Consider the following 57,671-nt stretch of genomic DNA (forward strand, 5'->3'; position numbering starts at 1 on the left):
TCGGCGCGCTACTGCTGCAGACGCTGGCGATGGTGCTGTTCGCCTACGCCGGTGACATCCAGCAATTGATCTTCGCCCGCTGTCTTCAGGGCCTGGCGACGGGGATTGCCAGCGGCGCGTTGTCCGCCGCCGTGGTCGAAGCCGCACCCGCCCATCAGAAAAAGGCGGGTGCCTTGTTCAGCAGCATCGCGCCTCTGGCCGGGTTGGCAACGGGCTCGTTGATCACCGGGCTGTCGATGTACTGGATTGGCCATCCAGAAGTGACCGTGTTCGTCGCACTGGCGGTGGTGTTTCCGCTGGCCGCAGTGGGCGTTGCCCGCGTGCCGGAAACCTCAAGTCGGCGGGCGGGCGCCCTGGCGTCGTTGATGCCTCGCGTGTCGGTGACGCCTCGCGCCCGGAGTGCCTACGTTCGAAGCGTGCCATTGTTGCTTTCGATCTGGGCGCTGTGCGGGCTGTACATGTCGTTGGCACCGTCGATCCTGCACGGCGTGTTTGAGGTCGACAGCGCCGGGCTCAATGGCCTGACCGTCGCGGCGCTCTGTGGCCCGGCAGCCGTGGCGGCTGCGGTCATGGGCCGCCTGTTTTCCCCGTCGTTGTGCGCGGCGCTGGGAGCACTGGGCATCGTCATGGGGCTGGCGATCCTCATTGGCGCGCTGTCATGGGGCGGTGTGTTGCCGTTCTTCGTAGGCACCGTGGTGGCGGGCATCGGTTCGGGCGCCGGGTTCTCGGCGGTCCTGCAAACCCTGGCGCCGTTGGCCGATGCCCATGAGCGCGCAGAATTGTTCGCGGCCATTTTCGTGGCTTGCTACCTGTCGCTCAGCCTGCCACCGATCATCGCCGGCTTCGGCGTGGGGCACTTCGGCCTTTTCGACACCAGCCTCGTGTATCTGACGGCGCTGCTGATCGTCGCCCTGATCACCGGCGTCGTTCATTGGCGGCATCATCGCCTTCCAGACTGAAGCCTATACCGGCTCGGTTGATTGCCCCTCGGCCTGGGCTTTCTCCCGAGCCTGGGCAGGGCCTGACCAGGCAAAAAAAACGCAGTCACGGCCTGGCCCTGACTGCGCGTTCTCTCGCCCCCTCCTACCCGATCGATCCATCACAGATGAATCGCCTTGCCCAGTGCCCGCAGGCACGCCTCCTGCAACGCCTCGCCCTGGGTCGGGTGCGCATGCACCGTCCCCGCCACATCCTCCAGCCGCGCACCGGTTTCGATCAACAGCGCGAACGCTGCCGACAATTCCGATGTGCCCGCGCCCACGCCTTGTAGACCCAGCAGCAGGTGGTTGTCCGCCCGCGCCACAACGCGGATGAAGCCGTCCTCGCGTTCGGTAGTCATGGCACGGCCATTGGCCTGAAACGGAAAACTGGCGTTGAGGATGTCGATCCCCTGCGCCACCGCTTCACCCGGCAACAGGCCCACCGTGACGATTTCCGGGTCGGTGAAACACACCGCCGGAATGCAGCGGCGGTCCCATTGTGTTTTGTGCCCGGCGGCGATTTCCGCCACCATTTCGCCTTGCGCCATGGCTCGGTGCGCCAGCATCGGCTCGCCGGTCACGTCACCGATGGCGTACACCCCGTTCATGGATGTGCGGCAGGTGTCGTCGATCTTGATGAACGGCCCATTCATGCCCAGCGACAGTTTTTCCAGGCCCCAGCCAGTGGTGCGCGGCGTGCGGCCCACGGTGACCAGAATCTTGTCAGCCTCCAGCGCCCGCTGGCCCGTGGGTGTGTCCACCAAAAGCCCGCCGCTCTCCGCCAATCCCACCGCTCTGGATTCGGTCAAGACCTCAACGCCCAGTGCCGCCAGGCGCGCGGCCACCGGCGCGGTCAGGTCCTTGTCGTACTGCGGCAGAATGCGCGCAGTGGCCTCGACCACCGTCACCTTTGCCCCCAACTTGGCGTAGGCCGTGCCCAGTTCCAGCCCGATGTAGCCGCCGCCCACCACCACCAGCCGCTTGGGAATCTCTGCCAGCGACAGCGCTTCGGTGGACGAAATGACCGGCCCGCCGAACGGCAGCGTCGGCACTTCCACGGGTGTCGAACCGCTGGCGATGACGATCATCTGCGCGGTGATCGAGTGCGTGCCGTCGGCGGATTCGACGCGCACGGTCTTGCCGTCGACGACCGTGGCGTGCCCCGTGATCACGCGCACCTTGGCTTTCTTTAACAGACCCGCCACCCCGCCGTTGAGGCGCGAAACGATCTGGTCTTTCCAGGCCAACGTCTTGGCGAAATCGATGGTGGGGGCCGAGGCCGAAATGCCCAGCGGCGCGTGGTCGGCGAAGGTCTGCAACCGATGAAACTCATCAGCCGCGTGGATCAGCGCCTTCGACGGAATGCAGCCGATGTTCAGGCAGGTGCCGCCCGGTTTGGCGGCTTCCACGATCACCGTGTCCACGCCCAGTTGCCCGGCGCGGATGGCGCATACGTAGCCGCCGGGGCCTGCGCCGATGACGAGCAATTTGCAGGAAATCTCACTCATGTCATTGCTCCACGAACATCAACGCAGGGGTTTCCAGCAGCGCCTTCAGACGCTGGATAAACACCGCCGCGTCCCAGCCGTCGATCACCCGGTGATCGAAGCTGCACGAGATGTTCATCATCTTGCGGGGCACGAACGCCGCGCCGTCCCAATGGGGCCGCACGGCCATTCGGTTGATGCCGATGATGGCCACCTCCGGACGGTTGATGATCGGCGTGGTGGACAACGCGCCCAGCGGACCCAGCGAGCTGATGGTGATGGTGGAGCCAGACAATTCTTCACGCGCTGCCGTGCCGGTCCGCGCCGCTTCTGCGACCCGCGCCACTTCATCCGCGGACTGCCAGAGGTTCAAGGTTTCGGCGTGCTGCACCACCGGGACCATGAGGCCGCTGGGGGTCTGTGTCGCAATGCCGATGTGCACCCCGGCGAACTGACGAATCACGTTGGCCTCGTCGTCGTAATGGGCGTTGAGGCCAGGCTGATCGCGCACGGCCAGGATCATCGCTTTCATCACGAACGGCAGCAGGGTCAGCTTGGTGCGCCCGCCTTGGCCGTTGAGTTTGCTGCGCAGGTCTTCCAGCGCCGTGACGTCGATTTCTTCGACGATGGTGATGTGGGCGATGGTGCGTTTGGCCAGTTGCATGCGCTCGGCGATCTTGCGCCGCAGGCCCATGACGCGGACCTCACTGACCGAGTTGTCCCGCGCCGGTTTGCCTGTTCCCTGAGCCACGCCACCGCCCGCGATCCACGCCTCCAGATCGTCATGGGTGATGCGTCCGGCACCGCCCGACCCGCGCACCTGGCGCAGATCGATTCCCGCGTCGCGGGCACGGCCGCGCACTGACGGGGACGCCAGCGGTTTCTCGCCTTCAGCCCGCAACGGCACCGGCGTGACGGAGGCGGGTGACGTTTCAAGTGTTGGGCTCACCGCCTGAGGTTTCACGGGCGATGCCGCCTGCGCGACAGCGTTCGTGGCCGGTTCGGTAACGGACGGTTCAGCGGCGCCAGGACTCGCTTGACTCGACTGCGCCACCGGCGTTCCAGCGCGAGCATTGCCCTCACCCTCAACCTCAAGGCGAATCAATTCCGCGCCGACCGCGATCAGCGCGCCCAACTCGCCACCAAGCCAGGTCACTTTGCCGCTCACCGGCGAAGGAATGTCCACCGTTGCCTTGTCAGTCATCACCGTGGCGAGGGTGTCGTCCTCCTTCACCCTGTCGCCCAGCGCGACTACCCACTCGACCAATTCCGCTTCGGCGATGCCCTCACCGATGTCGGGCATTCGAATCACGTGCGTACCCATGCTCAAGCCTCCATCGTTGCTGTCAGCGCCTCGGCCACACGGGCCGGGCCGGGGAAATAATTCCACTCATGCACATGAGGGTATGGCGTGTCCCAACCCGCCACGCGGCGGATCGGCGCTTCCAGGTGATAGAAGCACTCGCCCTGCACCAGTGCAGCCAGCTCCGCACCGAAACCGGAGGTCAGCGTGGCTTCGTGGACGATCACGCAGCGCCCGGTCTTGCGCACCGAGCGAGCGATGGTTTCCAGGTCCAGCGGGATCAGCGTGCGCAGGTCGATCACTTCGGCGTCCACCCCGGATTCCTCGGCGGCAGTCAGCGCGACATGCACCATCGTGCCGTAGGCCAGCACCGTGACGTCCTTGCCCTCGCGGCGCACAGCCGCCTGACCCAGCGGTACGATATAGCGACCGTCGGGCACTTCGCCCAGCTCATGGGATTTCCACGGCACCACCGGGCGGTCGTGATGGCCGTCGAACGGGCCGTTATACAGCCGCTTCGGCTCCAGAAAGATCACCGGGTCCGGGTCTTCCAGCGAGGCGAGCAACAGGCCCTTGGCGTCGTAGGGATTGGACGGCACCACGGTCTTGATCCCGGCCACGTGGGTGAACAGCGACTCGGGGCTCTGGCTGTGGGTCTGGGCGCCGTAGATGCCGCCGCCCGTGGGCATGCGCACCACCAGCGGACAGGTGAACTCCCCCGCCGAGCGGTAACGCAAACGCGCCGCTTCGGAGACGATCTGGTCATACGCCGGGTACATATAATCGGCGAACTGAATCTCCACGCACGGCTTCATGCCGTAGGCCGCCATGCCAATCGCCGCGCCCACGATCCCCAGCTCCGAGATCGGTGCGTCGAAACAGCGGGAGGCGCCGTATTTTTTCTGCAAGCCGGCAGTGCAGCGGAACACCCCGCCGAAATAGCCCACGTCCTGGCCGAACACCACGACATGGGGGTCTTTTTCCATCGCGACATCCATGGCATCGTGAATCGCTTCAATCATCGTCAGTCGAGCCATGACTCAATACCCCGCTTCATGACGTTGACGCAGCAGATGATCAGGCATCTCGGCGTACACGTCGTCGAACATTTCACTAGGGCTAGGTCGCTGCCCGCTGCGCAACGTGCCGATCGCCTCGGCTTCTTTCTGGGTCGCAATGACGTGGGCCATGATGCGTTCCTCGGCTTCGGCATGCCGTTCTTCGGACCAGACGCCGCGCACGATGAGGTGGTTTTTCAGGCGCGTCACCGGATCGCCCAGCGGCCAGGCGCTGCTTTCATCGCTGGGGCGATACGCTGAAGGATCGTCTGAGGTGGAGTGGCCGCCCGCCCGATAAGTGACGTATTCAATGAGGGTCGGGCCGAGGTTGCGACGGGCGCGTTCGGTGGCCCATTTCGCGACGGCGTACACCGCGAGGTAATCGTTGCCATCGACTCGCAACGCCGGAATGCCGAAGCCATGGCCGCGTTCGGCAAAGGTCACCGCGCCACCCCGGGCGATCCCCTGAAACGTAGAAATGGCCCACTGGTTATTGACGATGTTCAGCACCACTGGCGCCTTGTAGGTCGAGGCGAATACCAGCGCGGCGTGGAAGTCGCTTTCCGACGTGGAGCCGTCGCCGATCCAGGCCGCCGCGATCTTGCGGTCGTTCATGATCGCCGAGCCCATGGCCCAGCCCACCGCCTGAATGTATTGCGTGGCGAGGTTGCCGGAGATCGAGAAAAAACCATGCTCTTTCGACGAGTAGAACACCGGCAACTGCCGACCGCGCAGGGTATCAGCGTCGTTGGAATAGACTTGGCACATCATTGACTTCATCGGGTAGCCACCGGCGATCAACAGACCGGCCTGGCGGTACGTCGGGAAGTTCATGTCGCCTTTTTCGAGGGCAATGCGGAAGGCGCAGGAGATCGCCTCTTCACCGAGGTGCTGCATGTAGAACGAGGTTTTCTGTTGGCGCTGGGCCGAGAACATCCGGACGTCGTAGGCGCGCAGGGTCAGCATGTGTTCAAGCCCGGCGATCAGCGCCGCATCGTCCAGGCCGAGGTTGTCGGCCCAGGGTCCGACCGCCAGATGATCCTGATCCAGCACACGAATGATGCCAAACGCCAGGTCGCGCATGTGCTCAGCGTTTTCATCGACAGCGGGACGGCGCATGGCGCCAGCTTCGGGGATCGACACGCGGGAGAAGTCCGGCCGGTCGCCAGGGCGCAGCTCAGGCGCGGGCACCGCCAGACTCAGTGGGGGATACTCAACCATTGGGGCTTCCTCGAATTATTTTTATTGTCGTGGCAGCACTCGCTCACCCTTGGGATGAGCAGGGGTATTGTCCGAACAACAAAAGCCTATCGATGAATCGTCAAAATGAGCTTCCAAATGTTTCGTCGTTTTGTTAATCAGGCAGGAGATTCCTTCAATACCTTCCTGCGTTGTGAATGGATATTTCGAGATGGCCGAAAACAACAAAAAGATCGACCGCATCGACCGTGAAATTCTTCGAGCCCTGCAAAGGGACGGTCGCCTCAGCAACACCCAACTGGCCCAGGAAATAGGCCTGACCCCCGGCCCCTGCTGGCAGCGAACCCGCCGTCTGGAAACCCTCGGCTACATCACGGGCTACACCGCGGTGCTCGATCAGTCGCTGCTCGGGGCGGCGGAAACCGTGATCATTGAAATCACCCTTGAGCGCCATGACGACTCGGTCCTCGAAGCGTTCGGCAAAGCCATGGCGGACATGCCCGAAGTGCTGGAGGTCTACCTCACCACCGGGAACTATGACTACCTGATCAAAGTGGCCGTGGACGGCACGGCGGGCTACGAAGCGTTCTTGCGCAAGAAGCTTTACAAGGTGCCCGGCATCACCCATTCACGCTCCAGCTTCACATTGCGTTGTCTGAAACGCTCGCTGTCGGTTGTGCCCGATCACTGAGCGACACCCGTGCAAAAATGCAGACTCACAATGCAGAAAGGTGAGTTGAAACTAATAAAAATGCACTGCTAGCATCTCGGCAAGTCGCTCAGTCCCCCGCTCACAAGGTGAGGGACTGCCAGTAGCGTCACGCACGGAGAACAACAACAATGCGAGCCTTGCACCCACGTTTCACCGCCTGCCCTTCTGCCGCCCTCGCCAAGGGTTTCCTCGTCAGCGAATACCCTGCCTCGTGTAGCGATGCACACGGGTGTGAGCGCTCCGGGCACCGACGCTCATGACGCGCGCCCTCGTCTGATCCCCCGCCTTTTCTTTCTCCGTGAACGGCCCGCTTACCCGTGAGCGTGTGGCCGACATATCGAGGTGCCTTGATGGAATTCGACACACTGCCCCTGGACGCTCAGGCCCCCGTCACCGCCCAGGTGCGCAACCGGATTGGTCACCTGACGCTCAATCAGCCCGCGACGCTGAACGCCCTCACCCTGCCGATGATTCGCACCCTGCATCAACACCTGCAGGCTTGGGCGGACGACCCCGAGGTGCTCGCCGTCGTGCTTCGCGCCGAGGGCGAAAAAGCCTTCTGCGCCGGGGGTGACATTCGCTCGCTGTACAACAGTTTCCAGGCGGGCGACAGCTTGCACCGCGTGTTCTTCGAAGAGGAATACGCCCTCGATCACTGCCTCCACGTTTACCCAAAACCCACCGTGGCCTTGATGGACGGGCTGGTGTTGGGCGGCGGCATGGGGTTGGTGCAGGGCACCACGTTCCGGGTCATCACGGGCAGGGCGAAAATGGCGATGCCGGAGGTGGGGATCGGCTATTTTCCGGACGTGGGCGGCAGTTATTTTTTGTCGCGCCTGCCCGGCCAATTGGGCGTCTACCTCGGCGTCACCGGGGTTCAGGCCAGAGCGGCCGACGCGCTCTACGCAGGGCTCGCCGACGCGTGCCTGCCCCGCGAATCCCTGGAGGCATTTGACCAGCACCTCGACGCGCTTCAATGGGAAAACAACCCGGGGGAAACCCTGCGCATGCTGGTGACCTCCATGACCGCCAAGCTGCTGCCTGGCGCGGAACTCAAGGCCATGCGCCGCGTGATCGATGAGTATTTCGCGCTGCCGGACATCGCGTCGATTCGCGATGCCTTGTCGCGGGAAGACCGTCCGGCGTATCGGGACTGGGCCGAAGAAACGATCAAGGTACTCGACAGCCGCTCGCCGCTGGCCATGGCCGTCACGCTGGAGCTGATCCGCCGCGGCCGGAGCCTATCGTTGGCGCAGTGCTTCGCACTGGAACTGCACCTGGACCGTCAGTGGTTCGCCAAGGGCGACATCATGGAAGGCGTGCGCGCGCTGATCATCGACAAAGACAAAACCCCGCGTTGGAACCCTCCGAACATTGAGGCATTACCGCACGCACAGGTGCTGGCGTTCTTCGACGGCCACCCTGTGCACACACTCGATACCCTGGCCACGGTCTGACCGTCGTCCCCTGACAAGAGAGCCCCACGATGAACGACCACGACTTGACTGAAGAGCAGCGGATGATCCGCGACATGGCCCGCGAGTTCGCCCGCAACGAAATCGCGCCCCACGCACAGGCCTGGGAAAAGGCCGGCTGGATTGATGACGCCCTGGTCCGCAAGATGGGTGAGTTGGGCCTGCTCGGCATGATCGTGCCCGAAGAGCTGGGTGGCACGTACATCGACTACGTCGCCTATGCCCTTGCGGTGGAGGAAATCTCGGCGGGCGACGGCGCGGTGGGCGCGCTGATGAGCATTCACAATTCCGTGGGCTGCGGCCCGGTCTTGCGCTACGGCAGTGATGAGCAAAAACAACACTGGTTGCCGGTGTTGGCCAGCGGTGAGGCCATCGGCTGCTTCTGCCTGACCGAGCCCCAAGCCGGTTCCGAAGCCCACAACCTGCGGACCCGTGCCGAACTGCGGGATGGCCAGTGGGTGCTCAACGGCGCCAAGCAATTCGTCAGCAACGGCAAGCGTGCACAACTGGCGATTGTGTTCGCCGTCACCGATCCGGAGCTGGGCAAGAAGGGGCTGTCGGCCTTTCTGGTGCCCACCGACAACCCCGGTTTTGTCGTGGATCGCAGCGAACACAAGATGGGCATCAAGGCTTCGGACACCTGCGCCGTGACGCTCAACAACTGCGTGATTCCCGAAGCCAATTTGCTCGGCCCACGGGGCAAAGGGCTGGCCATCGCCCTCTCCAACCTCGAAGGCGGCCGCATCGGCATCGCCGCGCAGTCGTTGGGCATCGCCCGCGCCGCCTTCGAAGCGGCCGTCGCCTACGCCCGTGATCGTGTGCAGTTCGGCCAGCCGATCATCCAGCACCAAAGCATCGCCAACCTGCTCGCCGACATGCACACCCAACTCAACGCCGCCCGCCTGCTCATCCTGCACGCGGCACGGTTGAGAAGTGCTGGCGAGCCGTGTTTGACCGAAGCCTCCCAAGCCAAGCTGTTCGCGTCGGAGATGGCCGAGCGCGTGTGCTCCAAAGCCATTCAGATTCATGGAGGCTATGGCTACCTGGAAGACTATCCGGTGGAGAAGTACTACCGCGACGCGAGGATCACCCAGCTGTACGAAGGGACGAGTGAAGTGCAGCGGATGGTGATTGCCAATGCGTTGGAGCACTACGCGCTTTGACCGCAGGGCCTGCCGCCAAAAGGTCGAGGCAATCGAGATGTGGAGGCTGTACCTGCCCTTCGCGAATGAATTCGCTCCTACAGGAGTGAGTGTGGGCACGACGAAGATGTGCGCCCGACCTTACCGCACTGCACACAGACGGCAAGCTGTGCCGCTACAGAGGGAGCACGGCATTCACGATCTCGCGTCGTGCGAGAAACTTGTGGGAGCGAATTCATTCGCGAAAGAGCGTTCAGGCAACGGAGATGTGCAGGCGGCCCGCCCCTTCGCGAATGATTTGGCGCCCACTGGGCAAGCATGTCGGTGAGAGGGTCAGAACGCCCTCTCGATGGCCCGCCCGAGCAGATTCAGCCCCAGATCGATCTCGCTGTCGCTCACGGTCAAGGGCGGCGCAATACGGAACACCCCGCCCATGCCAGGCAATTGCACGATGTTCATGCTCAACCCCAGCTTCATGCATTCCCGGGTGATGGCAGCGCCGAGGTCGGAGGCCGGCAATTTGCTCGTGCGGTCGCTGACGATTTCCATGCCGAGCAACAGGCCCCGGCCGCGCACATCGCCTATGCAGTCGAAGCGTTCCTGCAAACGGCGCAGGCCTTTTTCCAGATAGGCGCCAGCCACTCTCGCCCTTTCGACCAGGCCGTCACGCTGTACCACTTCCAGCACTTTCAGGCCCACGGCAGCGGGGAGCGGATCGGAAACGTGGGTGGTGTAGAACAGGAAGCCGCGCTCGTGGCAGAGGTCTTCGATGGCGGGACTGGTGATGACCGCCGACAGCGGCAAGCCCGCCCCCAGGGTTTTCGACAGGGTGAGAATGTCCGGCACCACGCCGTCGCGCTCGAAGGCGTACATCAGGCCGGTGCGACCCACGCCGGTCTGTGCTTCGTCGAGGATCAGCAACATGCCGCGCTCTTCGCACTTGCGCTTGAGGGCGGCCAGGTAACCCAGCGGCAGGTCGATCAGGCCACCAGAGCTGAGGATCGGCTCGGCGATGAACGCGGCGAGGCTGCCGCTGGACTGGCGGTCGATCAGGTCGAAGCCGTAGTCGAGCTCGCCTTGCCAGTCGATCTCGCCATTCTTTTCGAAACGCGGTCGGTACGGGTACGGCGCCGGAATCGCCAGCGACCCCACGGCAGCCGGGCCGTAGCCCTGGCGACCGGCGCTGTAAGTCGCAGAAGCCGCGCCACCGGTCATGCCATGCCAGGATTGCGCGAAACCGACGATTTCATATTTACCGGTGGCCAGCTTGGCCATTTTGATCGCGGCTTCGTTCGCCTCGCCGCCGGTGCTGAGGAACATGCTGCGGGACAGGCTCGGGGGCAAAGTTTCGGACAGCGCGTGGGCCAGATCGACCACCGGACGGGTCAGCATGCCGCTGAACAGGTGGTCAAGGTTGCGGATGTGGTGTTGCACCACGTCGCAGATGTCCGGGTGGCCGTGGCCCAGCAGCGAGCTCATCTGCCCGGATGTGAAATCCAGAATCGGCTGTTGGTCGGCGTCGTAGACGAAGCTGCCTTGCGCCCGCTCGATGATCCGCGACTCGAATGTGCCGCCGTAGCGGATCAAATGCCGCTGCGCTTTTTGCCAGAACGCCGCTTCCTGATTCTTCGACATGCCGTTTCTCCACTGAAATCGGCAGGACGAAGCGCCTGCCGTTGCGATGGAGTGAGTCTAGAAAGTTCGGGGTATCAATAAAAACGAATAGTGCTTATGGCAGCCTTCAGCGGCGCTTATATCAGGCGTAGATGGGCATCAGGCCCGTGCAGCGGCGACCAGTCGGTTGACTTCGGCGCGCACCATGTTGGCGTACTCGGGAGGTGACATGGCGTCGAGTTCGGAACGCACCCACTCCGACCACTTGCCCTTGCGTTTGGCACGCTCGCCCATCAACCGGGCGGCTTCGCCTTTGGCCTTGCCCAGATTGCTCTGCCACAAGTCGAAAAGACGGGATTTTTCATCCTCGATTTCAGCGCGTTCGGCAAGGGTCTTGTTGGCCAGGTTAAAACTCATGACGGTTACCTCTGTGTTCAAAAACGGGAGCCGGACATTGGCTCAAAAAGCGTCAGCATCTTACACCCGCCACGGCCGATGCCCGATCACATTCGTCGCACTTTTTGCGCCGCGCCGGAAATACGCTGCAACTTTTCCCGACCCTCGCGACTCCATTGCTCACTGCCATCATCAACTGAAAGGAAATTTGCCATGGCTCGTAAAACTGCTGCCCAAAACGCCGCCGAACAGATCCAGGATCAAGCATTCAGCGAATTGGCGGCCCTTATTGAAGAGTCCGACAAACTGCTCAAGGACAGCGCGTCGCTGGTCGGCGAAGAGGCAGAAACCGTACGCGCTCAGCTGAGCCTGAAACTCAAACAGGCCGTGGATTCCCTCGGCAGCGTTCGTGACAAGACCAAGCCTGCCGTGCAAGCGACCGAGACCTACATCGGTGGCCACCCGTGGCAGACCGTTGCCGTGTCTGCCGGTTTCGGCCTGGTCGTCGGTTTGCTGCTCGGTCGTCGCTAAGCCGCTGTGCAGTTTCGTAGGACGTAGATCGGGAGGGCGTAGACATTCGCCCTCTTCGCAGACGCCAGATGGCTGGCGTCTGCGGTCAGCTCACCCCATGGGATTCACGGGCGCGTGTTGCAGGTCTCACTCCAACACTTCGACTTCCATGCCCACCTCAACAACACCCGGGCCGTCGTTGACCATGTTCTGCCCGAACCACACCTCACCTTCTTTCTCGCGATACGTCTTGAGCGTGCTCAGCGGCTCGCGGTCTTCGCTGCGCTCCCCAGTGGCAGGATCGATGGTGGTCAGGATGCAGCGCGAGCAGCCTTTAAGCAGACGGAATTCCAGGTCGCCGATGCGAATGCGCTTCCAGCCGTCTTCAGCAAAAGCCTCAGCGCCTTCAACGACAAGATTGGGACGAAAACGCAGCATTTCCTGCGGACGACCGATCTTGCTCGACAAGTCATCCAGGGACGCCTGACCGATCAGCAGCAGCGGGAAACCGTCGGCGAACCCGACCTTGTCATCGACCGTGCCATAGCCGGACGGCAGCCAGCGGGCGCGCTCCTTGGGAATGTGCACCATGCGTGTCGGCTTGCCGATGAAGTCGCTGACCCACCGCGCCGCTTCGTCCCCCGCATCGGGCACGCGCAAGGTGTCGCGCCAGACTGTGACGCCGCGCAAGCTGTCCTCGACGTTGTCCGGCAAGGCGACGTCCAGCGCCTGGACACCCGGCGCTGACAGGGTGACTCCGCCCGCCTCGTTCCACAGCACCGAAAGCTGCGACATGTGCGGCAGCGCACGTTGAGTCAAGAATCGCCCACTGGCTTCGTCCACCAGCATCCAGCGTCGGTCCCCCGTCAGCCCCAATTCGTCGAAACCGGCCTGCTGCAACGGCTCGGCCTTGCAGGATTTGAGGGGGTAACGGTACAGCGCGCTGAGGTGCAGCATAAACGCGTCCTTATGACTGGGCGGGAAAGGCCTCACTCTATACGAGCCATCGCCTGCGCGAACCCTACAGATGCAAAAAAGCCCCTCCATACAGCAAGGGGCTGGAAAAAGGTCGAGACGCCGTCAGTTGTCGAGCATCAGCCGCTCGCGCACGACGTCCACCAGCTTGTCCGGCTGGAATTTGGAGAGGAAGTTGTCGCAGCCGACCTTCTTGACCATCGACTCGTTGAAACTGCCCGACAGCGACGTGTGCAACACGACATACAGACCGCGCAGGCGCGGGTCGTTGCGGATTTCGGTAGTCAGCCGGTAGCCGTCCATTTCCGGCATTTCGGCGTCGGTGAACACCATCAGCAATTTGTCGGTCATGACCTCGCCGGTGTCCGCCCAGCCTTTGAGCATGTTCAGGGCCTTGAGACCGTCGCTGGCGACGTGCATCTTCACACCGAGCTGGCCGAGGGTATCGCGCAACTGGGAGAGCGCGACGTTGGAGTCGTCCACCAGCAAGACTTCACGACCGCGTGCCCGGGCAAGCACCGGGTCTTCGAGCTTGTCGCGGGAGACCTTGGCGTTGTACGGCACGATCTCCGCGAGCACTTTCTCGACGTCGATGATTTCGACCAACTGGTCGTCGACCTTGCTGATGGCGGTCAGGTAATGCTGTCGACCCGCGCTGCTCGGGGGAGGCAGGATGGCTTCCCAGTTCATGTTGACGATGCGATCCACGCCGCCCACCAGAAAGGCCTGAACGGAGCGGTTGTATTCGGTGACGATGATGGTGCTCGATGGCCCGGGCACCAGCGGACGCATGCCGATGGCCTGGGACAGGTCGATTACGGGCAGCGTCTGCCCACGCAGGTTCACCACGCCGCAGACGAAAGGATGGCGCTGCGGCATCAGGGTCAGCTTGGGCAGTTGCAGCACTTCCTGCACCTTGAACACGTTGATCGCGAACAGTTGCCGACCGGCGAGGCGGAACATGAGAATTTCCAGGCGGTTCTCACCCACCAGCTGTGTACGTTGGTCTACCGTGTCGAGAATGCCAGCCATTCAATTGCTCCTGGAGCAGGGTTCAAATAAGTCCGCCTACCTTTTATCGGCAGCACCGAAGCAGACCTTAATCTTCATGTAAATGCCTGCCGACTTCATTGATATCACATTAACATCATGTTTTACTCTCGGGTATCCAGTGCGCTCAAATACTGACAAATAGTGGCTTTATGCTGCCAACCAAGTTAGCGCCTCGCCCTGCATCTAGGGGTATTCCCTAACCGAGGTCAGGGCAAACCTGATATTCGCGGTATCTAATTGCCATTATTGTGACGCCATTCTCATTGAATGGAGTCGGTTACGTGGTTGCGCTTGTGGAATCTCTCGATCCCCCTGTCAATTCGGGGCTTGTGGACGTGACTGTCCTGAGCGTCGAATCGGCCCGTGCGCGCGACGCGGTCTCATCGGCGACAAAAAAATCAGAACATTCAGAAACGCCCTACAGACTTCTCATTGCCTTCAACATTAACTTTGCGCCACTCGCCCTGCGCGACCCTGGATCGCTATCCATGAAAAGTGGAGACTTCACATGCTGAATGGCAATGAATGGCAGCAACTGCACAGTGATTTCCTCAGTGATACCCCGCAGCTTCTGGGCCGCGCAGACGAATGTCTCAGTCATCTGGAGCTGATCAGCGACGACAGGGATGCCATTGAATGCCTTCTTGTCACCCTCCAACAGGTCGCCGGCAAAGCCGATAAGGCAGGCGTGTGCGGCGTCGGCAGCTTCGCCCGCCAACTTCGCTATCTGCTGTATTTCGCTGCGGCGTCGGGACGTTTGCTGCCCAAGGCGCTGGCGTCCTTGCGCCAATGCCTGGCGCTGTTGTCCTGGCAGGTTGAGCTGGTCGACCCTTTCACCGGCGTCCTGTTGCTCGATGAGGACGAGCAACAGGCGTTGCTGGAACAATTCGGCTGCTGCTGCGGCATTGAACAGCCCGAAAGCAGCCCTGCCGAGTCCCTGGAGTGGCCTGCCCCGTTACCCCTCAATCCCCCGGACGTCGCCAGCGTCGACCGCGCTGATCGCCCAGGCACACTCTGACCGCATCCGTCCGGCTTTCTGTGCGGCGGCGGCAACATGCCTGAAAACGACGAATTCACGCCCGAATGAGCCGATACTCGCCAAACACGAGAGCCATGCGCGTTTCCTGTTGCATCGCAACTTGTCGATGGGCAGGCTGAAAGTTGATGGGCGTTCTGCCGATAGACGATACAGCGCTGGCTAGCACCATCGTTCCAGAACTAAATCCTGACTAATCAGACAGTTGTCGGCGGCACGTTATTTACAGTTAACGCTTAATAAAACCGGCGATTAAGGTAAGATCGTCGCCCGCTAATGATGACGTTAATCGCATTACCCTTATTGAACGTCGAACACTGGTTTCCGTATGCACGTAGAAGGTAGGTCGGCGCACGTCGTCGCGCCTGCTCCCTGACAAGTGACCTGAAAGTGAATGTTCAGGTATCCGCAATCATTACTTGATGGCTTCATCCGCTATGCATGGCAGCAACAAGACTTTCAAGTTATGGCCTATGAGCCCGAACAAAGCGTGTGGATGGGTAGCGATATCAGGTCTGGTGATCATCGCGCTGAATACCCTCGTCTGGTGGGTTGACGGCAACGTGCCGTGGGCGCTGGTCAACGCCGCGACATTCCTGGGCTTCGGTTACGCCATGAGCCGCCCCAACCAGACCATCCAGTTTCAACCCCAGGAACTGGCCGACCATATGCTGCAAGTCCAGGAAACCGAACGCCATCGCTTGAGCCGCGAGTTGCACGACGACATCGGCCAGATGCTGACGGCGGCCAAGCTGCAAAGCGACTGGCTGCAGCGCCGGGCGACTGAAGACCTGCAGGCGCACTGCGTGATGCTCAAGAACATCCTCGATGAAACCCTGGCGAAAGTGCGGGACGTTTCGGCGATTCTCAACCCGCGGCAACTGGCGAGCCTGGGCCTGGAGGCCAGCTTGCGCGCGCATTTGTTGCGAACGCTGGCGGACACCCCTGTCCTCTGGAGCCTGGAATGCCAGCAGCGGCTGGCCGGTATTCCCGAGGAAATGGCGGTGGCGGCCTTTCGCATCACTCAGGAAGCCGTCACCAACATGCTGCGCCATGCTCAGGCGAAGAACCTGCTGATCCGCATCAAGCGCTGCCCCGACGGGCTATGTCTGAAAATCTCCGACGATGGCCAGGGGTTTTCACCTTCTCCCAACCCTGGCGAACAGGGCCAACGCGGCATGGCCGGCATGGCCGAGCGCGTGGCCTTGCTGGGGGGGCACCTCACCGTTAAAAGCGAACCCGGACACGGCACTGACATCGAGGCCCTGTTCCCTTGGGCACCCCGTGCCCGTGAACGCGCTGACATAAGTAAACATTGATGACCTGCACTCTTCTTCTGGTCGATGACCACGCCTTGATTCGCGCTGGCGTTCGGGCCTTGGTGTCCGACATTCCCGGCTATCAGGTCATTGGCGAAGCCGCCAGTGGCGAGCACTTGCTGGAACTGACCCTTGAACTCAAACCGGACATCATCCTGCTCGACATTTCCATGAAGGACAGCAACGGCCTCGACGCGCTGGAGCGTCTGCACCGTACCCTGCCCGAGAGCAAGGTGCTGATCCTGTCGATGCACACCGATCCGCACATGATCATGCGGGCACTGGAAGGTGGCGCCCATGGCTACCTGCTCAAGGATGCCACCGCGACGGAAATCGAACAGGCGCTGGATGCCCTGCGCAATGGCGAACGCTACCTGAGCCCGGCCATCGCCCATACGGTCATCAACCAGGCTTTGGTCAGTGCCCAGTCCAGCAAAGCCGAACCCGCGGACAACCACAACCTCACCGCTCGACAGCTGGAAATCCTGCGCCTCATCGTGCGCGGAAAGTCCACACGGGAAATCGCGTCGGGGCTGAATCTCAGCGTGAAGACCGTTGAAACCCACCGCTCGCAGATCATGAAACGGCTACAGATCTACGACGTGGCGGGCCTGGTGCTGTTTTGCGTGCGAGAGCACATCATCAGCCTGGATGATTGAAAGAACGAATCTCGCAGCCACTTGTGGGAGCGAATTCATCGCCAAGGCTCGATCGGTCAGAAGACCTCTAGGTGGAGCCTGATCCGCCTTCGCGAATAAATTCGCTCCCACCGTTGAGCTCGCGTGTACCCGAAGCTGCGTGGCGCCGCCGAATGCCTGAGCTGCTCCCCATCAGCCCCAGCTTTTCGCGGCGCCGCGCGATCCCTGTGGGAGCGAATTTATTCGCGAAGGTGGCTCAGGCGATGCCGATTGCACTGACCACTCACTCGATCCGCTTCACCCCGCCCAGCAGCGGCGAATGCGCTGGCAGGTGAATATGCAGGGCGCCGGGGCGTGCTTCGAAACGCAGGTTTTCCCCGCGCAGCGGTTCGCCGTCCAGGTTGATGTCCAGCCCCTGCGCCGACTTCAGTTCCACCCACGGCAGCCGTGCCCGAACGAACAGGTTGTCGATGCCGAGCCCGCCTTCCAGCAGGCTTTTGAGGGTGCCGACCACTTCCTGCGGCGCAGGGAGAATGCTGATGTCCAGCAGGCCATCATCCGCCAGCGCATGGGGGCACAAAGGATGACCGCCGCCCGCTTGCCGGCCGTTGCCGATTCCAAGCGCGAGCAGATCACCGCGCCAGTGGAAGTCAGGGCCGTTCAATTCGCCATAGGCCGCTTTCAATTCGCTGAAGCGCGACAAGCCGGTAAACAGATAGGCCGCGCCGCCCAGCACTTTTTTCAGGTCTTCGGAGGTGTTGGCCGTCACTTGGCTGCCGAAGCCGCCCGTCGCCATGTTGAGAAACAGCTGACCGTCCACCGAACCCATGTCCACCTTGCGCGCGGGCACGTCCAGCAGGTCCAGTGCCCGCTCGATTTCCAGCGGCACGCCCGCCGAGCGGGCAAAATCGTTGGCGGTGCCCAGTGGCAGAATCGTCAGATGGGCGTCGCTGTGGGCCAATGCCAGTGCTTCGGCCACATCCCTTAACGTGCCGTCACCGCCGCCTGCGATGATCTCGCGGTGCCCGGCATCCAGTGCTTCGGTCACCAGACGCTGTGCATCACCGCCCTCCCAAGTCACTCGCACGTCCAGTTCCCATCCATGCTTGCGCTTGCGTTGCACGGCCTGGCGAACGTCCTCGTTGAGCGCCTGTTTGCCGTGAAGAATCAATAGTGCTCTGCGCTCCGTCATAAACCTTCCCTCTGTGCGTGCATTTCGTTGCGTGAGATGTTGACCTCAAGCCTGTCGGAAAAAGCCGTGTTGTAAAAAAAATTTTGCCCGCACCCGGAAAGGGCCAAAACCCCGCCGTCATTGGACTCCATGCTGCCTCCCCTCTCACACGATGCGGATCCAAGACGCGCTTTTGGCCGATCCGAAGGCCTCATTGCCATGACACAGGATGTTTCATGGGCTTTACTCTGGTCAGGCACTCGTTTGAGGGATTTACCGATCCGCATTTGGGAGTAGTCCTACGCCACTTTGAGAATCAATGGGATTTTTTCTCATCGGCGGGATTGAAATGCAGATCGAGAGAGCGCCTAATCGACAAAATATTGGCTAATTTGGAATTATCGGTTCGAAAAGTCAGTATCTTGACTTTTATGGGTGGGACCGGTCAGATAAGCCAGTCATGGATTCACGGATTGAAGATGTGAGGACGTCTTATGCGACTGCAACCGGTCGACAGCCTTCTGCTGACACGCACAAGCCTGATCGAGTATTTCCTGTTCGCTGTCAGGTTGGTACACGGGGTCACATCCGTTCTGCCCGGCATCCTGATTTTTACCTTCTGGAAGACCGATACGCCCACACCACCGGAAAGTTACGTGATGGTGCAGGTGTTCTTCGGCGTCGTCTGCGTGCTGATGTTCCAGGCGCTGGGGGTGTATTCCGAGATCATCTTCAGCAACCGGTCACGTTTCAAAATGATCCTGTTCGTCTGGTCCTCCGCGTTCTGTGTGCTGCTGTTCATGCACAAGGCCATGGACCTGTTCGTCTACATCACCCAAGAGCAACTGATGGTCTGGTTCTTCGCCAGCCTGGTGATGTTCTGCGCCGAACGGTTGCTGCTGCTGATCATCTACAAACGTCTGATGGCCCGTGGGTTCTTCCTGCAAAGCGCCGTGATTCTCGGCGCGACAGAAAACGGTCAGCGACTCGCCGAGTACATGCTGCAAAACCAGGACATTCGTTCGGGTGTATTGGGGTTCATCGACGACCGCATCGGTCGCCTGCCCAAGACCATGGCTAATCTCCCGCTCTTGGGGAATACCCGCGACCTGGAAACCCTGATCCGCGAAGAGAAAGTCACGCAAGTGCTGGTGGCCCTGCCTTGGTCCGCCGAAAACCGCATGGACTACATCATTCGTGAATTGCGTCGCCTGCCGGTGAATGTGTTGCTGGTGCCCGACATGGTCGCGTTCCGTCACGCCCACAACCGCATCACCGAAGTCGCCAGCCTGCCGATGTTCAACGCCTCGGACGTACCGTTGCGCGGCTGGTCGCCCCTGTTCAAACGCATCGAAGACATGGTGCTGTCGAGCGTGGCGATTCTGCTGCTGTCGCCGGTCATGGCCGCCGTTGCCCTCGCCATCAAGCTGAACTCCCGTGGTCCCGTGTTGTTCTGGCAGAAACGCTACGGTTACAACAACCGCCTGATCACGGTGTGCAAATTCCGCTCGATGTACACCCATCAGGCCGACGCCACCGCCGAGCAACAGACCGTCAAGGGCGACGCCAGGGTCACCCGTGTCGGGCGCTTCATCCGCAAGACCAGCCTGGATGAGTTACCGCAATTGTTCAACGTGTTCGCGGGCAGCATGTCCATGGTGGGGCCGCGCCCACATGCCACGGCCACCAAGGCCGCGGGCATTTTGTTCGAGCAAGCTGTCAAGGAGTACACCTCGCGTCATCGAGTCAAACCGGGCATCACCGGGCTGGCGCAGATCAACGGTTTTCGTGGTGAGACAGATACTGTGGAGAAGATCGAAAAGCGAGTCGAATTCGATCTTGAATACATCGAAAACTGGTCCGTCTGGTTCGATTTATACATCCTTCTGCGCACTGTTCCGGCAGTGCTTTTCTCTCGCGAGGCTTACTGATGGGCACCCTGATTCCCTGCATTATCGCCGGCGGTGCCGGCACCCGTTTGTGGCCAGTCTCCCGTGAGGCGATGCCCAAACCCTTCATGCGTTTGCCCGACGGCGAAAGCCTGTTGCAAAAGACCTTCAACCGCGCCAGCAATTTGCCCGGCGTGCAGAGCTTACTGACCGTCACCAATCGGGAAGTCTATTTCCGTACCGTCGACGATTATCGGCTGCTGAACGACCATAAGCTGCACCTGGATTTTCTCCTGGAGCCGTTCGGTCGCAACACCGCACCGGCCATCGCAGCGGCGGCATTGCATGTGCAGGAATTGCACGGCGATGACGCGCAGCTGTTGATTCTGCCAGCCGACCAATTGATCACCGACATCGCTGCGTTCACCACCGCTGTGCAGGACGCGCAAAAACTGGCGGACGACGGCTGGTTGGTGACATTCGGGCTGATTCCGACCCGTGCAGAGACCGGCTACGGTTACATCGAAAAAGGCCAGGCGCTGAACGACAAGGGCTACCAAGTGGCCCGGTTCGTGGAAAAACCTGACGCCAGCACCGCTCAGGAGTACCTCAAAGGTGGCTTACACCTGTGGAACGCCGGAATGTTCTGCCTGCGGATCGACGTGCTGCTGCGTGAACTGGAAACCCACGCGCCCGACGTGCTCGCAGCTGTGCGCCACTGCCTGACGCAATGCAAAAGCAAGGAAGGCAGCAACGAACTGCAAATGGAGCTGGACGCTGCGACGTTCGCTCAGGTGCCGGACATTTCCATCGACTACGCCTTGCTGGAGCGTTCGCAAAAAGTTGCGGTGGTGCCCTGCGAACTGGGCTGGAGCGACATTGGTTCCTGGCAGGCGATTCGCGAGCTGGTGCCCGCCGATGTCAACGGCAACCAGTACAACGGACAGGTGGTGCTGCACGACGTGACCAACTGCTACATCGACTCGAAGAAACGTCTTGTCGGCGCCGTGGGCCTGGACAACCTGATCATCATCGACACCCCTGACGCCCTGCTGATTGCCGATGCCGAGCGCACTCAAGAGGTCAAGCTGATCGCTCAGGAGCTCAAGCGCCAGGGCCATCCAGCGTATCTGCTGCACAACACCGTGACCCGCCCGTGGGGCACGTACACGGTGCTGGAGGAAGGCAAACGCTTCAAGATCAAACGCATCGTGGTCAAGCCGCAAGGGTCGCTGTCGCTGCAAATGCACCACCACCGCAGCGAACACTGGATCGTGGTCAGCGGCATGGCGCGGGTCACCAACAATGATCGCGAATTCATGCTCGACACCAACGAATCGACCTTCATCAAGCCGGGCCACACCCACCGGCTGGTCAATCCGGGGGTCATCGACCTGGTGATGATCGAGGTGCAGAGCGGCGAGTACCTCGGTGAAGACGACATCGTGCGTTTCACCGACATTTATGGCCGGGTGCCAGACGCTGCAAAAGTCTGACCCTCGCGACCACCCGACACTGGCCGCGCCCGTCGCGGCCCTTACCCTCAACGAGACCAGACCCGACCTGACACCTGGAAGCACCCCACATTGGACTTGGCAGTATCGCCGACATGATTGTTTTACCCGCAAGGGAGCCGTATTCATGCATGACAGGAGTTTTGGACCAATGAAAAATACGCTGTTGCTCGCCAGCGTCCTGCTGTTGTGCGCGTGCAACACGCCGGCACGGATCGGCCTCCCTGAATCCCCCGAGATCAAGGCGGCCGAAGACGCCGGTAAAGCCCTCGCAGGCAAGCCATTGCCGCCGGAACGGATTCACGCCGGTGACACCCTGCGCATCGTGCGCAACACCGGTGAAGCGCCGTCCATTTCGGCGTTCACGGCCAACTCGATCTACGAGCTGACGCTGTTCCCGGTGCTCAATGACGGCACCTTTTCCTACCCCTATATCGGTTCGGTGAAAGCGGCGGGCCTCACGGTTCCGCAGTTGATCGACGTGCTGGAAGCCAAGCTGGCCCCGGTGTATCGGGAAACCGCGCTGACCATCAACATCAGCCAGGCACCCAGCAATGTGGTGTTCGTTGGCGGCGCGGTGCGCAACCCGTCCAACCTGCCAGTGCCCGTCGTGACCAATCTGGAACAGGCCCTGGTGGGCGCGGGCGGGATCAACCCCGATGCCGACGCGACCAAGGTGGCGCTGCTGCGTCAGGGCGACGACGGCCTCTACAAGACCTACTTTTTCGATTACAGCAAGCTGCTGTACGCGAAGGGTGGCGGTCCAAGTGCGCCGGTGCTGTTGCAGCGCGGCGATGTCGTGTTCGTGCCCAAATCCACGGTGGGCAACCGGATCGACGGCGTAAACACGTATTTCAATCAGTTGATCCCCTTCTCGAAATCGTTGGGCTTCGGCGTGAATTACAACTTGCGCGACAGCAACTAATCGGAAGGGACTGCCGAACATGATCACGATCCGCTCATTCCGCGATCTGCTACGCCTGTTTTTCATCTTTCGGCGTGAAGTCCAGATCACTGTCATCGCGACGTTCGCCATTATCGTGCTGGGCGCGTTTCTGCTGCCCAGCCGTTACGAGTCCACGGCGCTGTTGCTGGTCAAGCCTGGCCGCGACACCAGCACCGTGCCGATCGAGCTGGCCGACCGCCAATCCATCGCCGTGCCCAGCGCCCTGCGTGACCCTCTTCTGGACGAGGAGCGGATGCTCACCGGGCGGCCGATCATCCGCCAGGTCGCCCATGAGTACATGGAGAAAATGGCCAACGCGCGACGCGAGTCAGGCTTCTTCGCCACGCTGAAAAACGCGCCCAACATCGCGTTCGAATGGCTGGTCAATGCGGCGCGCAGCACCCTGGAGTTCGTCGGTCTGGTGGCAGAGCGCTCGCAGGAAGATCGCATCGCCGAAGACATGGAGAAGAACTTCAAGGCCAGCCACGATCCGGGCTCTTCGGTCATGGAACTGACCTTCACCTGGGGCGATCCCGAGGTGGCTCAGGAAATCCTCAGGACCTGGGTCGACCGCTTCGAGGATGAGCGCACCCGTACACTGGGCCGTGTCAGCCTGTATGCCTTCTACGAGCAGGAAGTGAAGGACACTCAGGCCAATATTCTCGACCACAAACACCAGATTCAGACTTTGCTCAACAAGCTGGGCGCCGTCAGCATCAACCAGCGCCTGGCCGATGTTTCCCAAGGCCTTAACGACCTGCGCACCGAGCGCAATAACACCCTGCGCTCGATTGCAGCGACCAAGGCCGGGATCGACAAGATACAGGAGCAGATCAACAAGCAGACCCGGCTCATCAGCTCCGGCAAGGAACTGGCGCTGAACCCGACCCGCCAGGACCTGGAAAGCCGCATCAACGGCAAGGAAGTCGAACGGCAGGAACTGCTGCGCTCCTACAAGGAAAGCGCGCCGCCGGTCATTGCGCTGGATAACGAAATCAATAACCTCAAGGCGCTGTGGAAGAGCCACAGCACCACGGTTCAGCGCACCGAAAACATCGCCCCCAACCCGCTGTTCACCCGCTTGCAGAACATCCTGAATGACCAGCAGGCCAGCTACACCCGTCTGCTGGTGCAGCTCAAGCAACTGGATGCGCAGCTGGAGCAACTGGAGAAAGACCGTCAGGAAGCGTTGGACCTCGAACCGCAATTCGCTCGCCTGCAAAGCGAACTGGAAGCCGAAGACAAGAACTACGCGCTGTACACCGTCAGCCTCGAAAAAGCACGCATCGACCGCGAACTGGACAACAAACGCATCAGCAACATCGCGATCATCGAACAGGCCACGCTCAACCCGAGCAAGGTCTTCCCGAAAAGCCTGGTGCTGTTGCTGGTGGCGATTCCGCTGAGTATCGGCGTCGGTCTGCTGGCGATGTACCTGTTCTATCTGATCGATCAGCGCATCCACGATGCCGACAAGATCGAGGCGCAATTTGGCGTGCCGGTGTGGACCACTCTGCAAGACCTGGACGCCCCGAAAGGCCCGCCACGCAGCGCCTTCACGGCCAGCCTTTATCGCCTTTACAGCGTGCTGCCGCTCAAACAGGTGCCGGAACGTGGCTTGAGCATCGGCATAACGTCCGCCAATGCCGGGGAAGGCGTGACCTTTGTGATCGAACACCTGCGCGACCTGCTGGTGGAGCTGGGTCACACCGTGCGGGTGGGCGATGGGCGCACCGCCGAAGCCGGAGAAATCCAGCTGATCGACGCCTCGGATTTCTACAGCAAGCAGGAAGCGTTCGTGCACCTGCGCGACGCCGACCTGATCGTGCTGGTGATCGAAGCCGAAAAGTCCACGGTGCCGAAACTGCAAAACGCACTGGCGACCCTGTCCACCGCGTTCAAGCACGTCGATGGCGTGATCCTCAACCGCCGTCGCTTCGAGATTCCGGAAAAAGTGCTGACCTGGATCGGCCGTTATCGGAGCCACCACTAAGATGCAGATCGCCCTCCTCGCCCCGTTGCCGCCGGAGCAGAACGGCATCGCCGATTACGCCGGACACCTCAAGCAGGCGCTGGAAGACCTCGGTGTGCGTGTCAGAACGCCGCTGCACGGCGTCGGCAACGACCCACAGGCCGCTCGACAACGGGTGGCCGAGGCCGACTGGCAAGGCATCGACCTGGTGCATGCGGAAATCGGTGGGGGACGTCTCGCCGAGTTTCATGCCCTGCGCGCATTGCGCCAGCGCTTCGCGCACTTGCCGTTGACCGCCACCGTTCATGATCCGGAACGCCTGGTCTGGCGTCGACAGCAGCTGCCATGGCCGCTGTCGATGATGTCATCGCTGCGCTCGCCGTTGCCAGAAGTCGCCACGGTGCTGGCCGACCCGCTGTGCCTGCATGAAGAACGGCAGTTGGCGCAGCGCCTGACCCGGCTGATCACCCTGACCAAAGCGGGCAACCGCAGCCTCATGGAGCGCATGAAGTTGCAGCAGGCGCAGATGGCCGTCATCCCCCACGGCAACCTGCCCATCGCGTCGATGCCGCTGCCGCCGCTGCAACCGCTCAAGCTGCTGTATTTCGGGTTCATCTACCGGGGCAAAGGCATTGAGGACCTGCTCGAAGCGCTGGCCCGGCTGTTCGTTGAAAAGCCTGCGCTGCGGGCTCGCGTGCGACTCACGTTAGCGGGGGGCAGCGAACCGGAAATGGCGTTCGGGCCGTCCGGCAGCTACCTCGAACAACTGCGCCAGCGCATTCATGAGCTAGGGTTGACTGACCTGATCGGCTGGCACCTGGACCTGCCGGCGGCGGAGATTCCTCATGTGATTCAGGCCCACCACGTCATGGTCTTGCCGTACCGCGAGTCGAGCAAATTGAAGATCCTCGGCAAACTGCGCGGCACCAGCGGGGCGCTGTCCTGGGCGACAGCGTGCGGGCGCGGGGTGATCACGTCGGATGCCCGGTCGTTCGCCGAAGAGGTGTCCCATGGCAACGGCGAGATTTACCCGCAAGGCAACGTCCAGGCGCTGACCGACGCGCTGTTGCGGCTGTGCGAACAACCGCAACTGGCCCAGACCTGGGCTGACCGGGCCTCCGTTCTTGGCAGGGAGCGGGTCTGGAGCCTGACCGCCGAACGATTCAGGCAAGTCTTCCAAACTGCATGCGAGGTGGCTGAATGACGGGAAAAGCGTTGCTGGCGATGGCCGTTTTAAGTGTCTGTGCGTTGACGTCGATCAGCCCGCCCGTCGAGGCCGAGACGATCCTGCGGGCGCCCCGCCCGGTGGTCTGGAAAGACTTTCTGGGGGTCAACGTACAGTTCCAGTACTTCACCCCGGACATTTACCAGAAACAGATGAGCCGCCTCGATCAACTGGGCCTGGGCTGGATTCGCTGGACCCTGCATTGGCCGATCCTCGAACCGGTGCCGGGGCAATACAACCTGGAGGCGCTGGACGCGGCAATGAAGGCCGCCGACCCGCACCACTACAACACCGTCGCCTATCTTGTGGGCTCCGCCGCGTTCGACAGCAGCGCGCCCCAAGGCGCCAGCAACACCGACCAGTACCCGCCACGGGACGACACGATTTTCGCCGAGCGCATGACAGCCCTCGCCCAACGTTATCCGCAAGTCAGCCACTGGCAGGTGTGGAACGAGCCGAATATCGTCTGGCTGCCGCAGCCGGATCCCGAAGCGTACTACGACCTCCTGACCACCACGGCCAAGGCCATTCGCAGCGCGCTGCCGAACAAACCCATCGTCACGGCGGGGGTGGCGTATTACGGGCAGATGCGCGGTTCGACAGGCTACATGCTGCAAGCGATGGTGGATCGGGGCCTCGCCAGCCAGAATATCGTCGCCGCGTATCACCCTTATTCCGAATACCCGGAAGGCGACTCGGTGGCGGACCGGGACTTTCTGGTCCGCGCCATCAACCTCAACAAAAGCCTGCACGATCAAGGGGTGAAACAGGTGTGGGCGACCGAGTGGGGTTGGTCGAGTTACAGCGGCCCGGTAGAGATGCAGCGCGTCATCGGGCTCGATGGCCAGGCCGACTACACCCTGCGTCGTCTCGCGTTGATGAGCACGCTCGACTATCAGCGCATTTTTCTGTTCAACCTCAGCGACCTGGACGAACGGGCCACACCGCGTGATCGCGGCTATGGCTTGCTCGACCTGAGCGGCGAACCGAAACCCGTTTACACCGCGCTGAAGAATTTCTTCGACGTTACCGGCCCTACCCTGCAACCCGCCGATCCGCCGCCGGTCACCTCGGTGCCGGAAGACCTGTACGCCATCTCCTGGAACAAGCCGGACGGCACGCACTTGCTCATGGCGTGGAGCGCCAGCAGCGCGCACCTGACCTTTCCCGGCATCAAAACCGCGACGTTGTATGACCCGCTGACCGGCGCTCACAGCTCACTGGCCAACGCCAAAGGCGTGGACATGGCGCTGACCCCGACCCTGCAAATCCTGGCGTGGAAACCCTAGTCATGCGCATTCTCTGGACACTCCCCTACCTGCCCTGGCCCACCACCAGCGGCGGCAAGACACGGGAATATCACCTGCTGCGAAATCTGGCGGCGCGGGGGCATCGCATCACCCTGCTGGTGCAGTCGAAAACCGAGCTGGACGACGCCACTCGCGCCGCGCTGGAGCCGTGGCTTGAGCGCCTGATCGTGGTGCCCCGTCGGCCCTTGCGCAGCGTGCGCACCCTGCTCGCCGTGGCGTTCGCCAAGCCGCCGATGCTGGCCAGCGCCAACGGCTTTTCCCCGCAGTTGGAGCATGAATTCGAGACCCTGCTGCAAGAGCCATGGGACGTGATCCAGATTCAGCACAGCTACGCATTCCAGCCGTTCGAAGCGCCGCTCAGGCATTCCGGCAAGCCGTTCATTCTGGTGGAGCACAACATCGAATCCGGTCTGGGCGCTGCCAGCTATCTGGACTTTCCCGGTTGGGCCCGACCGTTCGTGCGCTTTGATCAGTGGCGCTACCGGCAGTGGGAAAAGCGCATCTTCCCGATGAGCAGCGAGCTGGTCGCGGTCACCGAAGACGACGCGAAAGGCTTGTCGCGCATGACCTCACGGGCGACCCATCTGGTGGTCAACGGCGTCGACTGCGACTACTACGCCAAGGTCAGCCCGGACCGCTACAGCCGCCGCCTGCTGTTCATCGGCAATTACGAATACGGCCCCAACGTCGATGCCGTGCAATGGGCGCTGGACCACATCATGCCCAAAGTGTGGAACCTCGACCCGATGGTGCGCCTGACCATCGGCGGTTTCGCCTTGCCCCATGACTGGCCGCAGCGTTGGGCCGACCCGCGCATCGATTGGCTGGGCTACGTGCCGGACCTGCGCACGGTGCAACGGGACGCGGCTATTTTCTTCGCTCCGTTGCGTGAGGGCGGTGGCTCGAAACTCAAAGTGCTGGAAGCCATGGCAGCGGGCCTGACCGTGGTCACCACCGAACAAGGCTGTTCAGGCTTGAACGTGGTCGATGGCACCCATTACCTGCGCTGCGACGACGCTGACGGCCTCGCGCGGTTGCTGGCCGAAGCCATCGAACAACCGGCCCGGCTGGCGAAGATCGGTGAAGCGGGTCGGGCTTACGTCCGTCAGCATCACGACTGGTCGGTGTCCGCCGCGCAACTGGAAGGCATCTATTCCCGGGTTCATCAGCAAGAGGACGCTCACGCATGCGCGTAGGACTGGATTACCGCCCTGCGACGGGCTTTCCCAACAGCGGCATCGGCCGGCAGAACATCGCCCTGGAAGAAGCGTTTCGCGCCCATCCCGATGTGCAATTGCAATTGTTCAGCGTCGGGCCGTACGACCACCCGATCCGGCGCATCGCCCACTGCCCGACCTGGGAAACGCCGCTCAACGGCATTCATCGCTTGCCCGAGCGTCTGCGGTTCGAAGCGCAATTTCTGCCGGGTGCCTTGAAAGAAGCCGAGATTGAAATCTACGTCGCCAACTTGAACATGGGCCTGCCCATCGGGCGTAAACCGGCGGGTATCCGCTACGTGTTGCAGCTGCATGACTTGTTCCAGCTGACCATGCAGAACAACCACGGCTCACGCCTCAAGGCCAAGGTTTATCGACTGACGGATCAGCTGTCCATCGGCCACTCACTCAAGGTGGCCGACCGGGTCTGGGTGCCCTCGCAGTACACCGCCGACGAAACCGTGCGCCTGTTCCCTGGCGCCCGCGACAAAATCCGGGTCATGCCCCATGTGGTCGAAGGCTTCAGCGTCGCGCCCGTCGAACTCGACACGCCATTGCCGGAACGTTACTGGCTGTGCGTGGGCACTCGCGAGCCGCGCAAGAACATCCCGTTCTTTTTCGAGGCCTGGCAGATCGCCCGCCGTCAGTTTCCGCGCACACCGGACCTGGTGCTGGTCGGCGGTGCCGACTGTCTCACCCAAGCGCAACGGGATACACCGGGCGTGCACCCTGTCAGCGGCATCAGCGACGCGCAATTGCACCACGTGTACCAGCGGGCCGAGCGTCTGTGGCAGCCGTCCTATGGCGAGGGTTTCGGCCTGCCGGTGGTCGAGGCCCTGAGCGTCGGCACCCCGGTCGCCGTGGCCACGGGGTCCTCGCTGGACGAGGTGACGCCTGACGACAGCCCGCGCTTTGCGCCGGACGACCTCGCCGCTCTGGTGCGACTGATGGGCGTGCTGTCCACCGCAGAACCCCACGACCCCGCCGCCCTGCGCGGGTGGGCCGAACGGTACGGCGTCGACGCCTTCCGTCGTCGCTTCAATGACATGCTTGAGGAGCTGCGCTGATGCCACTGGCCGTGCCCGTTGGCGCCCTGCTCGCCCTGCTGTTCGGCGTGCTGATCCTGCTGCTGCCGCCGCTCAAGGTGCTGTTGGCGCTGGCCGGTGTCGCGGCGGCACTGGCCATCGTTCGTCGCCCATTGCGCGGCCTGTTGCTGTTCGGCGTGCTGGCCACGTTTCTGCCATACGCCACGGTGCAGATCGGCATCCGCACCACGGTGTCGGAAGCCTTGCTGATGCTGATCTGGGCCAGCCTGCTCGCCCATCGCCTGTTCTCGCTCTACACCCCGCCGCTGCACTTGATGCGCACCGAGCGCTGGCTGATCGCCCTGATGATGTTCAGCGCGCTGCCGTTCGTGGTCGGCGAATTGAGCGTTCATGTCGAGGGCAACGGCCCGATCAACTGGGTGCGCTGGCTGTTCAACCTGTCGCCGCTGTTTCTCGTGCCACGGCTGCTCCACGACGAACAATCCCGGGAACGGATGACCATCGCGCTGCTGCTCGGCACGCTGTTTCTGTTGCTGCTGTCGATCCCCGTTTACCTGAAAAGCGGCAACTCGACGGCGATCATTTCCATCATCGGCGGTCTGGGCTATAGCAACCTGGACACGCTCAATCAAGGCCTCAGCGGGTTGTCGACCCGCATGGGTACGCCCTGGACCCACCCCAACATCGCGGGGGGTGCGATGGCCATGCTCTTGCCGCTGGCGTTCTGCATCGGCGTCACCCGGGAAGGGTCGGTGAAGGTGCTGGGCCTGGCCGTGGCGGTGCTGGCTCTGGCCGGTTTGCTGTTTACCGGTTCACGGGGCGCACTCGTCAGCCTGGTGGTGGTCATGTGCTGGATGGCCCGTCGGCGTGTGCCCTATGTCGGTCGCATGCTGATGACCGGCGTGCTGCTGGGCTGCCTGCTGCTGATGTTCTACCCGCCGTTGCAGGAACGGATCGCGGGCCTGTTCACCAGCGACGACGCCAGCACCGCCGTGCGTTTCGAGGAGTACTCACACTTCCCCGACGCCATGCGGGCCTTCCCACTGGGCATCGGCTTCAAGGTCGACCCGCCGATTCCCGGCACCCGCCTTTGGGGCATTTCCAACCTGTGGCTGAACTACATCTACAAGCTGGGCATCCCCGGCATGCTGCTGTTCGTGGCGGTGACGGTCAGTTGGTGGCGCGAAGCGAAACTGCCGCACAACCTGGTCAGTCTGAGTCGGGACACCGCACTGTGGCTGGGGACCCGGGTGGGGGTGATGGCGGCGTTGTTCAGCGGCGTGTTCGACCACTATTTCAGCTTTACCACGGTGCTGATCGCGCTGTTCTGGCTGCTGCTCGGGCTCAACCTGCATGAAGCCAAACGCTTGCAACAGCGCGCGCAAGCCATCGAATCCGATCCGGGGGAACGACCATGAAGCACCGCATGATGCACTCGCACAATTTGCGTGAGGCCCTGCCGGAATACGCCCGCAAAATGGGGGTCAGCGCTGATGAACTGGAAAGCACCTACGACTGGATGCTGGCAAACGAGGTGTGCTTCGAAACCCCGATGAGGGACAAGACCCTGTGTTTCATCAGCTACCTCGACATTCAGTCGCGCATCGAGCCGCCGCTGGCGCGGCGCTTCTATCGGTTGCTGTCCCGTGAAACGGCGGGGGCGCTGATTCCTCTCTACGGCATCAACTGGCCAACGTTGCGCGACCGCATGCTGCGCACGTGGGAACAGGCGTACAACATCCTCATTTGCAAGATTCCGAGTCACACCCTGCGCCTGTTCTGGCTGCGCATGGGCGGGGCGAAGATCGGCAAGGGCTCGACGGTGTGGCGCAACACGGAAATCCTCGGGGTCGATGGCCTGCGGATCGGCGACGACAGCACCGTCGGTTGGCATTGCCAGCTGGACGCACGGGGCGGGCTGTTCATCGGCAACCACGTCACCATCGCGTCCCATGTGCTGATCATTGCCGGTGGCCACGACCTCAAGGCCCCTGAATTCTGGGCGGTTGGCGGACCGGTGTACGTGCGGGATTACGCCTGGATCGCCAGTCGCGCGCTGCTGTCCTTCGGCGCCGACGTGGGTGAAGGTGCGGTGGTCGGCGGTGCCACGGTGGTGTCCAAACCCATTCCGCCCTACGCCATCGTCAGCGGCCCCAACGCCGAGATCAAAGGCGAACGCGCCCGTGGCCTCAACTACAAAGTGGGCGGCAAAGGCCTGTTCACTTTGTTCCACTGAGTCGGGCCGGTGTTCGGCTCGACGCTGTGGCTGACCCTCGCCACCCTCACCGGCCTGGCGGCAGGCTTCGCCCGCGAGTGGCTGTTGGTCGCGGCCTGGGGCGCGGGCGGACGCAGCGATGCGTTCCTGGTGTCGCTGTTTCTCCCTGAAGCCCTGCGCATGGCATTGGCCGCCGGGTTACTGAGTGCCGCCGCGTTGCCGCTGTATCAGCAACGCGCTGCACACGCGCAGCAGGACTGGCTGGGGGCGATGATCCCCCGCGTCTTGCTGTGCGGCCTCGGCGTAAGCGTGCTGTTGAGTCTGGGCGCGCCGTTCTGGGTGCGCCTGATCGGGCCGGGGCTGGTCACCGATGGCTATGCACTCGCGGCCGGTTCACTGCAATGGCTCGCCTGGTCGGCGCCGGGGTTTCTGCTGCACGCCCTGCTCTGCGTGCCGTTGCAAGCCCGCTCGCGTTTCGTGCTGGCGGGCCTGGGTTCGCTGCTGTTCAACCTCCCTCCGGTGGTGTATCTGGCCGTGATGCGCCACGCCGCGACCCCGACGGGTCTGGCGTCCGCCTGCCTGCTCGGCAGTCTGTTGATGCCTGCAGCGCTGTTGCCGTCGCTCGTCCGCGAAGGCTGGCGACCCTGGCACATCAGCCGGGCGCCGGGTGCCGGGCGCGAGCTGTTACAGCGCATTGGCCCGTTGCTCAGCAGCAACCTCGCCAGCCAGGGCCTGGCCTTGCTGGAGCGAATGGTCGCCTCGTTGCTGGGAGAAGGCGCGGTGACGTGGGTCAACCTGGCGCGCAAGCTGATCAACCTGCCACTGATCGCATTGATGAGCCTGAATCAGGTGCTGCTGGGATTGATGAGCGGCGCCGAGGGGCAACAGCGCATGGACCTGCTGCGCAAAGGGCTGGGCAGCGCCACCTTGCTGACGGTGCCCGCCGTCGCCGGGTTGATTGGCGCGGCGGGTGCGCTGGTCGCCTTGCTGCTGCCGAATCAGGCCGTTGACGGTCCGCTGCCGGGACTGCTGGCGTGGTTCGCCGTGCCGTTGATGTTCGGCGCCTGGAACGCCCTGCTCGCCCGCTACGCCTACGCCGCCGGCGACACCCGCCTGCCACTGGCCTGCGAACTCATCGGCAGCCTGCTCAACGCGGTCTTGTTGGCGGTGCTGCCGTTTTTCTTCGGCCTGATCGGGATCGCGATGGCGGCAGTCTGCGGCGCGATTCTCACCGGGGTGTTGCTGATGCGGCGCCAAGGACTGCTCAGCGCGTTGCCCTGGCGCGAGCAGTGGCTTTTAGGAGCCGGGGTGATGCTGCTGGCCGCCACCGTGCTGCACCCGTTGAGCAATGTCTGGCTGCAATTGGGGCTAAGTTGCGCGTACGGGGCGGCGCTGCTGGTGGGGTTGGCGCTGTGGTTGAGGCCGTGGCGCAGCCTCAATCCTTGATCAGCATCACGCGGCCGGCCAGACCCCGGCGTTGCGCGCGTCTGCCGTGGTGCAGATGTGCTTTAAGGTCTGGCGTAACCAGCGATGGGCCGGGTCCTTGTCGAAACGCGGGTGCCACGCCTGAACCACGCTCACCGGCTCCAGCACGAGTGGAATCACGAAGGGGCGCATGCGCAGGCCCAATTCACGCAAGCCCCACAGCACGGGTTCCGGCAACGAGACGATCAAGTCGGACGCCGCGATGGAGAAGATCGCCGAGTGAAAATTCGGCGTGGTCAGGGTGACACGGCGAGACAGTTCGAGTGACGCCAACGCCGTATCGATAGGGCCATGGGGACGCCCACGCCGGGAGACGCTGACGTGATCGTAACGGGCGAAACGCTCCGGCGTGATGGGCGCCTCGAAGATGGGATGCGCTTCACGGGCCAGTGCGACGAACCGGGTGGTGAACAGTTGCTGCACCTTGATTTCCGGGCCGAAATTGCGCCGTGAGGTGACGTGCAGGTCGATCCGCCCTTCGCGCAAGGCATCGTCGTCGCCCTCGCCCTCGGGGCCGAACCTCAGCGAGCTGTCAGGCGCCTGTGTCCGCAAGACTTCCACCAGTTGGCCGCCGAATGCGCCAAAGAACACGTCGTTGGAGCGCAGATTGAAACGCCGCGCCAGGGTGCTCATGTCTACCTCATCACGGGCCTGGAACACCTCAGTCGCTTGCTCCACCAGACTGCGCACCTGCCCCTGCAACGCCAGCGCCCGAGGGGTCGGCACCAACCCCCGCCCCGCTCGCACCAGCACCGGATCGCCTAACGCTTCACGAATGCGCGTCAACGTCCGGCTCATCGCCGCCGGGCTCAAATGCATCCGCCTCGCCGCCGCCACGACACTGCCCTCTTCGAGCAAGGCATCGAGGGCGATCAGCAGGTTCATGTCGGGCAAGGGCATGGGATCAAACCACCTCTGATATCTCGATCAGATTCAAATCCGGGTCGCGCACGTACACCGACCGGATCGGCCCCGTGGCCCCCGTGCGCATCACCGGCCCTTCGATGATCGGCCAGGGCGCGGCGTTGAGACGGGCGATGACGTCGTCCAGCGGGATCGACGCGATGAAGCACAGGTCCAGCGCGCCTGGGACCGGGACGTGGGCCTTGGGTTCGAACTCTTTGCCACGGATATGCAGGTTGATTTTTTGGTGGCCGAAGGTGAAGGCCATGCGTCCGGCGCCGAAAGTTTCCAGCTTCATGCCCAGCACGCGGGTGTAGAAGTCCACGGTGGCGTCTGCGTCCACGGCGGTGAGGACCAGATGGTCAAGGTGATCGATCATGTCGCGCTCCTAACGCTGTTCAAATGAGGCCCCTTGCGCGCCACGCCGCACGCTGTTCGGCGTCGATGCCCAATTCCGTCAGCACTTCATCGGTGTGTTGCCCGAGTGTCGGGGCCGGACGACTCACACCGCCTGGCGTGGAGCCCAGTTTCGGGACAATACCCGGCAGCACGACGGGCGTGCCGTCGTCGAGCTGGCTGTCGAGCAGCATGTCCCGCGCTTTGTAATGAGGGTCGCTGGCGATGTCGGCGGCGTCGTAGATCTTCCCGGCAGGAATCCGCGCCGCCGTGAGTTTGGCCAGCACGTCATCCAGATCAAGGCTCGCGGCCCAGGCGGAGATCGCCGCGTCGATCAGCTCGACCTGCTTCACCCGGCCATCGTTGTGCGCCAGCGCCGGGTCGGACGCCAGATCGGGCCGTTCGATCAACGCCATCAAGCGTTGATAAATGCTGTCGCCATTGCCCGCGATCAGCGCGTAGCGACCATCGCGGCAGCGGTAGGCGTTGGACGGCGCGATGCCCGGCAGGCTGCTGCCCGCAGGCTGACGCACGGCGCCGAACACTGAATATTCGGGGATCAGGCTTTCCATCATGTTGAACACCGACTCGTACAGCGCGACGTCGATTTCCTGCCCCTCGCCGCCGTTCTGGTCGCGGTGCCGCAGGGCGAGCAACACGCCGATCACCCCGTGCAGCGCCGACAGCGAATCGCCTATCGAAACCCCGACGCGCACCGGCGTGCGTTCCGGTTCGCCGGATAAATGCCGCAAGCCGCCCATGGCCTCCCCCACCACGCCGAAGCCGGGGCGATCCCGATAAGGGCCGGTCTGGCCATAACCGGAAACCCGCAGCATCACCAGTTTCGGGTTCAGCGCGTGCAATTCTTTCCAGCCAAGGCCCCAGCCTTCCAGCGTGCCGGGGCGAAAGTTTTCGACCAGCACATCGGCTTCGGCGAGCAATTTGCGCACCACGTCCTGGCCTTCGGGCTCACGCAAATCGAGGGTCACCGAACGCTTGTTGCGCGACGACACAGCCCACCACACCGACGTGCCTTCGTGCAGCAGGCGCCATTTGCGCAGGGGGTCGCCGGTGCCTGGCGGCTCGACCTTGATCACATCGGCGCCGAATTCGCCGAGGATCTTCGCCGCGAACGGCCCGGCGATCAGCTGCCCGAGTTCGATGACCCGAATCCCTTGCAGTGGCTTTTGCATGACGTGCCCTTTCTTGTCTGAAAAAAGTCGCGTCATTGTCGGCTATCCAGAGCGGAAATCCAGCAGCGATTCGTCCTTCTTTCATTCACGCCAGGCGCCCGTCAACGTCCTCGTTCATCGCACGCTGACGCTGTCCTCGCCGTTCGACCGGGTGTCGATGCTCGCGTCCACCGACATGCCCACCCGCAACCGGCTCAGCAAGGGTTGCTGACCGTCGAGCACGATTTTCACCGGCAAGCGTTGCACGACCTTGGTGAAGTTGCCCGTGGCATTGTCGGGCTTGATCGCCGCAAAGGTCACCCCCGTGGCCGGTGCGATGCTCTGCACCCGGCCCTTGAGAGTTTCCCCGGAGAACGTATCGACGCGCACCTGCACTGCCTGCCCCGGCATCACGTGGGTGAGCTGGGTTTCCTGAAAGTGGCCGATCACGTACACCTCATGCAGCGGCACCACCGACAGCAGGTGTGTGCCAGGCGTCACGTAGTTGCCGATGCGCACGCCCCGCTCGCCGACCATGCCGTCCATGGGCGCGACGATTCGCGTGTACGACAGCTGCAACTGCGCCTGATCGTGGGCCGCTTGCGCACGTCTCACCCCGGCTTCGGCGGCGTGTTGCCGGGCGATCAGAATGTCCACCTGCTTGCGGTCCGCCGCCAGCGACGCGGCGGCGCTGTTCTGCCGCGCCCGCGCCGTGTCGATCCGGCTGCGGGCCTGTTGCGCATTTTGCAAGGTGCCCGCGCCCATGCCTGCCAGACGCTCATAACGCACCTGCTCCTGATCGGCGAAGGTCACCTCCGCCCTGCTTGCCGTCAACGCCGCTTCGGTCTGGGCGATCACCGAGGTCTGACGCAGCAACACCGCGCTCGCCTGTTCGTATTGCGCCTTGGCGGTGAGCACTTCGGCTTCGGAGGCGATCAGGGCCGTCTGGAAATCCCGGTCGTCGATCACCGCCAGCAACTGCCCGGCCTTGACCTCCTGGTTGTCCTCCACCAGCACCTGGCTGATGAAACCCGCGACTTTCGGCGCCACGTTGGAGTAATCGGCGGCGATGTAAGCGTCATTGGTGCGCTGCCGCCCATCGTCGCTGGTGAAACCGTAGAGGCCAACGGCAGCCAGTGCGATCACCCCACCGCAGAGGGCCAGGGTTTGCTTTGAGGTCATGTTCATGAGGGGCGTCTCTTAAGGTAAAGAAATCAGCTGGGGGCCTGGGGTGGGTAAACACGGCTGGGCATCAGGGGAATAAGCAGGAGCAACCCGGCGGCCACCCAGCCCATGCAGTAGTAGAGGTCGATGCTGGCGAGGGTCACGACCTGCTCGTGAATCCGATGGGCGAGCGACGCCACCGTGTCCTGAGCCGCCAGCTCCGGGCTGTTGCCGAGCCGGTCCACCAGCACGTTGGAATGGAAGTGCTGACGGGACGTGGTCAGCGCATCCAGCACCCCGGTTGCGATCACCGACGCAAGGCCGCGCACGGTGTTGAACCACGCCGACGCGAACGGACCATCGGCCGGCGCGATCCCGCCCGTGGCCTGCATCAGCAGCGGCAATACGGCCATGGGCTGGCCGATCACCTGCAGCAGTTGCAGCCCGTAGAAATGCTCGCGAATCCACTCCGGGCTCATCTGCGTCGCCGCAAAGCAATGCAACGACAGCAGGCCCAGCCCCACCGTCAGCACCCAGCGGCAATCCACGGCGCGCACGTTGCACAGTGCCGCCAACAGCGGCAAGACCAGGAGTTGCGGAAGGGCCACCAACAACATCATCGGCGCGGTCTGCAAAGGGTGGTAGCCGTGGACTTGCGCCAAGTACGCGGACGGAATGGAGCCGGTCGCCGTCAGCACCACCAGCACTCCTCCAAGCGTGAGTAACGCGTGGGACAGGTTCAGGTTGGAGAGCATCTGCAGCTTGAAGAACGGCACCGGAGTGAACCACTCATTGACCATAAACAGCACCAGCATCGCCGTCCCGCCCAAGAGCAACACCGTGATCAGCTCCGACTCGAACCAGTCCAGGCGGTTGCCCTGCAAAAGCCCCGTGACCAGCATGCCGATCGCCGGAGCGCCCAACAGCACGCCCCGCCCGTTGAAAGCCTTGAAACGCTCCAGTCGCAGCGGGTCCTGAGGGATACCGTGGGCAATGGCAATCATCGCCACCAGACACGGAGTGATCACCTGCCAGAACGTCCATTGCCAGTTGAAATACTCAGTCCACAGCGCGGCCAGCGGCGTGCCAAGGCTTGGCGCGAACGTGGCCGTCAACGCATAGCCCGCCAACCCATAGAGTTTGATGCCTGGCGGCAGAAACCGCAGGGCCACGGTCATCAGCATCGGCGGCAGGCACCCCGCTGCCAGCCCTTGCAGGGCGCGCAGGATCAGGAAGCTTGGGTAATTCGGCGCCAGCGGGCACAGCAGCGCCAGGACGATGAACGTCGCAATGGCGCCCAGGGTGAACCGACGCAGCGAGAGCGTGACCGCGAACCAAGGCGCGAACGCGGTGGCCGTGAGCGAGGTGGCGGCATACAGCGACGTGACCCAGGTGCCTTCGTCGTAGCCGATAAACATCGCGCCGCGAATGTCATTCAGGGCAATGCGGGTCACACCTTCATTGACCCCCGCCACCAGCACCGCGAGCAATACACCCAGCAGACCCAGCACCGTTTGCAGGCCGAACGTGGCCGGGAGCGCAGCCTTGATCGCAGGCAACGGCGCGGCGGCGGTCATGGCGCCGCCCGCTGTCGAGCAGTAGGGCAGGGAGGCTTGGGCAAGGTGAGACATGGGCGTATCACTCCGGAAACGGGCGTCGTTTCCGGCAGTGTAAAAAGCCTCAACATGAAGAAAAATTTACATTTAGGCAGTGTATGAGTGCGTCAGACGCACGAATGGCGGCGCCACTGCTGATGCAGGGCGCAATCCCTCAGGCCAATCAAGCGTGTTCGCTGTCCCAAAAACGCTTGTACATTCCCAGCCGCCGCTTCAAAGGCCGCGACAACCGCGCCTCCTCCTTGCCCAGCTTGAACGCCAGCAGCTTAAGCCCGTTGCGCAAGAACGACGCCGGCCAGAGATACCAGCGTCGAGCGCCAAGGAAATCCAGCTCGGATTTCACATAGCGTAACCCCTCTTTGCGGGCGCCGCCGAACCGGGCGTGAATCCACGATTCCCGGGCCTGAAACACGCCGATGTCGAAGTAACGCCGAAACTCTTCACGCAAGCTGTAGTTATGGGAGTGCCGACAGACTGCCGAGCCCTGGTAGGCGACTTTCCAGTGGGACAGCAACATGCGGGCCGCAACGTACATGTCTTCGGAGAGGATCACGTGTCGAGGAAACCCGCCCACGGCACGCAGCGCGTCACGCCGGTACGCCGCGAAGGAATTGGACATGAACGGCACCTTGATGCCCATTTCAGGCACGTCGGCGAGGGTCTTGATGCGTGACACCGGCGGGTAGTTGAACCAGCGGGCGTGTTGCGCCAGCACGGTGGCGTCGAGGTGCGGCAACTGGCGGCCACACACGGCGCCGACCAAGGGGTCGTCGAACGGCTGAATAATGTTTTCCACCGCGCGAGGGTCTTCGAGGTAGGCATCCTGAGTCAGGTAGACAAAGACGTCATAACGTGGATGGGTCTCGGCCATCATCTGCCGCGTCCCGCCGTGGTTGAAGTCCTTGCTGGCGATCTGGACGACATTCTCGCATCGGGCGCGGGCCAGCTCCCACGTGCCATCGGTGGAGCTGGAATCGACGATCAGGGTGTCGAAAACGGCGGTCTGGGCAGAGAGCGAATCGAGCAGCCGCTCAAGCTCCCTGCGGCCGTTGTACGTCGGGATCACACACGCAACGCGCAAAGCCTGCATAACAATACTCCGGGGCAAAGACTGAATACCCATTTGTCATGACGCACTTTCAGCGTAGCTCAGCTTCTCGCGATTGGATCCCGCCGCCGGTCAGCCCATCACCTCACTCAAGGGAATGAAATTCAGCAGATCACCCTCCGCCACCGTGGTGCCTTCCATGACCTCGATCAGCCCGTCGGCCCACGCTGCGCTGCGCAACACGCCGGAGCTTTGGTTGCGGTAGGCGATCAGGCGGCCCTGTTCCAGACGCCCGCGCAAGTATTCGCGACGGTTGCCGGGTTTGGTCCAGACGAAACCGGCAGGCACCTTGAACTGCAGCGGTTTGACCTCGGTCACGCCCAGACGCCGCAACAGATAGGGCCGCGCCAGCAAGGCGAACGTCACCAGCGTGGACGCCGGATTGCCCGGCAGGCCGATTACCGGCACGCCGCGAAAATGGCCAAAGGTCAGGGGCTTGCCCGGTTTGATCGCCAGCTTCCACAGCGAGATTTCGCCCTCTTCACGCAGCGCGTGACCGAGAAAATCCGCTTCGCCCACAGAAACACCGCCCGTGGACAGAATCAGGTCAACGTCACCCAAGGCCCCCAGCGCGGCGCGGGTTTTCTCCAGGTCGTCTGCCAGAATCCCGGCATCGACGACCTCGCACCCCAAGCGTTTGAGCCAACTGCACAGCAACACGCGGTTGCTGTTGTAGATCTGTCCCGGACCCAGCGGCTGGCCCGGCTCGATCAATTCATCGCCGGTTGAAAGCACCGCGACCCGCGCCCGCCGGATGACCTGCAACTGGCCCAGCCCCAGGGTCGCGGCCAGACCCAGCTCGATGGGGGTCATCACGGTGCCCGCGTCTAGTACCTTGTCGCCTACGGTGGTTTCCTGGCCTTTGGGGCGGATGTTCAGGTCGATGCTCAGCGGTTCAAGGAAACGCACGCGCTCGTCGGGCTGGACCACAGCGTTTTCCTGCATTTCCACGCAGTCCGCACCTTCCGGCACCGGAGCACCGGTAAAAATCCGCGCGCAGGTGCCGGGCTGCAACGGCAGCGGCGCCTGCCCGGCGAAAATCCGCTGGCTGACCGGCAATGGCTCACCGGTCCAGTCGGCGACGCGCAGGGCGTAGCCGTCCATGGCGCTGTTGGGCCACGGCGGCAGGTCCAGGGTGGAGATCAGGTGGTCGGCGAGGATGCGGCCCTGGGCGTCGGCCAGCGTTACGGTTTCGCGCTCGGTGATCGGCGCCTCGGCGGCGAGGGCCATCAAGCGCTCCATGGCCTGCTCCACCGGGATCAGGCCACGGGGTTCAGAGTTGCTCATCGGTCATCACCCACGGGTTGCGCACGGCTCGGCTTTCTTCAGGTGCGGCACGAAATTGCAGGGGCGGAAGCTGTTGTTCAACTGATCGGCCAGAATCCCATCCCACCCGGTGCGCACGGCATTGGTCGAACCCGGCAGGCAGCAGACCAGCGTGCCGTTGGCCAGGCCCGCCAGGGCGCGGGATTGAATGGTGGAGCTGCCAATGTCCGGCACCGAAATCTGCCGGAACAGCTCGCCGAAACCGTCGACCTGCTTGTCCAGCAGGCACGCCACGGCTTCAGGGGTGCTGTCGCGGCCGGTGAAGCCCGTGCCGCCGGTGATCAGCACCACTTGCACTTCATCGTCGGCAATCCAGGTGGCGACCTGGGCGCGAATCTTGTAGAGGTCGTCCTTGAGCAGCACGCGCTCGATCAAGCCATGACCGGCAGCGGTCAGGCGATCGACGAACATCTGCCCGGAGGTATCGTTTTCAAAGGTACGGGTGTCGCTCACGGTCAAAACGGCAATGTTTAGCGGCACGAAGGGGGTGTCAGCCTTGGATTTCATCGGCGTGGTCCGGTTGTAGGGAAAACAGTCCGGTGTTATATCACAGCACCCCTTTTTTCTCCGCTGGACGAGAGCACAATGACGCCTTCCGACACCCTGCCCCCTTGCTCGATCCTGCTGCTGGCCGGCGGTCAGGGCCAGCGCATGGGGGGCCGCGACAAGGGCCTGATCGAATGGCGCGGCGAGCCACTGATTCAACACCTGCATCGCCTGACCCGCCCGCTGACCGACGACCTGATCATCTCCTGCAACCGCAATCAGGACCGGTACGCGCCGCTTGCCGATCGACTGGTTCAGGATGATGAAAGCGGCTTTCCCGGCCCTTACGCGGGGATTCGTGCAGGGATCGCCGTGGCGCGGCACGCCTATCTGCTGGTGATGCCCTGCGACCAGCCGCTGCTGGACCTCGCCCTGCTCAACGCGCTGCGGCGAAAAGCCGTCGAACACCCCGGCCAACCGGTGATGGTGCGGGAGGGCGATCAGTGGGAACCGCTGCTGTGCTGCATTCCGACTGTGCACGCCCCGGTGTTCGAACAGCATTGGCAGCAAGGCCAGCGCAGCCCGCGCCGGACCATGGCCGAGCTGGGTGCCGTGGCGTTGCAATGTGACGACGGCGACCCTCGCCTGGCGAATCTCAACACACCGGATTTGCTGTCCGCCGTTGAGCGCTGATTCGGTCAGACTGCAGGTACCGGGCAAGTTTCATGGAACTTTGCTCACAGCCCCCGCGTCAGAAACTTCACTACATAAAGAATGACCCTCGGAGACACAGTAATGAAACAACGGACTATTCCCGCAGCCTTCCTGCTCGCACTGGGCCTCGCCACCCTCGCCGGTTGCTCTTCGCCGACTGTGATCACCCTGAACGATGGCCGCGAAATCCAGGCCACTGACCAGCCGAAGTACGACGAAGAATCCGGTTTCTATGAATTCAAACAGCTGGACGGCAAAGAAACCCGCATCAACAAAGACCAGGTGCGTACCGTCAAAGAGCTGTGACGCCTGATGAGCGACACCTGATTCATCTGGTTTGAACGAAAAGCCCTGCATCGAGAGATGCGGGGCTTTTTTGTGGCCGTCGGTTTGATTGCTATCAAGGCGCGGGGCTGACCGGTTATGGGGCATCACGTCGTACACGTTACCCTCTCAAGCAGGACACAAACACCCGCCTCTGTAGTCCCTTTCTGAAAGCTTCGCAGTCCCTCCTTTTTGTGTTTCAGCGCCCAGACAGCCACCTTTTAAACCCCTAGATTCCGCGGTTTTTCTCAGCGCGGATCAGGGAATGTCTGACGCCTTATGGGCTGCCCGTCAGGGCGATGCCCTCGCTCACACCTCAATGATGGCCGACGTGTTCGGCGGTGCCCTCGAAGTGGTGGCCACCGTGGCGGTCGGCGTCTTGGCGACCACAGCCATCATCGCGGCGACGGGGCTGACCGTCGCCACGGGCGGGCTGGGCGCTTGTGTGTTGGGCGTGGTCGTTGGGGTGGCGGTGACCGTCGGCATGCAGCTCACGGGCGCGGACAGCCAGCTCAGCGATTTCTGCCAGGGCCTGGCCAACGACCTGTTTCCCCCGACCGTCTGCGCGCACATCATCAGCGGCTCGCACAACGTCTTCGTCAATGGATTGCCCGCTGCACGGGCCGCTGGGGCGATCTCGGATGGCCCTTCTGCCTTGCCCGAGGATGCGGCGCCCGAAGGCACCTTCCTCGACGTGGCCGCCGGCTTTTTCTCCGAACTGTGGCGACCCACCGTCGCCACGCCCGACCCCGGCGCCTCGCCGCTGCCCAACGACCTGATCGCCTGCGACAAGCACCCCGGCACGCCCGGCCAATACCTGGCGGAAGGATCCAGCACGGTGTTCATCAACGGCCAGCCCGCCGTGCGCAGCGGCGACCGCAGCACCTGTGACGCGACGGTGGTGTCGTCCGGATTGATTTCACCGAACGTACGCATCGGCGGCGGCACGGCGGTGGTGCGCACCATTCGCAGCGGCAAGACGCCGGGCGTGGGGCTGGCGGTGTCGGCGCTGATGATGCTGCGCGGTCGGCCTGTGAAATTCGTCAGCAACTTGCCGTGTCTGCTGATCGGCGGCGCTACGGGATATGCCGTCGGAGCGGTCGCGAGTGCTTTGGGTCGGGCGGTGTCCGGGTCGCCGAATCCGGTGCATGCCGCCATCGGCGCCAAGGTGCTGGGCGGACCTGATGAGCTGGATTTCGTCTTGCCGGGCGTGTTGCCGATCGAGTGGCAGCGGTTCTACAGCAGTCGCGATGAGCGGCGCGACGGGCTGTTGGGCGTGGGCTGGAGCGTGGGGTTCGAGGTCCGCATCGAGATCGAGCCGCTCGCCGACGGTGGCGAACGACTGGTCTACATCGACGAGCAGACCCGACGCATCGACATGGGGGCGATCGCGCCGGGTGACGCGGTGTTCAGTCCCGGCGAAGGGCTGGCGGTCAAACGGCATCACGATGGCCGCGTGCTGATCGAGAGCGAGGACGGGGTGTACCGGCTGTTCGAGCCAAACCTCGTTGACCCGTCCCGCCTGCGCCTGAACCAGCTCGGCGACCGCAACGACAACCGGATTCATCTGATTTACGACGCCGAGGGGCGCCTGGCCCATCTACATGACGGCCTCGACGTCGTGCGCGTGAGGTTGGTGTATTCGGCGCAATGGCCGGGGCGGGTTGAGCGTGTTAAGCGAGTGTTCGATGACGACGCGTCCGAGGTGCTGGTCAGTTATGCCTATGACGAGCACGGCGACCTGAGTGAGGTGCGGGACGCGCTGGACAAGGTGCAGCGGCGATTCAGCTACGACGTTGATCGGCGCATGGTCGAACACCAACGGCCCACCGGGCTGCGTTGTTTTTATGAATGGACACTGATCGATGAACGCGAATGGCGCGTGGTGCATCACTGGACCGACGCGGGGGATGAATACCGCTTCGCCTACGACCTGAGCGCGGGCCAGACGGTCATCACCGACGGCCTGAATCGCCGCAGCGTTCGACGCTGGAACCCTCAACACCAGATCACCGACTACACCGACGCCCTTGGCCAGACGTGGCGGTTTTTCTGGAACGACGAGCGTCAGTTGCTGGGTGCCATTGATCCTCAGCAGGGCCGATGGGCCTTTGCTTATGACGACGCAGGCAATCTGAGCTCGACTGAAGCCCCCCTTGGACGCATCGACTGCACGCTGTGGTTGGAGCATTTGTCGTTGCCGAAGGTGCAAACCGATGCAGCGGGCCATCAGTGGCACTACCGCTACGACGCGCGGGGCAACCGCACCCACGAAGTCGATCCCCTGGGGCATGTCACGCGTTATCGCTTCGACGAGCGCGGGCGAATTGTCGAAATCCTCGACGCCAGCGGCAAAAGCAAAACCCTGCGCTGGAATGCGTTCGGCCAACTGACCGATTACATTGATTGCTCGGGTTACAAGACTGAATTCCGCTACGACCGGCGTGGCTTTCTCGACCAGAGCACTGATGCGCTCGGTGAGCGAACCGAGTACGGGTATGACGCGCAAGGCCGGTTGCTAAAACGCAACCTCCCCGTCGGACGCGTCGAGCGTTTCCTGCGCGACGACAGCGGTGCACTGATCGGCTACGTCAACCCCGCTGGCGACATCTCGCGTTACGGCTACGACCGGTGCGGGCGGCTGGAGCGGTATCAGGACCCGCACGAGCGCACGGTTGAGTATCGCCACGACGCTTATGGTCGGCTGGACACGCTGACCAACGAGAACGGCGAACACTACCGCTTTGCCTGGGACGCCGGGGATCAACTCTCGACTCAACAGGATCTGGACGGCAGCCAGCGGCACTATCGATACGACGCGCTGGGCGATGTGATGGGTGTCACGCACGTGTCGGGGCAGGAGTCGATCACCCATGCCTTCGAGCGCGATGCGGTCGGGCGCCTGATCGCCAAAGTGACCAATGATGGTCGCACGGCCTACGCCTATGACCCGCTCGACAACCTCATCGACGCGACCTTCACCGGTCTGGACGGCACGCAGCACAGCGTCAGCTTCACCTATGACGCCCTCGGTCAGTTGCTCAGCGAAACAACCGACGCCGGCACCGTTCAGCATCGCTACGACGAACTCGGCCACCTGATCCAGACCCAAACCCCCGACGGGCGCTGGATCAACCGCCTGCTGTACGGCAGTGGCCACCTGCACCAGCTCAACCTCGACGGCCAGGTCATCTGCGACGTCGAACGGGACCGCCTGCACCGCGAAGTGCTGCGAACCCAAGGCCAGATTCACACCCGCAGTGCCTACGACCGCAGCGGTCGCCTTGAGTCCCGTGCCCGCCGTCACGACAGCCGCCCCCGGCCTTTGCCCGCCGACAGCACCAAAACCTACGAATACGACCTGACCGACAACCTGATCGGCCGCGTCGAGCAGCAGCGCCATGGCGACCACCAGACCTGGCTCGGTTACGACTCCAGCAGCCGGATCCTCTGCGCTCAGGACAGCATCAACCGAATGATGGAGCGATTTGCCTATGACCCCGCCGCCAACCTCGTGGTCGGTGAGTCCGGGAACGCGCGGGTGGCCCATAACCAACTGCTGACGTGGCAGGACAAACACTACCGCTACGACCGCTTCGGTCGCCTGATCGAAAAACGCAGCACCCGCCGCGGTCTCCAACGTTTCAGCTACGACGCCGAAGGCCGCCTGATCGAAGTCAGAAACCCCGACCGCCACGTCGTGCGCATGACCTACGACCCGCTGGGCCGACGCACCCGCAAAACCCTGCACCACCCCGACGGCCAGCTCCTCAGCGAGACCCGATTCACCTGGGATGGCCTGCGCCTGCTGCAAGAAGAGCAGAACGGCCTTTCCACCCTCTACCTCTACGTCGACAACAGCCACGAGCCGCTGGCGCGCGTCGATGGCCTCGGTGAATATCAGAAAATCCGCCACTACCACAACGACCTCAACGGCCTGCCCGAACACCTCACCGAATCCGACGGCCACCTCGTCTGGCAAGCGCGTTACCAGGTCTGGGGCAACACCACCGAAGAAACCCGCGAACCCTACTTCCTCGAACACCAGAACCTGCGCTTCCAGGGCCAATACCTTGATCGCGAGACCGGACTGCACTACAACACCTTCAGGTACTACGACCCGGATATAGGGCGCTTCACGACGCCTGATCCGATCGGGTTGGCGGGCGGGCTGAATTTATATCAGTACGCGCCGAACCCGGTGGGGTGGGTGGATCCGTGGGGGTGGAGTTGTACTCCCAACAAGAAGAGTTCGTATCAAGGGACGAGTCGGAGGGATGCGTTTAGGCAGGCGAAGCGGGATGCGGGGATTCCGATGGCGCAACGGCCGTCAGGTATATTCGGCGAAAAGCTTCGGGACGGCTACGGCGGCATCGTTTACAGAGATGGTAAGCCAGTGGAAACTCGAAATTACTGGTTCCAAAGTAGAAGCGGCGAAAAAGTCTTAATTCAGGAGCATAGCTACGGGCACGCGAAGGCGGCACCACGCCATGGCGCAGAACCACACTTCAATGTCAGGCCATGGGATAAGACAGAGACCGGTCATTTCGATGGCACACACGGGCATTACAATTTTTGAGGTGCAAATATGAATCTAATAGACGCCGTCTCCAGAAACTATTTTATAAAAGAGCTATACCCTAATGGCCTGATTGAAGACATGTTAATCGGACGGATAGGGTTCGATTGCGACAATAAATTCTGCGTTAACTTCCATACAAAACAGAAGCCAGTCAAGGAAGTGGAAAAATGGGGGATTTGGGGAGAGAACTATGATGTTGTGGTGATTTGCTTGCTTGGACAGCGAGTAAAAAATGTAGTGATTTCGAACTGGGACCGGATAAGCTTTGCCCCTGTTACTTGGACTGGCGAGGGCGAGAACATGACCTTCCATACCTCTGGAGACGACTGGGAAGTTTCTTTGACATTTGGAGACCTTGTTTTTCAAGAGTGCAGAACTTATATTTGGTGACATTAGATTAGGCCGATAAATTTTCGAATGAGTCCTTTTTTTTAAACTGGAGTGAGATTTGGCCGACGTGCTTGGATGCGGGTGCTCCGCTGAGCCAATCGCCGTATTCAGTGGTTCGCAACAAGCTGTTGGATGGATACGGAGGATATGTTTATAGAAATGGGAAAATTGCTCACACCAGAGACTATTATTTTTTGGATATCAAAGGTGCCCGATTGCTTATTCAGGACCACAGCTATGGACATTTGAAAGCTATACCCTTTCGAGGAGCGGAGCCGCACTTTAACGTCAGGCCAATCATAAATCCTACAACTGGAAGCGTTAAAGGAACTCATGGACACTACAATTATTGACACCTCTGTTTTTTAGAGTGCACGGGAAATAATCACTTTATTGAGGGGCTATATCCCAACGGATTTGGAGAAGTGCTCATAGGGCAATTCGGACTGGATTTGGGTCGATTCAGCATCAATATCCATATTTTTGTTGAACCCGCTAAGAAAGTCCCTAAATGGGGTGTATGGGGTAAAGATTATAATGTCCTGGTTCTCGAGTTTTTAGGAGACGGGCTGTCAGACATTAAAATTGACAACTGGAGCGAATTCAAGAAAGCGCAGCTTCAGTGTTATAAGAATGGAAATAAATTTGGCCTATGTCAAAAAGGAGTCGACTGGAGTTTTGAAATATTGTTTGGCATGTTGACCTTTCAAAGAAGCAGTACGTACATAGATGGCGATATAGATGACTGATATAGCATGATCAAAGATTCCAAACGCCACACAGCACACTGGGCATCGCCTGCCTTTGCCAGAAAAATTTGGTCCTCGTCGCTCAAAGTCCACTCACCGCTAAGGCCATGTGAGGTGTAAAGCTCTGCCCATGCATAGAGCAGAGCCGTACTTCAACGCTAGACCGTTTGACAAACCATAAGGCAACTACGTAGATCGGGGATACATGGATGACGGTCAACATGATCCCCAAAGAGCGTATATCTTTCTTCACCACGCTCACCAACCAACCCCACCCTCCCCATCCCCCATCTCCCCCGCCACACTCCCCAGCAACTCAATAAACGAAGCCTGCAACAACGTAGGCCGCCAATCGGTGCGGCGGGTCAGTGCGATGGTGCGCCAGAAGCCTTGTCCGGGGGAGCCGATTTCCACCAGTTGTCCCACCTGACTTTCCAGCCGGAACTGGTCTCGTGACATGAGGGTGAGCCAGTCGCCTTCCATCATGAGGCCGCGCTTGATGGTCAGCGATCCGCATTGCACGCGGAGCACCGGTGGGGTCTGGCCGCGGACCTGGAACATGCGTTCCCAGCTCACGCGCATGGGGGTGCCGGGCGCGGGCATGACCCAATGGTGGTTCAGCAGGTCGGCGGTATCCAGCGCGGGTTTTCCGTGCAGGGGATGCCCGGCGCGGCCGACGATGACCAGTTCGTCGTCGAACAGTGCCTGTTGGATGACGTCTTGTTCGGGCACGGATTCGCGCTGGGAGCCGATCAACAGATCCACGTCGCCCTGGCGCAAGTGCGTCAGCAATTCGGCGTACGGACCTTCGAGGATGTCGACGGACGCCGCCGGCCAGCGGGTGCAGAACTCGGCGAGCACTTTGGGCAGAAACCACGCCCGCGCTACAGGCAGCACGCCGATGTGCAAAGTGCCGCCCAGCCCTTCGTCGCGGGTGGAGAGTTCGTCGATCCCGGCACGCAGCTCAGCCAGCATCAATCGGACAAAATGCACCAGCCGTTCGGCGGGCACGGTGGCGCGTATCGCTCGTCCGGAGCGTTCCAGCAACGGGATGTCGATGATGTCCTGCAATTCGCGCATCGCCCGGTGCAACGATGGCTGCGACAGGCCCAGTTCGCTCGCCGCACGGGTGTAGCTGCCCACGCCCACCACCGACACCAGCGCCCGAAGCTGGCTCATGGTCACCCGTTGCTCAAGCCGTGGCAGCGTCGGCATGCCGTGGCTGCGGCGAATGTGCGCGACACCCCGGGCCAGAAAGGCCAGTGCCCGCTCGGCACGGGGTACGAACTGGCTGCCGGCGGCGGTGATGGTCACGCCTCCCGAGCGACGCTCGAACAGGCGCGCATCCAGCAGACGCTCGATGCGGAAGATCGCCTGCGCCAATGCCGGCTGCGACAGGTTCACGGTTCTCGCCGCCAGGCTGATGTTGCAGGCCTGCGCGACTTCCAGCAGCGCGCCAAGGTGACGAAGATTGAATGACCAGACCTGATCCATTTTTCTGTTCTTTAGCCAAAACCAATGGCCGGAGCGTAATTCGAATTTCCCCTGTCGTATACATCCATGGATAGTTGCTCGGGAGCGGATACGTTAGCGAACGACAAAAAATTCAATTCAATAGCTAATCCGAATACCCGTCATTTCAAGAGTCGAGGCACTTGTGAAGCTGCTTGATACCCACACCCACGTCATTTCCCCCGACAGCGCCCGTTACCCCACCGACCCCATCGGCGGCCACCAATCGGAATGGTCCCGTGCCCGTCCGGTCGATGCCGAGGGCCTGCTGCGCGCCATGGACGCTGCCGACATCGAACAGGCCGTGGTGGTCCAGGCCTCGACGGTCTACGGCCACGACAACCGCTACGTCACTGAAACCGTGCGTGCCCATCGTGATCGTCTGGTGGGCGTGTACTCGCTGGATGCGCTGGCCGCCGATGCCGTCGACAAGATCGCTTACTGGCAAGATCAGGGCCTGTCGGGTTTTCGCCTGTTCACCACCGGCAGCACCATGCCGGGTCAGGGCGACTGGCTGGGGCACGCCGATTCCTATCCGGCGTGGGCGTATGCCGAAGCCAATGGCATCCCGGTCTGCCTGCAAATGACCATGGAAGGCATACCCGCCCTGCGCAGCCTGCTCGAACGTTTCCCGAAGGCCATCGTGTTGCTCGATCATTGCGCCCGCCCGGTGCTGAACGAAGGCGCGCCCTACGCAGCGTCCAAGGCGCTGCTCGACCTGGCGACCTTCCCCGGCGTGCACCTGAAACTCACCAACCGCACTCTGGCGGCGTCGGCGGAAGGCCAATCCACCCCCGTCGACTTTCTGCGCACGATCATTGCCGCCTTCGGCGCGGATCACATCGCCTGGGGTTCGAACTTCCCTGCCGCTGCTGGCACGTTGGCAGAACTGGCCGACACCGCCCGCTCCGTTCTGGGCGAGCTGTCATCCGACGAGCAACAGGCCATCGCCAGCGGAACCGCGCGACGCCTGTACCCGTTTCAGTCGTCGGGAGCACGCTGATGAAGCCCGTTGCGAGTCTGCGCACCGTCCTCGGTCGCTACCGCCACACCGAGGCACTGCACGCTAAAACGCTGACCGACCCGGACGTGAATCTGGATTTCCAGGATTTTCCGGTGGTGCACAAAGCGTTCGCGCCGATGGTTCGCGATCAGGCGTATGACCTCTGCGAACTGGCCGTGGTGACGGCGCTGCAAGCCATTGCCTACGGCCGCCCGGTGGTCCTGCTGCCTGCGGTGGTCGCCTCGCGCTTTCAGCGTGGTTGCCTGATCGGTTACGGCCCCAACGGCGTACCGGACGAAGCCGACCTGGTCGGCCAGCGCATCGGCGTACGTGCCTATACCCAGACCACCGGTATGTGGGTGCGCGCCCATCTGGCCGAGGATCACGGGCTGGACATTGCCCGCGTGCACTGGATCACCCACGACCCGGCCCACGTCGAGCAGTACCATAACCCGGCCTTCGTCGAGCAGATTCCCGGCACCAAAGGCTCGCTGCAAATGCTCAAGGACGGCGACGTTCAGGCCGCGATCCTCGGCAATGACTTACCCTCGGGCGAGGAATTCGTGCCCTTGATCAAAGACGCTGCGAACCGCGATCTGGCCTGGTGGCGCACCCATCGCTTCATGCCCATCAACCATTTGGTGGTCGCCGGTGCGCAGGCTTGCGAAGATCAACCCGACGCCATCAGGCGAGCCTATCAACTGATGCGCGAGGCCGATCGCCAGACCCACGGCGTATTGCGCGACACTGACCAACCCTGCCCGACGATATTCGGCTTCGATAGCCTGGCAGGGCCGCTGGAATTCACGATCGAAGCCTGTGTGAAACAGGGGCTGTTGCCCCGTCGCCTGACCTTACAAGAAGTGTTCGCCCCAGCGCGCAAGCTGTTGGGCAGCGACACCGAATAAGCGGCTCCCGGCCGCTTCACCCCTTATCGTGGAGTCCGTCATGACTCGTATCATTTCACCCGCTGCTGGCGCTGCCGCCCGGCGCAAGACCCGGTTCTACGAGGACCTGACCTTTCAAGTGCTGACCGGCATGGTCTTGGGCGTCGCCGTCGGCGCCCTTGCCCCCGACATTGGCCAGAGCCTCAAACCCTTGGGCGATGTGTTCATCCGCCTGATCCAGATGGTGGTCGGCCTGATCATCTTCTGCACCGTCACCCACGGCATCGCCAGTGTCAGGGACCTCGGCAAAGTGGGCAGGATCGCGATCAAAGCCATCGTTTATTTCGAGGTGATCACGACCCTGGCCCTCGTGATCGGCCTGGTCACCATCAACGTGCTCAAGCCCGGCGTGGGCATGAATATCGACCCGGAGCTGTTGCGCACCGCGGGCGAAGCCGTGCACCCCGCCGCGAACATGAGCCTCGGGGAGTTCATGCTCAACCTCGTGCCGAAGACCGCCACCGGCGCGTTTGCCGAAGGTGAAATCCTGCAAATCCTTGTGTTCTCGGTGCTGTTCGCCTGTGGCCTGGCGTCGTTGGGCGACAAAGCCCAGCCGGTGCTGAACGTCGTGGAAACGGTGTCGCAGGCGCTGTTCTGGGTCATTCGTCTGGCGATGAAACTGGCGCCCATCGCCGCCTTTGGTGCGATCGCCTTCACCGTCGCGAAATTCGGGTTGAAGTCCCTCGTGCCGTTGGCGGCCTTGGTGGGGGAGTTCTACCTGACCTGCGCGATCTTCTTCCTCATCGTGCTGGCGCCGGTGGCCTGGTATGCCGGGTTCAGCCTGCTGAAACTCATGCGCTACATCCGCGAAGAGCTGATTCTGGTGATCGGCACCAACTCCTCGGAAAGTGTCTTCCCGCAACTGATCGCCAAGCTCAAGCGGCTGGGCGTGGAGGAATCCGTGGTCGGCCTGGTATTGCCCACCGGCTACAGCTTCAACCACGACGGCACCTGCCTGTACTTCGCGGCAGTCTCGGTGTTCCTCGCCCAGGCCACCGGCACGGCATTGGGATGGGAGCAACAACTGTCGCTGCTGTTCGTGTTGCTGGTCACCTCCAAAGGCGGCGCGGGCGTGGCGGGGTCGGCCATTGCGGTACTGGCCATGACCCTGGCCGCGACCCACGCGATTCCCGTCGCCAGCATCGCGCTGATTCTGGGCGTGCATCGCATCCTCGCCTCGGCGTTCGTCTTCACCAACATCGCCGGTAACTGCGTGGCGACGCTGGTGGTCGGCAAATGGGAAAACGCCATCGACCGACCGCGTCTGCACAGCGAGCTGGATGCGGGCTACCGAGCCGCCTGACACCCGTCCCACCACAACAAAAACAATAACCACCACCGGATTGCGGGGGCGCAAGAGAGACGCGCACCCGACATTCGGCGAGGACACACGACTCATGAAAACAAAAACAACACAGATGCTGGCCCTTGGGGTCATGGTTTCGATGGCCCATGGCGTTGCACTGGCGGCCCCGTTGCCCGGTGCGGACAACCCCGGTTCGACCCGCCTGCCGGGCACGCCCGACGCGAGCGTCAGCGAATCCCCCGCCTCCACCGACGCCCCGCAAACCCGGCCCACGGGCATTGCGGGGGCACTCCGGGACCTGGCCGACCGAGGCATTTTTTTGCGCGCCAACCTGATCAACCAGTACGCCCGCAACACCACCGGCGCTGTCGCGCAGGGCCACAGCAACGTCGGCCAGTTCAACCTCGGCGCAGACCTGAACCTGGACAAGCTGATCGGCACCACCGGCAGCAGCTTCCACTTCACGGTCTACAAGGATTATGGCTACGGGCTCAACCACGACATCACTGGCACGTTTCCCAAGCAGCAGCACATCTACAAAAACGAGTTTCCGCGCTGGCACTTGGGCACTTTCGCTTTCGAGCAAAAGCTGCTGGACGACCGGCTCGACATCATCCTCGGGCGGCTGGGCACCACCAGCTACTACGCCAAGCTGAGCACCAACTGTCAGTTTCAGGCTGGCAACACCTGTGGCGTGCCCCGGCTGATCAACTCCGAAGCAGGTTACAGCCTGCTGCCGTCAGCGACCTGGGGCATCAACGCCCGCTACCGCACGACGCCCAACACCTATGTCGAAACCGGAGTCTACGAAGTCAACCCGACCACGTCCGCCAGCAACGGCATGGACTTCTCGATTGGCGAGGCCAACGGCGTGACGATTCCGCTGGAATGGGGCTGGGTGGAGAAAGGCAATTTCGAGGTCAAGGTCGGCGGGTACGTCAGCACCGCACCGCGCCCGGACCCGTACTACAACACCGCAGGCCGTTCCCTCGGACGTTTCGGGGGCACCGCCGAAACGGTCAATCAGGAACGCAAGGGCGTTTACCTGTTGGGGGACAAAGTGATCTGGCGACCGGACCCGAAATCCTCGCGCAACCTCACGGTGTTCGGCGGCGTCGTGCAGCAACTGGAAGACGAGGAAATCATGAAGCAGCAGTTCCTCGGCGGCTTCGTGCTCACCGGCCCGACCGCGTCCCGGCCACAAGACACCATCGGCTTGTCGGCCTCGATGTTCAACCTCACCGACAAGGAGCGGGATTTCCTGCACGACTCTCGCGTCCGCGCCGGTGGCCACGGCAGCAACAACCCCCACGAATACTCGTTCGAACTCAACTACGGCTGGCACGTGATCCCCGGCGTGATTCTCATGCCCAACGTGCAATACATCATGAACCCGGACAACTCCGGCATCCCCAAAACCGCCACGCTGCCCAAGAACATGCTGGCGTACGGACTCAACGTTCAGTTGAGTTTCGGCGGCATGTTCGGCCTCGCTTCGCCGTCCGGCGGCGACTGAGCGTGATGACTGACGCGGGGTTCGACTGCGGACCCCGTCCCTTTTTTGCAAGCAAGAGGATCGTCCAACATGAGCGCATCATCCAAAACCGCGCTGGTCGTCAGCGCCCACTCCGCCGATTTCGTCTGGCGCGCGGGCGGCGCCATCGCCCTGCACACCCTTCAGGGATACGCCGTGCACATCGTCTGCCTGTCCTTCGGCGAGCGCGGTGAATCCGCCAAGCTCTGGCGCAAGGGCGAGATGAACGAAGAGAAAGTGAAAGCCGCTCGGCGCCAGGAAGCCCAGGCTGCAGCCGACGTGCTCGGCGCGAGCGTGGAGTTCTTCGACATGGGCGACTACCCGATGCGGGCGGACAAAGAGACGCTGTTTCGCCTCGCGGACGTGTTTCGTCGCGTCCAGCCCGAGTTCGTCCTCAGTCACTCGCCCAAAGACCCGTACAACTACGACCACCCGCTGGCCATGAACCTGACCCAGGAGGCGCGCATCATCGCCCAGGCCGAAGGCTACCGGCCAGGGGAGAAAATCGTCGGTGCGCCACCGGTGTACAGCTTCGAACCCCATCAGCCGGAACAGAGCGAGTGGCGTCCGGACGTGCTGCTCGACATCACTCAGGTCTGGGACAAGAAATACGCCGCGATCCAGTGCATGGCCGGTCAGGAACACCTCTGGGAGTACTACACCCGCGTGGCCCTGCAACGGGGCGTGCAGGCCAAACGCAACGTCGGTATCACCTCCAGTCGCGACATCGTCTACGCCGAGGGTTACCAGAGCGTCTTCCCGCGCGTCACGGAGAACCTGTCATGAGCCAATGGATCGGCAAGACCGGGGTCGTGGTGCGTCACGTCGAGCGCGCCGATGCCACGTTGATCGATGAGCTGCAACGCTTCGGCGTGGCGACCGTGCACGAAGCCCAAGGGCGCAAAGGCCTGTTGTCCACCTCAATCAGCCCCATTCAGCGCGGCACGACCATCAGCGGTTCGGCGGTCACCGTGCTGGTGTCCCCCGGTGACAACTGGATGTTCCATGTGGCGGTGGAACAGTGCCAACCCGGCGATATCCTGGTGGTCGCGCCCAGCTCGCCGTGCAGCGACGGCTATTTCGGTGACTTGCTGGCAACGTCGGTCAAGGCCCGGGGCGTGCGTGCGCTGATCATCGACGCGGGGGTGCGCGACACTCAGGCGCTGCGCGAGATGGGGTTCCCGGTCTGGTCGCGGGCCGTTTGCGCCCAAGGCACCATCAAGGAAACCCTCGGTTCCGTGAACGTGCCGCTGGTGTGCGGCGGCCAGTTGGTCGAGCCCGGCGACGTGGTGGTGGCCGACGACGATGGGGTGGTTGTCGTGCGGCGCGGCGAAATCCAGCGCGTGGTCGAGGCCAGCCGAGCACGCGCTGACCTGGAAGCACAAAAAACGCTGCGTCTGGCCAGCGGCGAACTGGGCCTGGACATTTACGACATGCGGGCACGCCTGGCCGAAAAAGGCTTGCGCTATGTCAATACTCTGGATGAACTCGGCACCTAAGATCACGCCCCGTCAGCAGCCTGCCCCGCTGACATGGCGCGTCCCGAAGGGTGTGCGGCGGCCCCTCCCGCTGCAGGCCCTTCGCGCCATTTTCACCACCAAGGTGAAAGTGCTACCTGATTCCTCGCCCTTATGCAGTAAGCCTCGATCAGCGAAGATGCCGCCATACCCACTCAGCGCCCGCTTTCCGAGGATTCCCCCATGCACATCACGCCAGACCATCGCCAACCCAATCGCGCCCATCACCTTGCCAACGCCATCGGTGCGTGGCTCACCCTCGTCTGGGAAATGCAGACGCGCTTTCACTGGAGCGTTCATGGCATGACGCGGCGTTAAGGACGGCGCCGTCGTTCCCTTGCAAGAGTGTCGCGAGTGAAACCGCCTCAGGTGATCGTCCCTAAATAAGAAACAATGAGTCTCTGTTTAGCCTAATTGTTCCCGCGCTGTTCAGTCCTTACATTGAGTCCCAAGCCAGCCAATACGCAGCCAGACGCGCTGCACATGGCGACTCACGACTGACCATTTCGACATTGAAGGGAACACACCATGTCCACTCGCTCACTGACCCCGTTCAAGAAAGCCCTCACCGCCGCCGCACTGGCCCTGTCCATCGGCAACGCGTTCGCCGCCGAGACGGGCGTGCCAGAACATCAGACTCAGGCGTTCCTCAACGCACTGGCTGCGGGTGGTGGCAAGCCGATCGAACAGTTGAGCCCCAAGGATGCCCGTGCGGTCCTGACCGGCGCGCAAAACTCGGTGAAGGTGGACATGTCGGGGATTCAGGTCAGCGAAAAGACCGTTCAGGCCAACGGCCAGAGCATCAAACTGACCATCGTGCGTCCAGCGGGCCTCAAGGGTGAGCTGCCGGTGTTCATGTACTTCCACGGAGGTGGCTGGGTGCTGGGCGATTACCCGACCCATGCCCGTCTGATCCGCGATCTGGTGGTGGGCTCGGGTGCCGTGGCGGTCTACGTGGATTACACGCCGTCGCCGGAAGCGCATTATCCGACGGCAATCAACCAGGCCTACGCAGCGACCCAGTGGGTGGCGCAGCACGGCAAAGAGATCAATGTGGACAGTTCGCGTCTGGCCGTGGCCGGGAACAGCGTCGGCGGCAACATGGCGGCGGTGGTGGCCCTGAAAGCCAAGGAACAGGGCACACCGAAACTGCGCTTCCAATTGCTGCTGTGGCCGGTGACTGACGCCAACTTCGACACCGGGTCCTACCAGACCTACGCCGAGGGCCATTTCCTGACCAAGAACATGATGACCTGGTTCTGGGACAGCTATACCACTGACGCCAAACAACGCGCAGAGATCTATGCCTCGCCGCTGCGTGCGACCACCGAGCAATTGAGAGGTCTGCCACCTGCGCTGGTGCAAACGGCCGGTCTGGATGTGTTGCGTGACGAAGGCGAAGCCTACGCCCGCAAGCTGGACGCCGCCGGGGTGGACGTCACCGCCGTGCGCTACAACGGCATGGTCCACGACTATGGCCTGCTCAACCCGCTGAGCAACATCCCAGAGGTCAAGGCAGCGATGCGTCAGGCGGCCGGCGAGTTGAAAGCGCACCTGAACTGAGGATCGCCCGCCGCGACGGCAGAGGGTCAAGTGTCACATCGGCAACTGACCCGACGCTGTCGCTGCCGTCGTACCTCCGGCGTCTCCCACAGGGTGGTGGCGTGTCGAGAATCAGGCCTGACGCAGAACCTGTGGGAGCTGCCGGAGCTGTGCGACGGCCGCGAAGGCGATGGTTCAGACAACGCATCTTCAACTGACCCGACGCTGTCGCTGCCGTCGTCCCTCCGGCGTCTCCCACGAGGGTGGTGGCGTGCCAATGCCCAAGGTTCGACGCTATCCCTGTAGGAGCTGCCGGAGCTGTGCGACGGCCGCGAAGGCGGAGGCTCAGGCAACGCATCTTCAACTGACCCACCGCTGTCGCTGCCGTCGTCCCTCCGGCGCCTCCCACGAGGTTGGTGGCGCGCCAATGCCCAAGGTTCGACGCGGTCCTTGTAGGAGCTGCCGGAGCTGTGCGACGGCCGCGAAGGCGAT

General features: G+C 62.3%; 49 protein-coding genes (1 of these 49 only partly in view). 31 read left to right on the plus strand and 18 right to left on the minus strand.

Features of this window, described 5'->3' with window-relative positions:
* A protein-coding gene (locus AAEO81_RS20090) for an MFS transporter (protein ID WP_341958710.1) crosses the window boundary here: on the plus strand, window positions 1-959 show its 3' portion. 259 nt of this gene lie to the left of the window's left edge; the window shows 959 of its 1,218 coding nt (coding positions 260-1,218); the start codon falls outside the window, past its left edge; it ends in the stop codon at window positions 957-959.
* Window positions 960-1,099: 140 nt separating this feature from the next.
* Here AAEO81_RS20090 and lpdA read toward each other — a convergent pair whose 3' ends face one another.
* From lpdA to AAEO81_RS20110, 4 genes are read right to left on the minus strand one after another with little or no spacing between them, the layout of a single operon-like run.
* Window positions 1,100-2,488, minus strand: coding sequence for a dihydrolipoyl dehydrogenase (lpdA, locus tag AAEO81_RS20095; protein WP_341958711.1), 1,389 nt, complete (start codon window positions 2,486-2,488; stop codon window positions 1,100-1,102).
* A gap of 1 nt (window position 2,489) precedes the next feature.
* Complete coding sequence (locus tag AAEO81_RS20100) at window positions 2,490-3,791, minus strand: dihydrolipoamide acetyltransferase family protein (protein WP_341958712.1); 1,302 nt, start codon at window positions 3,789-3,791, stop codon at window positions 2,490-2,492.
* Window positions 3,792-3,793: 2 nt separating this feature from the next.
* Complete coding sequence (locus AAEO81_RS20105; RefSeq protein WP_341958713.1) at window positions 3,794-4,807, minus strand: alpha-ketoacid dehydrogenase subunit beta; 1,014 nt, start codon at window positions 4,805-4,807, stop codon at window positions 3,794-3,796.
* Window positions 4,808-4,810: 3 nt separating this feature from the next.
* The gene (locus tag AAEO81_RS20110) at window positions 4,811-6,049 is read right to left on the minus strand and encodes a thiamine pyrophosphate-dependent enzyme (RefSeq protein WP_341958714.1); all 1,239 of its coding nucleotides are present in this window, start codon (window positions 6,047-6,049) and stop codon (window positions 4,811-4,813) included.
* 190 nt (window positions 6,050-6,239) lie between these two features.
* On the opposite strand from AAEO81_RS20110, the gene AAEO81_RS20115 reads away from it, so the two are divergent.
* From AAEO81_RS20115 to AAEO81_RS20125, 3 genes are all read left to right on the plus strand, one after another.
* Window positions 6,240-6,719, plus strand: coding sequence for an Lrp/AsnC family transcriptional regulator (locus AAEO81_RS20115; RefSeq protein WP_166598255.1), 480 nt, complete (start codon window positions 6,240-6,242; stop codon window positions 6,717-6,719).
* A 371-nt stretch (window positions 6,720-7,090) separates the two neighbouring features.
* A complete protein-coding gene (locus tag AAEO81_RS20120) occupies window positions 7,091-8,197 on the plus strand; it encodes an enoyl-CoA hydratase/isomerase family protein (protein ID WP_341958715.1) in 1,107 nt (368 codons plus the stop codon).
* 29 nt (window positions 8,198-8,226) lie between these two features.
* The gene (locus tag AAEO81_RS20125) at window positions 8,227-9,378 is read left to right on the plus strand and encodes an acyl-CoA dehydrogenase family protein (RefSeq protein ID WP_341958716.1); all 1,152 of its coding nucleotides are present in this window, start codon (window positions 8,227-8,229) and stop codon (window positions 9,376-9,378) included.
* Window positions 9,379-9,690: 312 nt separating this feature from the next.
* On the opposite strand, the gene AAEO81_RS20130 is transcribed toward AAEO81_RS20125, so the two are convergent.
* Together AAEO81_RS20130 and AAEO81_RS20135 are read right to left on the minus strand one after the other, a co-directional pair.
* Entirely contained in the window at window positions 9,691-10,992 is a 1,302-nt protein-coding gene (locus tag AAEO81_RS20130; RefSeq protein ID WP_341958717.1) for an aspartate aminotransferase family protein, read from the minus strand.
* Between the two features lie 138 nt (window positions 10,993-11,130).
* On the minus strand, window positions 11,131-11,388 hold the full coding sequence (locus tag AAEO81_RS20135; RefSeq protein WP_341958718.1) for a hypothetical protein: 258 nt from the start codon (window positions 11,386-11,388) through the stop codon (window positions 11,131-11,133).
* Between the two features lie 192 nt (window positions 11,389-11,580).
* Here AAEO81_RS20135 and AAEO81_RS20140 point away from each other — a divergent pair, with 192 nt between their 5' ends.
* Window positions 11,581-11,898 (plus strand): DUF883 family protein, encoded by a 318-nt coding sequence (locus AAEO81_RS20140; protein ID WP_166598242.1) that lies wholly within the window; start codon window positions 11,581-11,583, stop codon window positions 11,896-11,898.
* Window positions 11,899-12,024: 126 nt separating this feature from the next.
* On the opposite strand, the gene AAEO81_RS20145 is transcribed toward AAEO81_RS20140, so the two are convergent.
* The gene (locus AAEO81_RS20145) at window positions 12,025-12,834 is read right to left on the minus strand and encodes an MOSC domain-containing protein (RefSeq protein ID WP_341958719.1); all 810 of its coding nucleotides are present in this window, start codon (window positions 12,832-12,834) and stop codon (window positions 12,025-12,027) included.
* Window positions 12,835-12,957: 123 nt separating this feature from the next.
* Window positions 12,958-13,884: a chemotaxis protein CheV gene (locus AAEO81_RS20150; RefSeq protein ID WP_166598240.1), complete on the minus strand. Its 927-nt coding sequence runs from the start codon at window positions 13,882-13,884 to the stop codon at window positions 12,958-12,960.
* A 529-nt stretch (window positions 13,885-14,413) separates the two neighbouring features.
* On the opposite strand from AAEO81_RS20150, the gene AAEO81_RS20155 reads away from it, so the two are divergent.
* The 3 genes from AAEO81_RS20155 to AAEO81_RS20165 all read left to right on the plus strand — a co-directional run bounded on the left by AAEO81_RS20155 (window position 14,414) and on the right by AAEO81_RS20165 (window position 16,919).
* Window positions 14,414-14,923, plus strand: a complete 510-nt coding sequence (locus AAEO81_RS20155; RefSeq protein ID WP_341958720.1) for a hypothetical protein — start codon at window positions 14,414-14,416, stop codon at window positions 14,921-14,923.
* A 455-nt stretch (window positions 14,924-15,378) separates the two neighbouring features.
* Window positions 15,379-16,260 (plus strand): sensor histidine kinase, encoded by an 882-nt coding sequence (locus AAEO81_RS20160; protein WP_341964576.1) that lies wholly within the window; start codon window positions 15,379-15,381, stop codon window positions 16,258-16,260.
* Window positions 16,260-16,919 (plus strand): response regulator transcription factor, encoded by a 660-nt coding sequence (locus AAEO81_RS20165; protein WP_166598239.1) that lies wholly within the window; start codon window positions 16,260-16,262, stop codon window positions 16,917-16,919. The genes AAEO81_RS20160 and AAEO81_RS20165 overlap by 1 nt, the downstream gene beginning before the upstream one ends.
* A 262-nt stretch (window positions 16,920-17,181) precedes the next feature.
* On the opposite strand, the gene yegS is transcribed toward AAEO81_RS20165, so the two are convergent.
* Window positions 17,182-18,090: a lipid kinase YegS gene (gene yegS / locus AAEO81_RS20170; protein WP_341958721.1), complete on the minus strand. Its 909-nt coding sequence runs from the start codon at window positions 18,088-18,090 to the stop codon at window positions 17,182-17,184.
* Between the two features lie 473 nt (window positions 18,091-18,563).
* On the opposite strand from yegS, the gene AAEO81_RS20175 reads away from it, so the two are divergent.
* The 11 genes from AAEO81_RS20175 to AAEO81_RS20225 all read left to right on the plus strand — a co-directional run bounded on the left by AAEO81_RS20175 (window position 18,564) and on the right by AAEO81_RS20225 (window position 32,849).
* Entirely contained in the window at window positions 18,564-20,000 is a 1,437-nt protein-coding gene (locus AAEO81_RS20175; RefSeq protein WP_166598237.1) for an undecaprenyl-phosphate glucose phosphotransferase, read from the plus strand.
* Window positions 20,000-21,454, plus strand: coding sequence for a mannose-1-phosphate guanylyltransferase/mannose-6-phosphate isomerase (locus AAEO81_RS20180; RefSeq protein WP_341958722.1), 1,455 nt, complete (start codon window positions 20,000-20,002; stop codon window positions 21,452-21,454). Before AAEO81_RS20175 ends, AAEO81_RS20180 begins: the two co-directional genes overlap by 1 nt.
* A gap of 169 nt (window positions 21,455-21,623) precedes the next feature.
* On the plus strand, window positions 21,624-22,397 hold the full coding sequence (locus tag AAEO81_RS20185; RefSeq protein ID WP_341958723.1) for a polysaccharide biosynthesis/export family protein: 774 nt from the start codon (window positions 21,624-21,626) through the stop codon (window positions 22,395-22,397).
* 19 nt (window positions 22,398-22,416) lie between these two features.
* Complete coding sequence (locus AAEO81_RS20190) at window positions 22,417-24,411, plus strand: exopolysaccharide transport family protein (protein ID WP_341958724.1); 1,995 nt, start codon at window positions 22,417-22,419, stop codon at window positions 24,409-24,411.
* 1 nt (window position 24,412) lies between these two features.
* Window positions 24,413-25,594: a glycosyltransferase gene (locus tag AAEO81_RS20195; RefSeq protein ID WP_341958725.1), complete on the plus strand. Its 1,182-nt coding sequence runs from the start codon at window positions 24,413-24,415 to the stop codon at window positions 25,592-25,594.
* Window positions 25,591-26,904: a cellulase family glycosylhydrolase gene (locus AAEO81_RS20200; RefSeq protein ID WP_341958726.1), complete on the plus strand. Its 1,314-nt coding sequence runs from the start codon at window positions 25,591-25,593 to the stop codon at window positions 26,902-26,904. Before AAEO81_RS20195 ends, AAEO81_RS20200 begins: the two co-directional genes overlap by 4 nt.
* A gap of 2 nt (window positions 26,905-26,906) precedes the next feature.
* Window positions 26,907-28,121 (plus strand): glycosyltransferase family 4 protein, encoded by a 1,215-nt coding sequence (locus tag AAEO81_RS20205; RefSeq protein WP_166598231.1) that lies wholly within the window; start codon window positions 26,907-26,909, stop codon window positions 28,119-28,121.
* A complete protein-coding gene (locus tag AAEO81_RS20210) occupies window positions 28,112-29,209 on the plus strand; it encodes a glycosyltransferase family 1 protein (RefSeq protein WP_341958727.1) in 1,098 nt (365 codons plus the stop codon). The genes AAEO81_RS20205 and AAEO81_RS20210 overlap by 10 nt, the downstream gene beginning before the upstream one ends.
* Window positions 29,209-30,606 carry an O-antigen ligase family protein gene (locus AAEO81_RS20215; protein ID WP_341958729.1) on the plus strand — a complete coding sequence of 466 codons (1,398 nt, stop codon included), beginning with the start codon at window positions 29,209-29,211 and terminating at the stop codon, window positions 30,604-30,606. Before AAEO81_RS20210 ends, AAEO81_RS20215 begins: the two co-directional genes overlap by 1 nt.
* Window positions 30,603-31,424: an acyltransferase gene (locus tag AAEO81_RS20220; protein WP_341958730.1), complete on the plus strand. Its 822-nt coding sequence runs from the start codon at window positions 30,603-30,605 to the stop codon at window positions 31,422-31,424. The genes AAEO81_RS20215 and AAEO81_RS20220 overlap by 4 nt, the downstream gene beginning before the upstream one ends.
* 9 nt (window positions 31,425-31,433) lie before the next feature.
* Window positions 31,434-32,849: a lipid II flippase MurJ gene (locus tag AAEO81_RS20225; RefSeq protein WP_341958731.1), complete on the plus strand. Its 1,416-nt coding sequence runs from the start codon at window positions 31,434-31,436 to the stop codon at window positions 32,847-32,849.
* A 6-nt stretch (window positions 32,850-32,855) separates the two neighbouring features.
* On the opposite strand, the gene AAEO81_RS20230 is transcribed toward AAEO81_RS20225, so the two are convergent.
* The 8 genes from AAEO81_RS20230 to moaB form a co-directional block, all read right to left on the minus strand.
* Complete coding sequence (locus tag AAEO81_RS20230; protein WP_341958732.1) at window positions 32,856-33,788, minus strand: LysR family transcriptional regulator; 933 nt, start codon at window positions 33,786-33,788, stop codon at window positions 32,856-32,858.
* A gap of 4 nt (window positions 33,789-33,792) precedes the next feature.
* On the minus strand, window positions 33,793-34,170 hold the full coding sequence (locus AAEO81_RS20235) for a VOC family protein (protein ID WP_341958733.1): 378 nt from the start codon (window positions 34,168-34,170) through the stop codon (window positions 33,793-33,795).
* Between the two features lie 19 nt (window positions 34,171-34,189).
* A complete protein-coding gene (locus tag AAEO81_RS20240) occupies window positions 34,190-35,380 on the minus strand; it encodes a CaiB/BaiF CoA-transferase family protein (RefSeq protein WP_341958734.1) in 1,191 nt (396 codons plus the stop codon).
* Between the two features lie 114 nt (window positions 35,381-35,494).
* Window positions 35,495-36,541 carry an HlyD family secretion protein gene (locus tag AAEO81_RS20245; RefSeq protein ID WP_341964577.1) on the minus strand — a complete coding sequence of 349 codons (1,047 nt, stop codon included), beginning with the start codon at window positions 36,539-36,541 and terminating at the stop codon, window positions 35,495-35,497.
* Between the two features lie 32 nt (window positions 36,542-36,573).
* Window positions 36,574-38,100 (minus strand): MFS transporter, encoded by a 1,527-nt coding sequence (locus AAEO81_RS20250; RefSeq protein WP_341964578.1) that lies wholly within the window; start codon window positions 38,098-38,100, stop codon window positions 36,574-36,576.
* A 202-nt stretch (window positions 38,101-38,302) separates the two neighbouring features.
* Entirely contained in the window at window positions 38,303-39,229 is a 927-nt protein-coding gene (locus tag AAEO81_RS20255) for a glycosyltransferase family 2 protein (protein ID WP_341958735.1), read from the minus strand.
* Between the two features lie 90 nt (window positions 39,230-39,319).
* Entirely contained in the window at window positions 39,320-40,534 is a 1,215-nt protein-coding gene (gene glp, locus AAEO81_RS20260; RefSeq protein WP_341958736.1) for a gephyrin-like molybdotransferase Glp, read from the minus strand.
* A 6-nt stretch (window positions 40,535-40,540) separates the two neighbouring features.
* Window positions 40,541-41,080: a molybdenum cofactor biosynthesis protein B gene (gene moaB, locus AAEO81_RS20265; RefSeq protein WP_166598220.1), complete on the minus strand. Its 540-nt coding sequence runs from the start codon at window positions 41,078-41,080 to the stop codon at window positions 40,541-40,543.
* A 78-nt stretch (window positions 41,081-41,158) separates the two neighbouring features.
* Here moaB and mobA point away from each other — a divergent pair, with 78 nt between their 5' ends.
* From mobA to AAEO81_RS20285, 4 genes are all read left to right on the plus strand, one after another.
* Window positions 41,159-41,752 (plus strand): molybdenum cofactor guanylyltransferase MobA, encoded by a 594-nt coding sequence (gene mobA, locus AAEO81_RS20270; RefSeq protein ID WP_341958738.1) that lies wholly within the window; start codon window positions 41,159-41,161, stop codon window positions 41,750-41,752.
* 102 nt (window positions 41,753-41,854) lie between these two features.
* Window positions 41,855-42,079 (plus strand): YgdI/YgdR family lipoprotein, encoded by a 225-nt coding sequence (locus tag AAEO81_RS20275; protein ID WP_166598218.1) that lies wholly within the window; start codon window positions 41,855-41,857, stop codon window positions 42,077-42,079.
* A gap of 283 nt (window positions 42,080-42,362) precedes the next feature.
* The gene (locus AAEO81_RS20280) at window positions 42,363-46,676 is read left to right on the plus strand and encodes an RHS repeat-associated core domain-containing protein (RefSeq protein WP_341958740.1); all 4,314 of its coding nucleotides are present in this window, start codon (window positions 42,363-42,365) and stop codon (window positions 46,674-46,676) included.
* A 9-nt stretch (window positions 46,677-46,685) separates the two neighbouring features.
* Complete coding sequence (locus AAEO81_RS20285) at window positions 46,686-47,069, plus strand: hypothetical protein (RefSeq protein WP_341958741.1); 384 nt, start codon at window positions 46,686-46,688, stop codon at window positions 47,067-47,069.
* 1,007 nt (window positions 47,070-48,076) lie between these two features.
* Here AAEO81_RS20285 and AAEO81_RS20290 read toward each other — a convergent pair.
* On the minus strand, window positions 48,077-49,312 hold the full coding sequence (locus AAEO81_RS20290) for a LysR family transcriptional regulator (RefSeq protein WP_341958742.1): 1,236 nt from the start codon (window positions 49,310-49,312) through the stop codon (window positions 48,077-48,079).
* Between the two features lie 163 nt (window positions 49,313-49,475).
* Here AAEO81_RS20290 and AAEO81_RS20295 point away from each other — a divergent pair, with 163 nt between their 5' ends.
* The 8 genes from AAEO81_RS20295 to AAEO81_RS20330 all read left to right on the plus strand — a co-directional run bounded on the left by AAEO81_RS20295 (window position 49,476) and on the right by AAEO81_RS20330 (window position 57,200).
* On the plus strand, window positions 49,476-50,333 hold the full coding sequence (locus tag AAEO81_RS20295) for an amidohydrolase family protein (protein ID WP_341958743.1): 858 nt from the start codon (window positions 49,476-49,478) through the stop codon (window positions 50,331-50,333).
* Entirely contained in the window at window positions 50,333-51,241 is a 909-nt protein-coding gene (locus AAEO81_RS20300) for a hypothetical protein (RefSeq protein WP_341958745.1), read from the plus strand. Before AAEO81_RS20295 ends, AAEO81_RS20300 begins: the two co-directional genes overlap by 1 nt.
* 40 nt (window positions 51,242-51,281) lie before the next feature.
* Window positions 51,282-52,583 carry a C4-dicarboxylate transporter DctA gene (dctA, locus tag AAEO81_RS20305; protein WP_166598570.1) on the plus strand — a complete coding sequence of 434 codons (1,302 nt, stop codon included), beginning with the start codon at window positions 51,282-51,284 and terminating at the stop codon, window positions 52,581-52,583.
* Between the two features lie 94 nt (window positions 52,584-52,677).
* Window positions 52,678-54,102 (plus strand): carbohydrate porin, encoded by a 1,425-nt coding sequence (locus AAEO81_RS20310; RefSeq protein WP_341958746.1) that lies wholly within the window; start codon window positions 52,678-52,680, stop codon window positions 54,100-54,102.
* A gap of 69 nt (window positions 54,103-54,171) precedes the next feature.
* Window positions 54,172-54,906, plus strand: a complete 735-nt coding sequence (gene galB, locus AAEO81_RS20315; protein ID WP_341958747.1) for a 4-oxalmesaconate hydratase — start codon at window positions 54,172-54,174, stop codon at window positions 54,904-54,906.
* Window positions 54,903-55,619 carry a 4-carboxy-4-hydroxy-2-oxoadipate aldolase/oxaloacetate decarboxylase gene (locus tag AAEO81_RS20320; RefSeq protein ID WP_341958749.1) on the plus strand — a complete coding sequence of 239 codons (717 nt, stop codon included), beginning with the start codon at window positions 54,903-54,905 and terminating at the stop codon, window positions 55,617-55,619. The genes galB and AAEO81_RS20320 overlap by 4 nt, the downstream gene beginning before the upstream one ends.
* Window positions 55,620-55,820: 201 nt before the next feature.
* Complete coding sequence (locus AAEO81_RS20325; RefSeq protein WP_256665504.1) at window positions 55,821-55,955, plus strand: hypothetical protein; 135 nt, start codon at window positions 55,821-55,823, stop codon at window positions 55,953-55,955.
* Between the two features lie 225 nt (window positions 55,956-56,180).
* Window positions 56,181-57,200: an alpha/beta hydrolase gene (locus tag AAEO81_RS20330; protein WP_341964579.1), complete on the plus strand. Its 1,020-nt coding sequence runs from the start codon at window positions 56,181-56,183 to the stop codon at window positions 57,198-57,200.
* Window positions 57,201-57,671 lie beyond the last annotated feature (471 nt).

This window comes from Pseudomonas sp. RC10, from assembly GCF_038397775.1.
GTDB classification, from domain to species: domain Bacteria; phylum Pseudomonadota; class Gammaproteobacteria; order Pseudomonadales; family Pseudomonadaceae; genus Aquipseudomonas; species Aquipseudomonas bambusae.

What these genes read in the sequence shown, in the direction of transcription:
- lpdA (WP_341958711.1), bottom strand. Translation starts at nt 2,488, where the DNA reads ATGAGTGAGATTTCCTGCAAATTGCTCGTCATCGGCGCAGGCCCCGGC.
- AAEO81_RS20100 (WP_341958712.1), bottom strand. Translation starts at nt 3,791, where the DNA reads ATGGGTACGCACGTGATTCGAATGCCCGACATCGGTGAGGGCATCGCC.
- AAEO81_RS20105 (WP_341958713.1), bottom strand. Translation starts at nt 4,807, where the DNA reads ATGGCTCGACTGACGATGATTGAAGCGATTCACGATGCCATGGATGTC.
- AAEO81_RS20110 (WP_341958714.1), bottom strand. Translation starts at nt 6,049, where the DNA reads ATGGTTGAGTATCCCCCACTGAGTCTGGCGGTGCCCGCGCCTGAGCTG.
- AAEO81_RS20115 (WP_166598255.1), top strand. Translation starts at nt 6,240, where the DNA reads ATGGCCGAAAACAACAAAAAGATCGACCGCATCGACCGTGAAATTCTT.
- AAEO81_RS20120 (WP_341958715.1), top strand. Translation starts at nt 7,091, where the DNA reads ATGGAATTCGACACACTGCCCCTGGACGCTCAGGCCCCCGTCACCGCC.
- AAEO81_RS20125 (WP_341958716.1), top strand. Translation starts at nt 8,227, where the DNA reads ATGAACGACCACGACTTGACTGAAGAGCAGCGGATGATCCGCGACATG.
- AAEO81_RS20130 (WP_341958717.1), bottom strand. Translation starts at nt 10,992, where the DNA reads ATGTCGAAGAATCAGGAAGCGGCGTTCTGGCAAAAAGCGCAGCGGCAT.
- AAEO81_RS20135 (WP_341958718.1), bottom strand. Translation starts at nt 11,388, where the DNA reads ATGAGTTTTAACCTGGCCAACAAGACCCTTGCCGAACGCGCTGAAATC.
- AAEO81_RS20140 (WP_166598242.1), top strand. Translation starts at nt 11,581, where the DNA reads ATGGCTCGTAAAACTGCTGCCCAAAACGCCGCCGAACAGATCCAGGAT.
- AAEO81_RS20145 (WP_341958719.1), bottom strand. Translation starts at nt 12,834, where the DNA reads ATGCTGCACCTCAGCGCGCTGTACCGTTACCCCCTCAAATCCTGCAAG.
- AAEO81_RS20150 (WP_166598240.1), bottom strand. Translation starts at nt 13,884, where the DNA reads ATGGCTGGCATTCTCGACACGGTAGACCAACGTACACAGCTGGTGGGT.
- AAEO81_RS20155 (WP_341958720.1), top strand. Translation starts at nt 14,414, where the DNA reads ATGCTGAATGGCAATGAATGGCAGCAACTGCACAGTGATTTCCTCAGT.
- AAEO81_RS20160 (WP_341964576.1), top strand. Translation starts at nt 15,379, where the DNA reads ATGCATGGCAGCAACAAGACTTTCAAGTTATGGCCTATGAGCCCGAAC.
- AAEO81_RS20165 (WP_166598239.1), top strand. Translation starts at nt 16,260, where the DNA reads ATGACCTGCACTCTTCTTCTGGTCGATGACCACGCCTTGATTCGCGCT.
- yegS (WP_341958721.1), bottom strand. Translation starts at nt 18,090, where the DNA reads ATGACGGAGCGCAGAGCACTATTGATTCTTCACGGCAAACAGGCGCTC.
- AAEO81_RS20175 (WP_166598237.1), top strand. Translation starts at nt 18,564, where the DNA reads ATGCGACTGCAACCGGTCGACAGCCTTCTGCTGACACGCACAAGCCTG.
- AAEO81_RS20180 (WP_341958722.1), top strand. Translation starts at nt 20,000, where the DNA reads ATGGGCACCCTGATTCCCTGCATTATCGCCGGCGGTGCCGGCACCCGT.
- AAEO81_RS20185 (WP_341958723.1), top strand. Translation starts at nt 21,624, where the DNA reads ATGAAAAATACGCTGTTGCTCGCCAGCGTCCTGCTGTTGTGCGCGTGC.
- AAEO81_RS20190 (WP_341958724.1), top strand. Translation starts at nt 22,417, where the DNA reads ATGATCACGATCCGCTCATTCCGCGATCTGCTACGCCTGTTTTTCATC.
- AAEO81_RS20195 (WP_341958725.1), top strand. Translation starts at nt 24,413, where the DNA reads ATGCAGATCGCCCTCCTCGCCCCGTTGCCGCCGGAGCAGAACGGCATC.
- AAEO81_RS20200 (WP_341958726.1), top strand. Translation starts at nt 25,591, where the DNA reads ATGACGGGAAAAGCGTTGCTGGCGATGGCCGTTTTAAGTGTCTGTGCG.
- AAEO81_RS20205 (WP_166598231.1), top strand. Translation starts at nt 26,907, where the DNA reads ATGCGCATTCTCTGGACACTCCCCTACCTGCCCTGGCCCACCACCAGC.
- AAEO81_RS20210 (WP_341958727.1), top strand. Translation starts at nt 28,112, where the DNA reads ATGCGCGTAGGACTGGATTACCGCCCTGCGACGGGCTTTCCCAACAGC.
- AAEO81_RS20215 (WP_341958729.1), top strand. Translation starts at nt 29,209, where the DNA reads ATGCCACTGGCCGTGCCCGTTGGCGCCCTGCTCGCCCTGCTGTTCGGC.
- AAEO81_RS20220 (WP_341958730.1), top strand. Translation starts at nt 30,603, where the DNA reads ATGAAGCACCGCATGATGCACTCGCACAATTTGCGTGAGGCCCTGCCG.
- AAEO81_RS20230 (WP_341958732.1), bottom strand. Translation starts at nt 33,788, where the DNA reads ATGCCCTTGCCCGACATGAACCTGCTGATCGCCCTCGATGCCTTGCTC.
- AAEO81_RS20235 (WP_341958733.1), bottom strand. Translation starts at nt 34,170, where the DNA reads ATGATCGATCACCTTGACCATCTGGTCCTCACCGCCGTGGACGCAGAC.
- AAEO81_RS20240 (WP_341958734.1), bottom strand. Translation starts at nt 35,380, where the DNA reads ATGCAAAAGCCACTGCAAGGGATTCGGGTCATCGAACTCGGGCAGCTG.
- AAEO81_RS20245 (WP_341964577.1), bottom strand. Translation starts at nt 36,541, where the DNA reads ATGACCTCAAAGCAAACCCTGGCCCTCTGCGGTGGGGTGATCGCACTG.
- AAEO81_RS20250 (WP_341964578.1), bottom strand. Translation starts at nt 38,100, where the DNA reads ATGACCGCCGCCGCGCCGTTGCCTGCGATCAAGGCTGCGCTCCCGGCC.
- AAEO81_RS20255 (WP_341958735.1), bottom strand. Translation starts at nt 39,229, where the DNA reads ATGCAGGCTTTGCGCGTTGCGTGTGTGATCCCGACGTACAACGGCCGC.
- glp (WP_341958736.1), bottom strand. Translation starts at nt 40,534, where the DNA reads ATGAGCAACTCTGAACCCCGTGGCCTGATCCCGGTGGAGCAGGCCATG.
- moaB (WP_166598220.1), bottom strand. Translation starts at nt 41,080, where the DNA reads ATGAAATCCAAGGCTGACACCCCCTTCGTGCCGCTAAACATTGCCGTT.
- mobA (WP_341958738.1), top strand. Translation starts at nt 41,159, where the DNA reads ATGACGCCTTCCGACACCCTGCCCCCTTGCTCGATCCTGCTGCTGGCC.
- AAEO81_RS20275 (WP_166598218.1), top strand. Translation starts at nt 41,855, where the DNA reads ATGAAACAACGGACTATTCCCGCAGCCTTCCTGCTCGCACTGGGCCTC.
- AAEO81_RS20280 (WP_341958740.1), top strand. Translation starts at nt 42,363, where the DNA reads ATGTCTGACGCCTTATGGGCTGCCCGTCAGGGCGATGCCCTCGCTCAC.
- AAEO81_RS20285 (WP_341958741.1), top strand. Translation starts at nt 46,686, where the DNA reads ATGAATCTAATAGACGCCGTCTCCAGAAACTATTTTATAAAAGAGCTA.
- AAEO81_RS20290 (WP_341958742.1), bottom strand. Translation starts at nt 49,312, where the DNA reads ATGGATCAGGTCTGGTCATTCAATCTTCGTCACCTTGGCGCGCTGCTG.
- AAEO81_RS20300 (WP_341958745.1), top strand. Translation starts at nt 50,333, where the DNA reads ATGAAGCCCGTTGCGAGTCTGCGCACCGTCCTCGGTCGCTACCGCCAC.
- dctA (WP_166598570.1), top strand. Translation starts at nt 51,282, where the DNA reads ATGACTCGTATCATTTCACCCGCTGCTGGCGCTGCCGCCCGGCGCAAG.
- AAEO81_RS20310 (WP_341958746.1), top strand. Translation starts at nt 52,678, where the DNA reads ATGAAAACAAAAACAACACAGATGCTGGCCCTTGGGGTCATGGTTTCG.
- galB (WP_341958747.1), top strand. Translation starts at nt 54,172, where the DNA reads ATGAGCGCATCATCCAAAACCGCGCTGGTCGTCAGCGCCCACTCCGCC.
- AAEO81_RS20320 (WP_341958749.1), top strand. Translation starts at nt 54,903, where the DNA reads ATGAGCCAATGGATCGGCAAGACCGGGGTCGTGGTGCGTCACGTCGAG.
- AAEO81_RS20325 (WP_256665504.1), top strand. Translation starts at nt 55,821, where the DNA reads ATGCACATCACGCCAGACCATCGCCAACCCAATCGCGCCCATCACCTT.